Here is a 57,671-nt window from a genome sequence, read left to right as displayed (position 1 = left end):
GCAGAGAGGAATGTTTCTTTGATGAATTTCACCAAATCATATAGCCGCCCTCTATGATCATGAATACATCCAAAGGGCGGCAAGATAAGCTATCGAGCTCCCTGCCCTTTCCCGCTAGGAAGCCGATCCTATTTTAGGTTAAGCCAACTTAACAACATTGATATTAGCACTAAGAAAATCATTGGGTTCCCCTGATAGGTTTATACTCCGAAGATCCAAGGTACTGGGTGAGGTTGTCTGAAAAATAACGGTGCTGCTCAAATTGGTAATGCCATCGGGAACGGAGGCACCAGGTACTGGCTGAACTCTTGCAACAGAACCATTGATTACATTGCCATTCAGATATAATCCCGCTCCTGCCTCCCCACTAGGAGAAGTAATGGGACGGGCAAGGTACGTTGCCTCATAAGTTTGATTCGGCGCCAGCGAAACAATGCCTGTCGTCGGATCATACTGGATGGCAGTACCACTATTTGTGAGAATGTTAGGAAAAATAATGGTGGCGCCATTATTAACACCATTGACCCGGTTCACCAGATACGCACTTAGATTATTTGCCGTCACCGTCGGGCCGGTAGGACCTGTCACTCCCGTCATCCCAGTGGCGCCTGTCGCCCCCGTGACGCCTGTTGCCCCCGTCGGGAAATCATGGCTTCCTATTTGACGTCTGAACCCAGAAAAGCCCGTGATTTCAGGCTTCCCGGCGATCATGAGGGGCTTTCGTCCGCCAGATCTGCATCTCAGCCGAAGGGCAGTTTAATTTTGCAGACGTCACGTATTTGCGTCAGTTATTGATTTTAATCAGCAGCTGCTGACGTGTCGAATTTATCCTGCCTCAAGTTCGCTGGGGCAGCACTGTGTGGATAACAGTTCATTGCGGGAGCGGCTCTTTGCCTCCGAAGGATGATTCCGTACAATTTTTTGCTTATAGTTCGGAATAATGGAAAATAGCCACCCTCCAGGACCATATCCGTCTGAAGGGGGGCGTGGCTGACTGCTCGGTCTGTTAGGCCAGTTTAACCACACTTACTTGTGTCTCAGCATATGTTGTCGGGTTATTGAGATTGACAAGCTGTAAGGTATTCGGGGGAATCGTCGTTCCGAGAATGGTACAGCCAGACAAAGTAACATATTTACCAGGTGTATCGCCTGAAATCGCGCCAGTAACAAATAGTCTGGTTGTTCCATTTAACACTAAATCCACTGCGACATCACCTACACTATTGACGAGCGCTTTCGTAGTATAGCAGGCTTGATAAGTCTGATTAGGAGCTAAAGTGATATCCGTTGATCCAGGTGTATGCGTGATTGCCGTACCATTTGAAACAAAATTACTTCCAAGAGGAATCGCCTGATTCACCCCAATAGACATGAGGGCGTTTGGAGTGAATGTGGTAAGATTATTCGCTGTCACTGTTGGACCAGTAGGGCCTGTTACGCCTGTATCGCCTGTAGCTCCGGTTGTCCCTGTGACGCCTGTTGCACCACTCGGGAATTCATGGTTCCATATTTGACGTCCGGGCCTGAAAAGCGCATGTTTTCATTGCGTACGATTCAACTCCCTGCAACCTCTATTGAAGTTTGACTACACTCATTCCGGCGTTTGCCCAGTTAATAGAGAAAGGACCATCGGCGTCAACACTGCCAACTTCGAGGGCCAGCGTTCCCGGAGTTGGACCGGTTTGAATTATCGTACTCCCGCTGAGAGCTTGAAAAGCCGTACCAGCGGGTATTCCTGTAGTATAGTTGAGAGAAGGGTTAGGGCCTGCTATTGTACCGTTTAATGTTGGGAAGATTGTAAATTGATAGTTTGTTGAACCTGCAGGAGCCGCACCTATATTAGGATTTGCTTGATAGGTAACAGAATACGTCTGATTCGGTGCTAAAGTGACATCGCTAGTGGTCGTGCCAGAGGTAGCGGCAGAGGTAATGGCAGTGCCATTTGAGACACCAAAGTTAAACAGAATATTTCCGCCACTAGGTATGACGTGTCCTCCGGGAGTGATATCTGAGACCGTTAGGTTATTCGCGGTCACCGTAGGTCCGGTTACTCCCGTCACGCCTGTTGCGCCCGTCGGGCCGGTCGACCCAGTTGCGCCAGTTGCGCCACTCGGGAAATCGTGGCTTCTTATTTAACGTCTCAGCCAGAGAAGCCGTGACATCAGGTTTTTAGAGGTCTGAGAGACTCCCGCCTGCCCGATCCGCACTCCACCCCGATGGGCAGTTTAAATGTATTAATTGCACTTATTTGCGTCATTATTATTTTAATAATCAAAACACGCCGATTTCGAATAACCCTGGTGTATCCACTGGCACAGCACAGATGTCGAACACTGCGTATTAGACAAGCTAATTGCAATCCCCTTATTTGACGTCTGAAGGGCTTTTGACAGGGGCAATCGTATATGAGCTGCCCTGGCCTATTGGCGTTGTCTTCAGAGAAGACTTAGAAATACTCGATGGTATAACTGAAGGGGTGGGCTTGACGCTTCGTGTTCCGGGTGGACAGCTTCCGGACTTCCTCCGGCATGGTCCTCATATAGCGGATTCGTTTCACGAACTTCTTCAAGGCCTCGTTCTGCTCCTCTGCCGTCTGGTATTGAAACTCGTCGAGCAGTCGGATTGTTTGCGTCAGGCGGTCTGTAAAAGGCTGTTCATCCATGTCCTGCATTTGCTGCAGTACCTTCTCCCTCGTGTCCAGCAGCATCTGGCCTTGTTCCACCAGAGTCTGCCTCTTGCTGTCAAGCTCTTCACTTGAGAAGATCCCGGACAGTCCCAGCTGTAAGAGCTTCGACTGCTTCCGTTCGTTTTCCTTAAGCTCCGCTGTAATCCGCGCCAGAGACTCTCGATGGCCGACAGAGATGCTTTCGAGCTCCTGCTGCTGCAGAAGCTGAAGGTGGGCCTGCAGCCGCTGCTTGTGGGCCTGAATCTTCGATACCACTTCTTCTTCGAGGAACTTCAGCCTCATTCCCCGGTTATAACATTTCTCTATACCATCAGGCAGCTCATAACCACAAGGTTTGATTGTGTATACGCCGTGCCTTTCCCTGCGGATGACAAGCTTTCTGCCGCATATCCCGCAGAACAGAAGGTCCTTGAGCATCGTGGTCCCTGTTTTGTCGGCAGGCTTCTCGCGGATGATTACGGTCTGCTCCCCGGGTTTCACACGCTGCCGATTGACCATCTCCCACTCCTCCGGCCAAATGATGGCGGGATGGGCATGCTCCGTAATGACGGTCTCCAGCAGCTTGTACCTGTACTCCCCGTTTTCCTTGATGCGCTTGCGATTCTGAAAGACCACAGTCCCTTTGTATACGGGATTCTTGAGAATCCTCCCGATGGTTGAAGGACAGAAGCTGTTCGACTTCGCAGACTTATAGCCTTCGCGCTTCAAAATGTCCGCAATTTTACGATTGCCAAAGCCTTCCTGATACAGCTTGAAAATGTACCGTATCACCTTGGCCTCAGGCTCATAAATTTCGAGTCTTCTTGTGTCCGGATTCCGTCTGTATCCATACGCAGGCTTTCCCACTACATATTCTCCTCGCCTGGCTCGCTGGATTTTATTGATCTTGTTTCTGCGGCCCATCATTTCATATTCCATCGTGGCAAATATCGAGCTCACATCATACAGCAGACGGTCCTCCTGCGAGCCCGCCAGGTCAAATGTCTGGGAAGGGGTGATGATTTTAATTCGGTGCTCTATGCAAAGCTGCTTGATCTGCTGCGACACCAGACCATTACGCGAGAGACGGTCCAGAGACACCGCGAAAATGGCCTGATATCGTTCAATATTGTCAATCAGCCGCTGCAGCTCGGGGCGTGCTTCCAGATTGTGCTTGCCCCCGCTCACTATTTCCTCGTACAGCTCAAATGTATAATCATGTTCAGCGCAAAACTCCTGCATGAGCTCACGATGGTTCTGCAGCGTGTCTTCGTTCTCCCCCTTATCCCGTGAAATGCGCAAGTAAGTGGCTCCAAAGATCCCGGCTTCTTCATTCATGATGCTCGGCCTCCCATCTGTCCCTCCCGGTTTGCCCTGAAGCTATTCGGGGCTGTCGCAGCAGCTTGGTTACTACCACTGCTATAAATCTATGTTCTTGGCTGAAATATAAGAACAATTGATATATTCAAAAGTACTCAATCGTGTAGCTGAATGGATATTCCTCGCGCTCACGGCTTCTTTCATGCAAAGCCCGGATGTCATCCGGCAGCACCCTGGTAAAGTTGATCCGCCGGATGAACTGCTTCAATGTGATGTTCTGTTCTTCAGGCATCTGGAAGGCGAACTCATCCAGCAAATTCATGATGCCGTCTACCAGCTTCATCCCGGGGGAGGCTTCGAGCTCCTGTAATTGCCGCAGTGCCGTATCTTTCTGTTCCCGCAATGAATGCTCCTGGTTCAGCAGCCTTTCTTTTGCAGCCTTCAACTCCTCATGCGGAAAAACCTTTTTCAGTGCCATATCCAGTAAATTGGCCTGCTGCTTCCGATTTTCATCTATCTGATTTTCCAGGTGAACGAGCCGCTCCTCCAGTTCGGAGCGTATATGTAGAGAATCACGCCGCTGCAGATGCTCCAGTGCTTCCTGCAGCTGCTGGCGGTATGCCTGGATTGTTAATACCATTTCTTCTTCCATGAACTTCAGCTTCATCCCGTGATTCCCGCACTTCTCCCCGCTGTTCGGCAGCAGAGATTCGCAGCGCCTGATGAAATAACCTCTGTTTCTTTCTTTCTTGATAACAAGCTTCCTTCCGCATACCCCGCAGTAGAGCAGGTCTTTCAGCATGCTAGCGCCCGACTTGGCAGCGGTTTTCTCGCGGAGAATCATAGCCTGTGCGCCGCGCTGCGCACGCTCCCGGTTGGCCAGATCCCACTCTTCGTGGGGAATGATGGCGGGATGGGCGTTGTCCGTAATAATCGTATCCGCCACCTTGTAGCTGTACTTGCCTTTTTCCTTGACACGCTCACGGTCATGCAGTACAAGACGCCCTTTGTAGACCGGATTTTCAAGCATCCTCCTTACGTTGCAGGGCCGGAAGCTGTGACCACGCCGGGGTTTATAACCTTCACTGTTGAGTATGTCGGCAATTTTCCGGTTGCCCAAGCCTTCGTTGTGAAGCTTGAAGATATAACGTACAACCGCTGCTTCCGGTTCATAGATTTCCAGCTTATGAGTTGCCTTGTTTCTTCTGTAGCCATATGCGGGTTGGCCGACGACGTGCTCCCCGCGCCGGGCCCGCTGCAATCTATTGTATTTGTTCCTGCGCCCGATCATTTCGTATTCCAGCGTGGCGAACATGGAGCTTACGTCATACAGCAGCCGGTCTTCCTGGGAATTGGACAAGTCGAAGGTCTGTGAGGGGGTGATAATCTTGATATCGTAGTCGATGCACATCTGCTTGATTTGCTGGGATACCAGCCCGTTGCGTGAAAGCCGGTCCAGGGATACGGTGAAAATCGCTTCGTATTTTTCAATATTAGCCAACATCTGCTGCAGCTGCGGCCTTTCCTCAATCTCGTATTTCCCTCCACTTACAATTTCTTCATACATTTCATAACCGTACCCGTTCTGTCGGCAGAACTCCTCCATCATTTCGCGATGATTCTGCAAGGTATCCTCGTTTTCGCCTTTATCTCGTGAAATACGCAGATAGGTTGCTCCGAAAATCGTTGCAGGGGTATCGTTCATACGTGATGGCCGCCTCCCTCTGTGATCTCGTCCGAAGCTGCCGGAATGATCTCCTGTAGCCAATAAATGAAAACAACGGACCCGTTGCTCCTGTTACACCAGTGTCACCTGTAGCCCCTGTGGCACCAGTATCGCCTGTAGCCCCTGTGGCACCAGTATCACCTGTAGCCCCTGTGGCACCGGTATCTCCCGTTGCTCCGGTTGGTCCGGTCGAGCCTGTGGCGCCAGTGGAGCCTGTCGCTCCAGTGGAACCCGTCGCGCCGGTCGAGCCTGTCGCGCCGGTCGAGCCGGTTGCGCCGGTCGAGCCTGTTGCACCGGTCGAGCCGGTCGCTCCAGTCGAACCTGTTGCTCCAGTCGAGCCTGTTGCACCGGTCGAGCCGGTCGCTCCAGTCGAGCCTGTGGCGCCAGTCGAGCCTGTGGCGCCAGTCGAACCCGTTGCTCCAGTTGATCCTGTGGCGCCAGTCGAGCCTGTGGCGCCAGTCGAACCCGTTGCTCCAGTTGATCCTGTGGCGCCAGTCGAACCCGTTGCTCCAGTTGATCCTGTGGCGCCAGTCGAACCTGTTGCGCCGGTCGAACCTGTCGCGCCGCTTGAGCCTGTGGCTCCACTTGGACCCGTGGCTCCGGTTGCGCCCGTAGCTCCTGTCGGACCTGTCACTCCGATTCCAGTTGCACCTGTGGCACCGGTAGGACCTGTCGCGCCGGCTGCGCCTGGTGCACCGGGATTACCTGTGGGTCCTGTTGGACCTGGTGGACATGTTGGACACGTTCCTGTCGGCCCTACCGGACCTGTTGGACCGGTTGGTCCTCCCGGAGGTCCTGGAGGTCCCGGAGGACCCGTTGGCCCCACAAGATTGGTAGCGTCCAGCGCTGTTTCCAATTTGTTGCTCAGCACAAAATCTTTATTGATCGTTTCCTGCAGCGTTTTCCGGATGCTGTCATTGACAGCCAATATATCGCTGATCGTTGCGGGCGGCCCTGATACGCCCGGCAAGGTCCCCAGCACATATTGAAGCTTCTCACCCTCCGCATTCAAAATGTGACTGAGCCCCAGCTCCTCCATGGCTATGGAGGCGACGATTAACGATATGGCATCATCTCTTGTTATTGTGATCGTTGGCGTAATATTGGGCAGATTGGATTGTGACACTTCTATCTCCCCTTTCGGTTGTGATAGTCCAATATATTCAGCCCCTCTGCAGAAGTATTGAGGTTATCGTCCAGTTTTGTCCCATTTGCGAAAAATAGGCAGCCCGGAAACATAGGGAAATCATTCTGATAAGTTCAAATAAGTCATACCCTATTGAAAGACAGCACGGATTTTGCTTAAGCCAACTTGAATACACTCATCTGTACATTAGTATATGTGGAGTCTGCCTGAATGTTGTTCGAGTTAATAAATTTACAAACACTAACAATGAATTTACAAGTACGGATCAGTCACGTACACTATATTCTAATCATGGGGAGGAGGCTGGCGTATGAAGGACGACCAATTAAACCGTATAGAAGAAATGCTTCAAACTCTCATCACAATGGTTGAGGAAGGTAGCAATATTCTGAAGAGGATAGACGAGAGGATGGATAGAATGCTCTCCGTTAAATCTATTGAAACCGACTCTTCTATTCAGGATTTTACACAAAAAACGCAGCAAGACCCACCGGTTCCACTTAACGAGCGGGCTTTTATTCTATCGGAGACGAAGGAGATATCAGGGCATCATGATGCCGCGGAATGGTGGCTGCAAACCCTTGAAATTGTTAAAAAAACGGTTGAACCAGTCTCCTTTCAAACTTGGTTCGAGAAAACCTCCGCGACGTTTGACGGTGAGATGATCGTGATCACCTGCCCCACCCCTTTCGCGCAGGAATGGCTTTATGCCCGCTACTCCAACGTCATACTGCACGCAGTTGAACTGGCGACCGGGAATCCTGCCATAAAGATCGCGTTTCAGTCGTTGGAGAGCTCGTCGACATAATTCCGAAAAAGGGTGGGACAAACTAGAAAGGGCACAAATGTTTGTGTAACTGTGTTGAAATTGTTAATGGCCGGTCAGCTGGTTATAAAAATCCAACTGGCGTTGATTTAGAGAACAAGACCGTTTTTGAGAAATCTCAAGAAGAGGAGAAAGATTACTCTCATTTACGAAATCCCGTCTCTAGTGTTATCTTGGAGAATGCAGGTATTTTATCTCCCGAGCAGGAAAAACGAATGTTAGATTTTATTGAAGGTGATCGTGGATAGTAATCTTGGGCCAACAGCTCTAAGAGTATGCTTATCCTTTTTACAATATATTCTTAAGAGGAGAAAATCATTCCTTAAACCAGTTTAATTACATCTATAGCCGTGAACCCCATGCAGCAACGCCCTGAGTGTTTCGTAATTGTAAGATAGTATCTATCTGACTTATTAATTAAGACATTCATTTTCTCCTCAAACATCAAGAATAATTCCCTCCCTCACTATGTTATGTTGTAAGGAAGAAAGTTCGCCATCATCCCACTCACTCAACAAGGAAATGACAGCTGAAATGTGTTGTACACTATCATCATCAAGCAAAACCTCGAACAATGTATCAGAAACGATCCTACGAAACGGTGAGGCTTCCATACCTTTCCCTACCAACATAAGGTCGAGATCAGAATCCTCCCTAAAGTCGCCTCTAGCTCTGGAACCAAATAATATAACTTGTTCTAAATCAACTTTACCAGAAAGTTTTGCAATCAATTTTCTAACCGTACATATTTCTTCTTGCGTCAGCGTTGGAATCTCATCAATTTTAAATCTGGTTATGGTGTTAAGGCCAGGTCTAGAAAAGTTTGCAGATACTTCATTCTTTTCAAAATCTAATACAGAAGGATGTGTGTATCCATAACTTTTAAGCAAATCTTTAATTTGTCTTACTACGGATTCATCTACTTTATATTTTGCCAACTTAGCACCTCCCCGAGATCAATACATGATCAGTGATTAACTCCCTACTACAAATTGATTCTGGTCTCCTTAAGTATGCAAAAAAAGAGAAGTAAAGGCTACTATGAATGGATGTTCTACCGCTGACATGATGAAAATGACATCATCACGTGAGAGTCCTGCTGATCTGCAACCATCTATTGATTTTGCGCGATTTCTACGGATTCTGGAAAATGCAGAAACTGCCCCCCAAGGTTTTCACTTGAGGGGCAGTCTCTTTTTCATTGTATCCTGATTATGCTTTCTTTCTTCTCAGCAGGAACAGGCCTGCAAGCAGAATGATGAGTCCAGCCAGCAGATAACCGTACATATTCGTTGCGGTTGCCGGCAGCTTGCTGCCATGGCCATCCCCGTTACCGGAGTTGCCTCCGTTCACCGAGTCACCCGAGTTGCCGGATTGTCCTGTGCTTCCAGCCCCGCCAGATCCGCCGGATTGGCCGGAGTCTGTGGAACCGGAATCAGAGCCTCCCCAGCCCGGGTTGTTCGTGCCGCCGTCAGAAGGACCATTGCCCGGTTCTCCCGGAACGTCGGAGTTGCTGCCGCTTCCGCCGCCAACAACGATGTCTTCAGATGGCGTATTCGAACCGTCCAGGTTGTCCCCGGTTACTTCAGCGGTGTTGCTGATGGTTTGGCCGTTCTGACCTGCGGCCAGCTTCGCCTGGAATACAACCGTATGCCAGTCGGTATCTGTTACGTCACCGAATTGACCACTCACGGTGCCATTGACATAATGGCCTTTGTCGCTGTCCTGTGCATCGGTTACGGCAACGCCGTCCACCTTCAGCGAACCCGGCACATATTGCAGTTCAGTGCGCAGAGCATCGGAAATTTCCAGATTCGTGACCACACTGTCCTCAATGGTGTTGCGTGTGCGAATGGTATACTCAATCACGTCGCCGACTTGAATCGTGCCGCCATTGAGGTCGTTCGCTGTTTTCTCAGACTCCAGAACCGGAGTCGGGTCCTTGATCGTAATCTCTTCGCTTGGTTTGTCCGGGGTATTCACGTTATCCCCGCTAACCTCGCCGACGTTCTTGACCTTGTCGCCTTGGTCTCCCTTGACAATCTTCGCTTCGAACACCACCGTATGCCAGTCGGTATCCGTTACGGTGCCAAGGCTGCCTGTCACCTTGCTATCCACATACTTGCCTTTGTCGCTGTCGTTGTCATCCGTTACGGACACGCCATCTACCTTCAGCGTTCCCGGTACGTATTCCAGCTCTTCCGGCAGGTCATCGGAAATGACCATGTTCGTTACACTGCTGTTCGAAACGGTGTTGCGGGCGCGGATCGTATACTCGATCGTATCCCCAACTTCGATGCTGCCTCCGTTTACATCCTTCGCCGATTTCTCGGACTCCAGTACTGGAGAGCGCGAATCGTCGTCGTCATCGTCGTTCGATCCACCGCCGCCACCACCGCCTGAGCCTCCGTTACCTGGATCTTGCGGATCTGTAGGAGGGTCTACTGGTGGAGTTACTACAGGTGGTTCTTCCTCAACAACAACTTTTTCCGTTGGTTCGCCTGGTTGATCAATGTTATCTCCAGTCACCCGTGCGATGTTTTGGATCGTCTGACCGCCTTGTCCGTCCTGGATCACCGCCTGGAACTCCAGCGTATGCCAGCTCAGATCTTCAACATTGCCAAATGAACCATACACTTCACCGGAAACAGAATGTCCGGCATCACCATCTTGCGCGTCCGACACAGACACGCCATCCACCTTCAAGCTGCCTGACACGTATTGCAGTCCCTCAGGCAGAGTATCCGTGATCGTCAGATTTTCCAGATACGTATCGTTGATTACGGCTCTCGTACGAATCGTGTAGGAGATGGTGTCTCCCACTTCATACGTAGCCTTGCTTGCATCCACATTGGATGCGAACTTCTCCGATTCAATCATCGGGTTCCGTGGATAGACCTGAACTTCTTCTCTTGGTCTGTCCGGCGTGTCCACATTGTCGCCTTCTACAGCACCAATGTTGATAATATCCTTACCGGCTTGTCCCGGTTGTACAATGGCATCAAACTGTACCGTATGCCAATTCTGGTCCGAGACGTCGCCCAGCTGCCCGACAACCTCACCTCCGGCATAATGACCCTTGTCATCCCCTTCGGCATCCGTTACGGCTACGCCATCTACCGTCAGACTGCCTGGGACATATTTCAGCTCGGAAGGAATCACGTCGGAAATCTCCAGATTTTTCACGATGCTGTTAGCGACCGTATTGCGGGACTGAATCGTGTACCGCAGCGTATCTCCCACTTCAGGATGCTCAGTATCCGTGTTGCCGGACGCTTTTTCCTGAAGGGTCATCGTTTTGCTGGATTCAAGTTTAGGGAAAATGACCGATGAGTCCGTTTCATTGGTTTCAGTCTGTTCCTTTTCCCCTGACAATAAATTGTCATAGTCGATTTGAGCCTTGTTGTTAATGGATTTCACTGCATAATCCGAAAGCACTTTCACTTTGAATTGTACAGTGATTCCACCCGGCAATTGGCTGGCATTTTGCAGGTCCCCTAACTTAATACTGACCTGTTTGCCTTCAAACTGGCCTTCATCCGCATCGGCCTCATCCGTCAGTTTCTTGGTTGTTGATCCGTTAATCAGGACCATCGAGCCAGGGACATATTCCGTGCCTGCAGGGATCGCGTCGGTAACGACCGTATCCCCTGCGATGTCTCCGCCCTCATTTTTGGTATTGATCGTATACGTTAATTCCGTACCTGCACCAATCTCCCCTGGCGGATCAACTGTTTTGGTCGAGGTTACACACGGCTCTGTTCCCAGGAAAATGTCATCCAGCAAATTCCCGAACGCAGCCGCACCAGTTGAAGTTGAAACTGCCTCAAAACCAAACCTTGTTACAGTCTGTCCTTCAGGAACGGTGTACTCTCCGGTATAATAGGTCCATTTGTTGAATACACTGCTCATCTGTTGAATAACCGGAAGGCTATTCGGTGGAGTATCAGCCGAACCTATGCGGAGCTGCATTACATCCGTCCCGTATTCCCCACGGTGAGCCAGCCGCCAATAAATGGTTTCGCCAGGTACTGTTGCTACATCCTGATATAACATCGATGCTTCATGGGCGTTCAATTCAGCAAATTGTGTCCCCTCTGCAGCAACAACAGCGATGGTTTCACCATTCCCGCCATGTTTCCCCAGAAATTCATTAGAGTTTTGCATGATTTGTATTCGGTTATCAGAGGCAGTCGTTTCCCAACCCGGAACCTCATATCCGTAAAAATACTGCCAGAATTGCTCAGACCCCGGAGAACCTGTATCCCCTACATTTCTCGCTTTTGGCTGCTCAAAGCCTCCATTGATCAGCGCTACCGGAGCAGGGCAGGCATTCCCTTCTGCCGCCTGGGTCACAGGAGTAAGAGTCGGTTGCGAAACAGGCAATATGCCGAAAATCAGCATAAATACAGAAAATTTAACAAAAAGACGCTTCAATAGGCTTGTTCGCTTTGTAGAACGGGTATCGTGCAACTGTCTCCCCCCCAAATTGTTTATTCCAGTCCACTACTTTGACAATTAGACCATTACCTTCCCCAAAGCCGATGTCATGACATGATCGGTGCTGGATTCGACATTCGACCCTCCTTCGCTCCAACATCTTTCAAATTTTAACTATATCTCTGCTAATATAATCCACATCCCAGATTTAGACAATCTTTTTACAGACTTAAATTAAATTTGCGTAAAAACCCAAATTATAACATGAATTAGGTTCTAATTCCTATTAAATCAATCCTCTCAAACACCTATTTATATCCATTTACCTTTTTCATTTTTTGTAAGTATTGGCACAATCGAAGTTCCTATTTATGGATTGTGGTCTTACATGTTTATGTTAATGAAGAGAGAAAAATCACTAAAATCTAAGAAAAAACTACTAAACATAATGGAAATAGTTTTTCCTCTTCAGATGCAAGAATAGAATCACTCTTCGGGTGGGCAAAGCGACATAGTGCGGAATGCAGCCACACGATCCACGGAATGCATTTCGTAAATATTCGGCTCATGGTTTAAGCTAGTTTAACTACATGTACTTTGGCTCAGAATCATGAAAGGCCACCCTTTAGGAGTAACCCCCTAAAGGATGGCCAAGTTTTTTACTGAAGTTTAACTACACTTACGTTCAGATAATCAAATGTGTTGCCTGCTACGTTGCGGTCCATAACGTTCAAAGTACTTTGCATGGTCGTACTAATAATAACTGAATTACTTACATTAAGACCGGTGCCATTGGGTTGACCGCTAAAGAAGTTTTGTCCACCGACTGCTTGACCGTTTAGACTGAAACCCACGATCGCCCCTCCATTAGCCGCTCTTACATTGCCCGTATAACTGGCTTGATACACTTGATTTGCTGCAAGGGTAATATTTGGTGATCCAGGCGTATGGGTGATGGAGCTACCATTACTCACAGTATTTGTATCAATTGGTACAGTCCCTGCGAATGGAACGAATACTGCGGTAGTAGTCTGACCGTTAAAATTATTCGCCGTGACGGTCGGGCCTGTTGGGCCAGTCACCCCAGTCGCTCCAGTGGCGCCTGTCGCTCCGGTCGAACCTGTTGCTCCCGTCGAACCTGTCGCTCCCGTCGATCCTGTTGCGCCGGTCGAGCCTGTCGCTCCGGTAGAGCCGGTCGCTCCAGTTGATCCTGTCGCTCCCGTCGAACCTGTTGCGCCGGTCGAGCCGGTCGCTCCGGTAGAGCCGGTCGCTCCAGTTGATCCTGTCACTCCCGTCGAACCTGTCGCTCCCGTCGAACCTGTCGCTCCCGTCGATCCTGTCGCTCCCGTCGATCCTGTTGCTCCAGTCGATCCTGTTGCTCCCGTCGATCCTGTTGCTCCAGTCGATCCTGTCGCTCCCGTCGATCCTGTTGCTCCAGTCGAACCTGTCGCTCCCGTCGATCCTGTGGCTCCCGTCGATCCTGTCGCTCCCGTCGATCCTGTCGCTCCCGTCGATCCTGTCGCTCCCGTCGATCCTGTCGCTCCCGTCGATCCTGTCGCTCCCGTAGCACCTGTTGCGCCGGTCGCGCCGCTTGAGCCCGTGGCTCCTGTAGGACCTGTCACTCCGATTCCAGTTGCACCTGTAGGTCCGGTTGGACCTGGTGGACATGTTGGACACGTTCCTGTCGGCCCTGCCGGACCTGTCGGACCGGTTGGTCCTCCTGCTGGTCCTGGAGGTCCCGGAGGACCGGTTGGCCCCACAAGATTGGTAGCGTCCAGAGCTTTTTCCAATTTGTTGCTCAGCACAAAATCTTTATTGACCGTTTCTTGAATCGTTTTCCGGATGCTTTCGTTTACAGCCAAGATATCGCTGATCGTTGCAGGCGGACCGGATACACCAGGCAATGTCCCCAGCACATACTGAAGCTTCTCACCTTCCGCATTCAAAATATGACTGAGCCCCAGCTCTTCCATAGCAATGGATGCTACAATCAAGGATATTGCCTCATCTCTTGATAGAGTGATCGTTGGCGTAATATTAGGCAAATTGGATTGTGACATTTCTATCTCCCCTTTCGGTTTTGATAGTCTAATATATTCGGCCCCACTGCAGAAGGATTGGGGTTATCGTCCAGTCTCGTCCCATTTTTCGAAAAATAGGTAGTTTGGAATCATATGGAAACTGCTCGATTGTATTGTGGTACTGATAGATTATGCTAAAGGAATACTTGGCTTCTGTAAGTAATTTTCTTAGAAAATGGATTGATAATGCTTTGAACGGTCATCTGTGATCCTATCTGACAAAAGATACAGGACCTCATCGGTTCTTCTTAACAAGCGGTATACATTCCTTTTCTTCATTTTAGAGACCTGCTCTCTTTCCATATCAGATGCCAAATATTGAACAGTCCCGATAAAAATGACCACATCCAATGCCGGAGATGTTTCGGAATGCAGGAGATGCAGAAGCTCGTCCATAGAAAAAGACCTTTTGGGAAAAGGTTCCAGGTTGTTGACAAAGCTCTGTTTTTTGGGTCTCGTTTGGAAAATGAAATGAATTCCTGAAGTATTGAGCATTATGAAAACAAGAAGATCGCCCTATCCGGCCCGCTTGGCCAGGTGGTTGGCGATCTTCTTGACGTTTTGGCAGATGGCCGTCATGAGCGCTTGCTCCAAGACTTTTTTCTGGCCGCGAAACCGGCAATAGCGAAGTCCATGGAGCTCTTTGACATCCGCGAAACTTCGCTCAATCGTTTGGTATCGGAGGCGGTACAGATATTTGCCCGAGCGCGAGCGCCCGTTTTGCTTCACCCACTCTTTGCTGTCCTGGGCATAGGTCAACTCCTGTTTTTGTGGACAGATATACAAGTCGCGTTCGTGATCATACCTAAATCGCCACTTGGCGATCAAGCCCTTTACTGGGGTGTAGCTTCTACCGCCAATGACGGCATAAATCTTCTTGGTATGCAGTTTCTTGCAGATGTCGACGGTGTAATAGCCGGCGTCCAGGGCAACAGCCTCCAGGGTCTTGTCAAATCCGAACTTCTTCGTTTGCAGTTCAAGGCGTTCAAGATAAGGTGTCGAGTCATGAACATTTCCAGGTGTAATATGTACATCCGTGATGATGTTGCATTTATGGTCAACCGTCCGGTGATCCAAATAAAAGAAGCCTTCCGGCTTGCCGTCACGCACCATATATCCGCTCTCGGGGTCCGTTGTACTTACTTTTGTCTTCTTGGTCTGGGTCACCTCCTTCCGGGGTTTTAGGGCTTTTTTCCATGAGCAGCTCGATCCGCCTGAACGGCCTCGTCCAGATCATCCAGGTAGGTTTTAACACTCTTTGCGACTTCTTGTTTGACGTGCTTGCGTTTGTTGGCATTGGCCTTAAATACAATATGATCGAAGATTTCTTGGATCACATCACTGTCCTGAAGCCGTTTGCGATTTAAGCTCAAGGTGCTGTGGTCCGGAACGCGATCCGTCAAGCCTAAACCGACAAACCAGCGATAGGCCACGTTGAGTTGGACCTCCTGCTCAAGCTGGCGTTCAGAACGAATACCATACAGATAACCAATGAACATCATTTTGAAGAGCATGATGGGATCGACCGAAGGACGTCCGTTATCTTCACAATAATAGGGCCGCACTTTTTCAAGAATGAAGGAGAAATCGATATGTTTATGGATCTTACGAAGCAAATGATTTTGGGGGACGAGTTCTTCTAAACAAACGAATTCGTAGCTGTTTTGCACATTCGGATTGGAGCGAAGCATGCAACCACCACCTTGTTAGAACTTTATAAAGGGCTGTTTGCCCAAGAGCATTTCGGTAGGTTAACGATTCAACATCATAGTTGGCCACCCTCCAAGAGTTGGTTAGACCTCTGAAGGGTGGCCGGAAGTTGCCTATAATTAAGCCAACTTAATTACACTTACAGTTGTTGAACCAAAGGTGTTGGTCGCTGGACCAAAATTATTCAATGTTAGTGTACCTCCTAATGCACCAGTGGAAACAATAGTGTTTCCTGCTAAGGTCCCGGCAGGACCCTGAGCATTAGATCCTCCTATATTAGTTCCATTAAGTCTTAGAATAGCAGACCCCGGATCGGTATTGTTTGTTTTGTATACCACAGAAAACGTCTGATTTGGGGCTAGGGTAATGCTACCGTTGTTGTTGGATATTGCATTACCGTTTTCATCAAAAGTTGCAAGTGAAATGATACCACCAGGGGGTACCGGATTGATTGCAGGATCAGGCCCTACTCTACCAGCCGCCAGATAATTCGCTGTAACTGTTGGTCCGGTAGGCCCTGTCACGCCAGTCATCCCGGTCGCTCCGGTGGCGCCTGTTGCCCCCGTCGGGAAATTATGGCTTCGTATTTGATGTCTCAACCGAAAAAGCCTGTGATTTCAGGCTTTTCAGTGATCAGGGGGCTTTCGTCCGCCAGATCCGCATCTCGGACCGAGGGACAGTTTAACTTAAAAAATCCACACTTATTTACGTTATTATTAATTTCAATCAAAGCCGCATCCATGTCGAATTTATCCAGTCTAAAATTCGCTGGCGCAGCGCATGTGTCGAAAGCTACCGTATTAGTCAGGCTGATTTGCAGCTTTCTTATTTGACGTCTGATGGGCTTTGAACAGGGACAATTTCGTGTATGAACTGCCCTGTCCTATTGGCGTTGTCTTCAGAAGAGGCTTAAAAACATTCGATGGTATAACTGGCCGTCCCGTGACCCTGTGTTGCCCGTGGACGCTATGGGATATGTACAGATAAATGGATTTATGGCCACCTCCAGAACCATATCCGTCTGAAGGGTGGCCAGTCTGACTGAACATCGGGATCTCAAATGCCCGTAAGGCAGCGATGCTAATCGATTTTAGCCAGTTTAATGAGTTTAATGACACTTACACTTGAATTCCCGAAGTTGGCGTTCCCTCCTCCCGCATTCCTCAACTGTAATGTACCCGTCGTACCACTAGTGTTAATAATGGTGCTTCCTGCTAAAGTCTGCGGTACCGAAGTAGAAGTCGTAACGAGGCCATAAGTTGAAGGTAACAGGCTACCATTAAGGTACAAGCCAGCAGCTATAGAACCAGTGCCTGTCAACGGAGCTACGTTCGGTTTGTAGTCCACATAATACTGCTGATTCGGAGCCAGAGTGATAGTCCCATTTGCGTTAGCGTTGATAGCCGTACCATTCCGTTGGATAATGTCAAATGGCATGATGCCATTAGGCGGTAGAGACATGCCAAGTTCGCTGGAACACCCCCTTTGTCGATAACTCCTTTCCTTATTAGAGAGATCCTTGCGTCCACAGGATGATTCCGTAAAAACTGCTTCAAGATTCTGTTCTGCCTCTCAGGCGTCTGGTAAGGGAACTGATCGAACATATTTATGTATGTAAAATTTCTTTAGAAAATCGTTTGATATCGCTTTGACTGGTCATATGTAATCATGGTTGATGAAGCATGGAGCTAAGAGCCCTGTCACAGAGGATCAGGCTGGATATTGGTTGGTCATTCATCCCCCAATTTGTTACCATAAAATGAACAAACAATTATAGCAAGGGGTACACAGGGGGAAAATCAAGGAAGCACGCGAATTAAAACGGCTTGCACAGGAACAGGTCGCTGTGCTTGTGATACTTCTGTACGGCATTACCAACGCATTGAGGCCGGTCAAGATATACCTAATGTCATTCTGGCTTTGGACATCTGCCGAGTCTTGGAGATAGATCCCCGCGATGTAGAGGAGTGGCAGGACAGCAGCAAACGCCCCCGTCGTCGCCCTCTTGAATAGAAATGACACTTCCGTTGAATTGATACGTGGAGTGTCTATTTATATGATCAACCCAAGGTATTGAGAGTTGTTGAAGCTTCTGATATCCTACCATCGCTGAATTCTGGTCGTTACGATAGCCAGGCTTGTGTCGATGGACGGCTTGTCTGGCTGACCCTTGCCACATTCTATGACTGGCACTGAAAAATAAGAACATTGCAGCACAACAAAAAGCCATGCCTGCCCGTAATGGCCCACATAGCTTGAGTACATATACTATCTTTTCCACTATGATCCGATGGCTTCTCTAAATACGATCCTCGTATCTCCTCCCATCAGGCTCGACAGGGTCAAATACAGATCCGATTCCTTTAGATTGCCGGCAGAGGCGTACGATGTGCCGAGCTCCCGGCAAGTCAAATAAGTCCCTATTCCTGGTATGGACAAATATTCTTCCGGGGCCGGTCCAAGGCTCAGCGCTTGCCGCATGGAGGAAATGGCCTTGTCTCTCTCCCCCAGTGCATGCCAGCCATCCGCTCTGAGGTGATACAGATCCGTATAATCCGGAAACAGCGCAATGCTCTCCGTACTGTAGTGGACCAGGTCATGATAACGCCCCATGGTTTCCAAGGTAAATAGCCTGGATCTGTGAGCACAGGACAGCAATTGCTTCGAAAAACCAGCCGGTTTCGCCACAGCGATATGAAAGTGTTCGAGGGCTTCCTCCCATTCATTGCTCCGACATCGTTCAAGTCCCAGGTAATAGTGAAAAGTCCCATCTTCGGGATGCTCCCGGATCGATTGATGGATAAGCGATATATTTCGTCTGATTTTATCCTGACGAACAACATTTTGGGCAAGATCCCCATAATGATACACATGAATATCGACCTGCGCCATGGTCATATCGGGGCGGGCTTGCAGCATACTCGGCAGAATCCGTTCATGAATTCTTCCTTCAAACCGGTATTCCGGCCGGTTCCTCACCATACGGGGAAGACAGGTATGTTCCATTTCAGAACCATCCGTATAGTTGCAAAAATAAAACAGGATGCCTTCGATGCTCTGCTCATGGATCGTATCCCGGGTTAACAGTTCTTTGAGTCTGCCCGCTTCATTCACATCCATCTCTTCATCCGCATCCAGCCATAAGATCCAGTCCCCTGTCGCTTCTTCGAAGCTCCGGTTGCGGGCAACCGAGAAGCTGTCTTCCCACGGCATTTGAATCACTTTAGCCCCGAAGGCCTCGGCAATCGATACGGTATTATCCGTTGATCCGGTATCCACAATGATGATTTCATCCACCACACGCCTGACACTGCTGAGGCATTTCGGAAGATACTCTTCCTCGTTCCGGACGATCATGCATAACGAGATGCTTGGTTGTTCCATAATTCACCCCTTGTGGTGCTAGTTCTAAGAAAGCTGAGGCTCCTGGAAAGTGATTCTTCCTCGCCTCATGATTGACCATCCTACATCACGAGATACTTGACTTCAGAATCTTAAGTAATGCCACCCTTCAGGTCTATATATACGTCTGAAGGGCGGCTGCGTATAGGGGCAGCTATGTCCTGTTAGACGGCGAGGCTAGCCAGATCAAGACAGCTTAAATACACTTATAGTGCTTGCACCAAAGTTAGCAGGCTGCCCCGAAAGATTTACTAGTTGTAAATCTGACGTAGTCGCTCCAGATGAAATAATCGCACTTCCCGATAAAGATTGCACGACATTGTTACTGGTAGAGTAATTCTGAGTTCCTCCTATGATAGTTCCATTAAGGTACAAAGCAACCCCTACCCCGGTAGGAGAAAGAACGTTTGTTTTATAATCCACATAATACCGCTGATTCGGGGCCAGTTTGACAATACCGTTGGCAGTGGAAATAGCCGTTCCTTCTGATGAAAGTGTTCCAAAGGGAAGGGGTCCATAACTCGGCCAAAGCCCAGTTGCAGTATATCCAAACAAGTTGTTCGCCGTTACCGTCGGGCCCGACGCGCCTGTCGCCCCCGTGGCGCCTGTTGCCCCCGTCGGGAAATCATGGCTTCGCATTTGATGTCTCAGCCAGAAAAGCCCGTGATTTCAGGCTTTTCGGCGGTCAAGGGGCTTTCGTCCGCCAGATCCGCATCGCGGACCGAGGGGCAGTTTAATCTAAAAAAGCTATACTTATTTGCGTCATCATTAATTCTAATCAAAGCCGCATCCATGTCGAATTTATCCTATCTCAAATACACTGGCGCAGTGCCTGTGTCGAAAATCACCATAAATAATAGACAAGCTAATTGTAACCCCCTTATTTGACGTCTGCAGGGCTTTTAACAGGAACAATCTCGTACATGAGTTGCCCGTGGACGCTATGGGATATGTACAGATAAATGGATTTATGGCCACCCTCCAGAACCATATCCGTCTGAAGGGTGGCCAAGTTGATTCACTAATGTGTTTTCTCGCCCCGATTGAAGCTAATACGATTCAGGTTAAGCTATTTTGAATACACTGAATGTCGGGGTGTTAAAACTAGAGGCTTGAGGACCAGATTGGACATTCAGCGCCAAAGTACCCGCCGTCGCCCCCGTGCGAACGATCGAACTTCCTGCTAAAGAACCTACAATAGTTACTGTTGAACCGCTGTTGTTAAGCCCAACCCCCGAACCAGCCACACCATTTCCATCCAGGGTCAAATTTGCTGAAGCAGCACTGCCTGCAGGAATTCGGGCATCCATTGAAAAGTCTACATAATACGCCTGATTAGGAGCCAGGTTGAGTGTACCGTTTGGATTCAGTGTAATCGCCGTACCTTCGCTGGTAATACCTGTAAGTGGGTATAGCTGTTGAGTAGTAGCAGTCACATCCCCCCCAGTAAGAGACTGATAATTCGCCGTGACTGTTGGACCGGTAGGTCCTGTTACTCCCGTCATCCCGGTTGCCCCCGTCGCTCCAGTCATGCCTGTTGCACCTGTGGCGCCTGTTGCTCCCGTCGGGAAATCATGGTTTCGTATTTGACGTCTCGGTCGGAGAAGCGTTTGTCTGCCAGATCCGCATCACAGATCAAGGGGCAGCTTAATCTAAAAAGACCACATCTATTTTCGTCGTTTTTCATTTTTTTCGCAGCAGCATTTATATCGATTTTACCTTATCTCAAATTCGCTCGTACAGCCCATGTGTCGAAAACTACATATTAGACGGGCTGATTTGCAGCTCCCCCATATTTGACGTCTGAAGGGCTGGGCTTGACGTTCCGTTCTGACGCGCCGGATTTTAATTGACCTTGTTCCTGCGGCCTATCATCTCATTTTCCAGTGTTGCGATAAAGACCATACATCTTACAGGGAAGAAAGTTAAAGTTACTACGATGGACAGCTTGTCTGGCTGGCCCTGCTATACTCTATGCCCGGCTCGGAAATATAAGAACATATGTAATGTTCACTCATTCCGCCCCGTGATACCTGTTGTACCAGCAGAAAATATGGGTATGAACAGATGAATGGGAAAATAGCCACCCTTCAGGACCGCAGTCTGAAGGGTGACGGGGTTGACTCCTATCAGGCTCCTCATTTCCCGATAGGTATCCAATGTTTTTTTCGAATTAAGCCAGCTTAATGACATTTACAGCTGTTGAACCATAGCTAGCAGTAACTCCTGTAGGATTTCTCAATGTTAACCTACTGGATTGGGTAGTCGAAATAATGGCGCTTCCTGATAAAGTAGCCAGACTTCCCCCCTCAGCGAGAGAATTGGTCATTGGTATATATGTCCCATCAAGGTACAGAGCAGCAGCTACACCTATCCCGCTTGGCGAAGTGGCGTTCGTTCTATAGTCTACATAATATTGTTGATTAGCAGCCAGAGTGATGGTCCCGTTTGAATTCGAAATGGCAGTCCCACTCAGATGAGGAGTGTCCGGAAGTTGAATGATACCTCCAACAGGTACTGTCTGCGGATTATTTGATAAGTTATTGGCCATCAAGTTATTCATCGTAACCGTCGGACCCGTAGGGCCTGTTACGCCTGTCATCCCGGTCGCTCCAGTCAATCCAGTCATGCCCGTGACGCCCGTTGCTCCCGTCGGGAAATCATGGTTTCATATTTGATGTCTCAACCGGAAAAGCCTGTGATTTCAGGCTTTTCAGCGGTCAGGGGGCTTTGTCCGCAGATCCGCATCCCGGACCGAGGGACTGTTAAATTTAAAAACAAACACTTATTTGCGTCATTATTAATTTTAATCAAGCCGCATCCATGTCGAATTTATCCTGTCTAAATTTCGCTGGCGCAGCGCCTGTGTCGAAATCTACCATATTAGTCAGGCTGATTTGCAGCTCTCTTATTTGACGTCTGAACGGCTTTGACCGACAGGGACAGCCTCGACAGGAGGTGCCCTGTCCTATTGGCATTGTTTACAAGGAGATTTAAAAATATTCGATGGTATAACTGAAGGGGTGGGCTTGACGCTTCGGGTTCCGGGTGGACAGCTTCCGGATCTCCTCCGGCATGGTCCTCATATAGCGGATTCGTTTCACGAACTTCTTCAGAGCCTCGTTCTGCCCCTCCGCCGTCTGGTATTGGAACTCGTCGAGCAGCCGGATCGTTTGCGTCAGGCGATCTGCAAAAGGCTGTTCATCCATGTCCCGCATTTGCTGCAGTACCTTCTCCCTCCTGTCCAGCAGCATCTGGCCTTGTTCCACCAAGGCCTGCCTCTTGCTGTCAATCTCTTCACTCGAGAATATCCCGGACAGACCAAGCTGTAAAAGCTTCGACTGCTGTCGTTCGGTTTCCTTAAGCTCGGCTGCAATCCGCGCCAGAGTCTCTTGATGGCCGGCGGAGATACTTTCGAGCTCCTGCTGCTGCAGAAGTTGCAGGTGGTCCTGCAGCCGCTGCTTGTGGGCCTGAATCTTCGATACCACTTCTTCTTCAAGGAACTGCAGCCGTATTCCCCGGTTATAACATTTCTCCAGGCCATCAGGCAGCTCATAACCGCAAGGTTTGATTGTGTATACCCCGTGCCTTTCCCTGCGGATGACAAGCTTTCTGCCGCATATCCCGCAGAACAGAAGGTCCTTGAGCATCGTGGTCCCTGTTTTGTCGGCAGGCTTCTCGCGGGTAACTACGGTCTGCTCTCCGTGTTCTGCACGCTGCCGATTGACCAGCTCCCACTCCTCCGGCCGAATGATGGCGGGATGGGCATTGTCCGTAATGACGGTCTCCAGCAGCTTGTACCTGTACTCTCCGTTCTCCTTGACCCGTTTGCGATTCTGAAAGACCACAGTCCCTTTGTATACGGGATTCTTGAGAACCCTCCCGATGGTTGAAGGACAGAAGCTGTTCGACCTCGCCGGCTTATAACCTTCACGCTTCAAAATGCCCGCAATTTTACGATTGCCAAAGCCTTCTTGATGCAGCTTGAAAATGTACCGTATCACCTTGGCCTCAGGCTCGTAAATTTCGAGTCTTCTTGTTACAGGATTCCGTCTGTATCCGAAAGCAGGCTTTCCCACTACATATTCGCCACGTCTGGCGCGCTGGATTTTATTCATCTTATTTCTGCGGCCCATCATCTCATATTCCATCGTTGCGAATATAGAGCTCACATCATACAGCAGACGGTCCTCCTGCGAGCCCGCCAGGTCAAATGTCTGGGAAGGGGTGATGATTTTAATTCGGTGCTCTATGCAAAGCTGCTTGATCTGCTGCGACACCAGACCATTGCGCGAGAGACGGTCCAGAGAGACCGCGAAAATGGCCTGGTATCGTTCCATATTGTCAATTAGCCGCTGCAGCTCAGGGCGTGCTTCCAGATTGTGCTTGCCTCCGCTCACAATTTCCTCGTACAGCTCAAATGTATAATCATGCTCAGCGCAAAACTCCTGCATGAGCTCACGATGGTTCTGGAGCGTGTCTTCATTCTCCCCCTTATCCCGTGAAATGCGCAAGTAAGTCGCTCCAAAGATCCCGGCTTCTTCATTCATGATGCTTGACCTCCCATCTGTCCTTTCCGGTCCGCCCTGAAGCTATTCGGGGCTGCCCCAGCAGCTTGGCTGCTGTCACTGCTATCAATCTATGTTCTTCACTGAAATGTAAGAACATCTGATATGTATGTTTGTAGATACTTTAGAAGCAAGATCGAATGGACAGTGGGAAATAGATTTGATTGTACGGCTATATATGCGGTGATATAATAAAGCGAGGTGATTTGCTTGGAAGAAAAAATAATGGAAATATTAACCCAAATGCAGGGACAAATGTCCCAATTGCAGGAGCAAGCATCCCAAACACAGGATCAAGTGTCCCAATTGCAGGGACAGGTATCTCAAACACAAGAGCAAGTTTCCCAATTGCATGAACAGATGTCCCACACACAAGAGCAAGTTTCCCGAGTGCATGAACAAACATCCCAAACACAAGAGCAAGTTTCCCACATACAGGAACAAATGAACCGAATGGAAGGCGACATCTCGGCCATTAAAGAAACGGCCGACCGGATCGAAGCACACCAGCATGACGATCTGGTTGCAACCCTGGAACGAATCGACCAACGTATCGAGGTCATTTCCCAATGGAAAGAAGACACCGATAAGGTTGTCGATTTTCTTGCGGCAAGAACAATACGACTTCAAGCAACACTGAATACCTCATCTTAGAAGCATTTGTTTGGCATTCATTAAACCTAACTGCAAAGTGCATTGACCGTATGACGTTCCCTTTACAAAGTCGTCGTATACAGTCAATGCTTTTTTTATGCTTTCGCCGGCAATCAAAAGTACTCAATCATGTAGCTGAACGGATATTCCTCGCGCTCACGGCTTCTTTCATGCAAAGCCTGGATGTCATCCGGCAGCACCCTGGTATAGCTGATCCGCCGGATAAACTGCTTCAATGTGATGTTCTGTTCTTCAGGCGTCAGGAAGGCGAACTGATCCAGCAAATTCAAGATGCCGTCTGCCAGTTCCATCCCGGGAGAGACTTCAAGCTCCTGTATTTGCCGCAGAGTCGTCTCTTTCTGTTCCCGCAATGAATGCTCCTGGTTCAACAGCCTTTCTTTTGCAGACTTCAACTCCTCATGCGGAAAAACCTTTTTCAATGCCATATCCAGCAAATTGGCCTGCTGCTTCCGATTTTCATCTATCTGATTTTCCAGGTGAACGAGCCGCTCCTCCAGTTCGGAGCGTATATGTAGAGAATCACGCCGCTGCAAATATTCCAACGCTTCCTGCAACTGCTGGCGGTAGGCCTGGATTGTTAATGCCATTTCTTCTTCCATGAACTTCAGCTTCATCCCGTGATTCCCGCACCTCTCCCCGCTGTCCGGCAGCAGAGATTCGCAGCGCCTGATGAAATAACCTCTGTTTCTTTCTTTTCTGATGACAAGCTTCCTTCCGCATACGCCACAGTAGAGCAGGTCTTTCAGCATGCTGGCACCCGACTTGACAGATGCTTTCTCACGGAAAATCATGGCTTGTGCGCCGCGCTCTGCGCGCTCCCGGTTGGCCAGATCCCACTCTTCGGGGGGAATGATGGCGGGATGGGCGTTATCCGTGACGATCGTGTCCGACACCTTGTAGCTGTACTTGCCCTTTTCCTTGACACGCTCGCGGTCATGCAGTACAAGACGCCCTTTGTAGACCGGATTTGCAAGCATCCTCTTCACGTTACAGGGCCGGAAGCTGTGACCGCGCCGGGGTTTATAACCTTCACTGTTAAGCATGTCGGCAATCTTGCGGTTGCCCAGCCCTTCGTTGTGAAGCTTGAAGATATAGCGCACAACCTCTGCTTCCGGTTCATGGATTTCCAGCTTATGAGTTGTTTTATTTCTTCTATAACCATACGCGGGCAGTCCGACGACGTGCTCTCCGCGCCGGGCTCGCTGCAATTTATTGTATTTGTTCCTGCGCCCTATCATTTCGTATTCCAGCGTGGCAAACATGGAGCTTACGTCATACAACAGCCGGTCTTCCTGGGAATTGGACAAATCGAAGGTCTGCGAGGGAGTGATAATCTTGATATCGTAGTCGATGCACATCTGCTTGATTTGCTGGGATACAATTCCGTTGCGGGAAAGCCGGTCCAGGGACACGGTAAAAATCGCTTCGTATTTTTCAATATTAGCCAACATCTGCTGCAGCTGCGGCCTTTGCTCAATCTCGTATTTCCCTCCACTTACAATTTCTTCATATAATTCATAACCGTACCCGTTCTGTCGGCAGAACTCCTCCATCATTTCGCGATGATTCTGCAAGGTATCCTCGTTTTCGCCCTTATCTCGTGAAATACGCAGATAGGTTGCTCCGAAAATCATTGCAGTGGTATCGTTCATAAGTGATGGCCGCCTCCCTCTGTGATCTCGTCCGGAGCTGCCGGAATGATCTCCTGTAGCCAATAAATGAAAACAACGGACCAGTTGCTCCTGTTACACCAGTATCACCTGTAGTCCCTGTAGCTCCAGTTGAGCCTGTGGCTCCAGTCGAGCCTGTGGCTCCGGTAGAGCCTGTTGCTCCGGTAGAACCTGTTGCTCCGGTAGAACCTGTCGCGCCGGTAGAGCCTGTGGCTCCAGTCGCGCCGGTCGCTCCAGTCGAGCCTGTGGCTCCAGTCGAGCCGGTGGCTCCGGTAGAGCCTGTGGCTCCGGTAGAACCTGTCGCGCCGGTAGAGCCTGTGGCTCCAGTCGAGCCTGTGGCTCCAGTCGAGCCTGTGGCTCCAGTCGAGCCGGTCGCGCCGGTAGAGCCTGTGGCTCCAGTCGAGCCTGTAGCTCCAGTCGAGCCGGTCGCGCCGGTAGAGCCTGTGGCTCCAGTCGCGCCGGTCGCTCCAGTCGCGCCGGTCGCTCCAGTCGAGCCTGTGGCTCCAGTCGCGCCGGTAGAGCCTGTTGCTCCGGTGGCTCCACTTGAGCCTGTGGCTCCGCTTGCACCTGTAGCTCCTGTAGGGCCTGTTGCTCCCGTCGAACCTGTCGCGCCGGTCGAGCCTGTGGCTCCAGTTGGGCCTGTTGCTCCCGTCGAACCTGTCGCGCCGGTCGAGCCTGTGGCACCCGTGAAGCCTGTTGCGCCGGTCGAGCCGGTCGAGCCCGTAGCTCCTGTCGGACCTGTCACTCCGATTCCAGTCGCTCCTGTGGGTCCTGTTGGACCTGGTGGACATGTTGGACACGTTCCTGTCGGCCCTACCGGACCTGTCGGACCGGTTGGTCCTCCCGGAGGTCCCGGAGGTCCCGGAGGACCAGTCGGCCCCACAAGATTGGTAGCATCCAAGGCTGTTTCCAATTTGTTGCTCAGTACAAAGTCTTTGTTGATTGTTTCCTGCAGCGTTTTCCGGATGCTTTCATTTACAGCCAATATATCGCTGATCGATGCTACCGGCCCTGACACACCTGGCAGGGTTCCCAGTACATATTGAAGCTTCTCACCTTCCGCATTCAATATGTGACTGAGCCCCAGCTCCTCCATGGCTATGGAGGCGACGATTAACGATATAGCGTCATCTCTCGTGATTGTAATCGTAGGTGTGACGTTAGGCAGGTTGGCTTGAGACACTTACATCTCCCCTTTCGGTAGTGATAGTCCAGTGTATTCAACCCCACTGCAGAAGTTTTGAGGTAAACGTCCAATAATCGCCTCATTTTCGAAATATAGGCAGCCCGGAATTACAGGGAAATAGTTCTTATAAGTTCAAATACAGTCATGCTTATATCGAAAGACACCCAGACTTTGCATAAGCCAACTTGAATACATTCACCTGTGTATTAGTATATGGGGAGTTAGCCTCAATGTTGTTCGAGTTATTAAGCTGCAGTCTGCTTGATTGTATTGTGGAAATGATAGCCTATGCTGAAAGGAATACTTGAATTATGTAAGTAAATTTTTCAGAAAATGGATTGATAAAGCTTTGACGGGTCATCTGTAATCTTGGTTGACAAAAGATACAGGATCTCATCGGTCCTTCTTAACAAGCGGTTGACGTTCTTTTTCTTCATTTTAGAGACCTGCTCTCTTTCCATATCAGATGCCAAATATTGAATCGTCCCGATAAAAATGACCACATCCAATGCCGGAGAAGTTTCAGAATGCAGGAGATGCAGAAGATCCTCCATGGGAAAAAACCTCTTTGGGGCAAGCATGTTGTTCTTTTTGATGTACAAAGCGTTTAGCATAGCGGTAAGAGCCCAGTCGCAAAGGATCAGGCTGGATCGAGGCAGGCTATGATCGTAAAAAATCATGGCGAGCTTCATATGGTATTGAGACAACTTATGATATCGATATGTGATTGTTAAGTGATGCTCTTTGCGTGCTCGAAGCTTTGCAGCATCCGTTCTGTGTTCCATCGTGGAGTGAAATTTCATGGGTATTCCTCCTCCCGAGATAGCGAATCTATCAATCTGCCTTAATTATACAACGTCCTATAAGACGCGTCTACATGGTCGTAATAATTCATTCTCTGATTTGTTACCATAAATGAACAATAATGATGACAAGGGGTATACAGGGGTGAGAATCAAGGAAGCACGTGAATTAAAACGTCTTGCACAGGAACAGGTCGCTGTGCTTGTGGATACTTCTGTGCGACATTATCAACGCATTGAAGCCGGTCAAGACATACCTAATGTAATTCTCGCTTTGGAAATCTGCCGCGTTCTGGAGATAGATCCCCGTGATGTAGAGGAATGGCAGGACAGCAGCAAACGTCCGCGCCGCCGACGCTCTCTTGAATAGAAGGAACACTCCCGCTAAATGTGGAGTGTTTCTTTGTTTTTACCGATTGGACAAGTCCAGTAGCGAAGGCAACGGTCTTGCATACTTCACATTTCCCTTATGCACGGATTCTGCGGAATCTTACTTAATCGTTGTGTGCCGGAAGGCACTTGAGTTAGCCTGAATATTGTTCGGGTTAATAAGCTGGAGGCTGCTCTATGTAACTCAACTTTCGCAGAGGACAAATTCAATTAAACCTTTGTCGCTGCTGGGTTCTGAGCAATTCGAATCCCCTCCTTGCAAGTTTGCCGATTTCATGCTGCGAAAGTTAACTCATTTTATGGACTCCACCTCATCATCCGTGCTTGACAGTCAAGCTGCCCGTCGACCGTGGCAAGGCATGTGAACTCACTGTTCGGGAGCTTTGCACGATTATCCCATTGGATCAGGTAAAGAAAAACAGAAAACCAGGAACCGAAAATTTACTTTAGGCGCGTTAAAGAAAATAACGGATCAAATGAGGCGCGAAAATGCCTGTTGTTACGCTATTCAGGACCATCGAATGGGTCTATTATTTTTTTTGATCGTGCCTTATGGAGAAGCAGATCGGTTCGAGATCATGAGGCGATCTTAGGAGAAAGCAGGAGCATTTAGGTGATGTGAAACTGACCTGAGCGAAAGGGATAATCATGCAAAGCTGTATGGAGAGGCAACAGGTAACGGACACCAGATACCAGATACCATACCTTATAGACATCCGTCTCACTCTGGATACTAGACTCTGAGCGGGGCGAATCCCTTTCTTCCAAGAAAGCTAGAAAAAAGCTGTCTGCTGATTCAGCGTCAACTCCAGCAGTGGATCCCCGTTTTACCCAGTTACATCAAGGCCTGTTTGCCGATTTCATGCTGCGAAAGTTGAGTTATGTAAGTACAGGACCTCATCGGTGTCCCTTTTTAGCCCTGCGGGTTAGATATGATTCTTTAGAAACCCCGACTCAAGCGAAGCGTAATTGAAAGAATTCTTGGGGATAATTTATCTTGTTTGGTTCAAGGGCCAGAAGAGATTTCCGCAAAACGCGGTTTGCAGGGCTAGATCATTTTATTCTCTTCAATTCAGCTTCTTGTTGAATGGAGCGGGCAGAGAGAAGTTTGTTTTTGAAGACAGCTGTATACATGGAGGAATTCGCCGCTCACCAGCTGTTCTCCGCTATTGCTCAGCCGGACGGGATCAGAATAAGCCAAGCGACAATACGGAAAGAGCACTATTGTATGCTTGGCTTTTCATCTGTATATCAGGGGTGGGTAAACATAGAAGCGATGGGTCCGTAAGTCTCACCACCGTTGCCTGGGGATTTTGTAATGGCAGTAATTGTACCGCTGTCCATCAGGCTGGCCAGGGTAAAGTACCAATCCGCCCCCAGTTCGTTCTCACAAGCGGCCAGGCACTGGCCAAGTGCAAAACATGTCAAGTAAGAGCCGTAACCGGGCATGCCGGGATACTCTTCCGGAGCCGGACCGACGCTCAAGGCTTCCTGGAGCACATGAACGGCCTGCTCCAACCTGCCCAAAGCCACCAGCCCCTGGGCTTTGTAATGATACAACTCCGTGAATGCCGGAAACTCGGCAATGCTTGCGCTGCATTTCTCCACCATCTCTTCGTAACGCTTCATCATCCCCAGCGCAAGGGTCCGATACTTGTGCGCGTTCACCATCAAGTACATCGGAACTCCCTCTGGATGAGCCAGCACGGTATTCAAATGAGCAAGCCCTTCCTCCAGTTCATTCGCTCGAAAGAGCTCAGCCCCTAGGTAATAGTGATTCGGCCAATAAGAGGGATGCTCCTCAAGTGCCTTCCGCAGCAGCGATATATTCCGTTTCACCTTATCCTGGCGGATCAGATTACGGGTCAGATGTCCGTCATGGTAAACCGTCACGTCCACCCTTCCCATCCGGCCATTCGGGGTGTGCTTCAGCATCACCGGAAGGATCTGCTCATGGACTCTGCCTTCAAAACGGTATGCCGGCCGATTCCGCACCAGCCGAAGCACATAAGCACGTTCCACCCTGCCGCCGTCCAGGTAGTTATGAAGCAGCAGTTCAATCCCTTCAATCTGCTGTCTCTCAATTGAATCCTGGGTTAACACTTCCTTCAGCCTGGGTGCCTCGTTCCTGTCCAGTACTTCATCCGCATCCAGCCACAGAATCCAATCGCACTTCGCCTCCTCCAGTCCCCGGTTCCGGGCATTCGAGAAGCTGTCATCCCAAGGCCAATGAATGACTTTGGCGCCAAAATCGCCCGCAATCGCTGCGGACCGATCCGTCGATCCCGTGTCCACCACAATGATCTCGTCCACAATGTTTCGGGCGCTGCTTAAGCATTGCACCAGATACGGCTCCTCATTCTTGACGATCATACATAACGAAATGCTCGGGGTACCCATCTCTCACTTCTCCCAATATAGGATTATTTATATTATCCGGGTGCCGGGAAAACCACCTATTGAACCTACCATAAGCTTAGATCATTGTGCGCATAACTTTTTCCTTTAAATTAGGGACCGACTAACACAGAAACATCGGGGCTGCCAGCTTCACTACCGTTACTTAAGGATTTTGTAAGGGCTATAATCGTACCGCTGTCCATCAGGCTCGCCAGGGTAAAATACCAATCCGCCCCCGGTTCGTTCCCGCAAGCGGCCAAGCACCGACCAAGCTCAAGACAGGTCAAGTAGGAGCCGTAACCAGCCATACTAGGGTAATCCTCCGGAGCCGGACCCATGTTCAAGGCTTCCTGGAGCACATGAGCGGCTTGGTCCACCCGGCCCAGAGCGATCAGCCCTTCCGCTTTACAATGATACAGGTCTGTAAACTCCGGAAACTCAGCCATGCTTGCGCTGCATTGCTCCACCATATCTTCATAACGCCCCATAAGCCCCAGCGCAAGGATTCGATACCTATGCGCACTCACGATCACGCTCAACGTAAACCCCTCTGAATGAGCCAGCGCGGTGTTTAAATGGGCAATCCCATCCTCCAGTTCATTCGCTTTAAGGAGCTCCGTCCCCAGGTAATAGTGATACACCCAATACTTCGGGTACTCCTCAAGTGCCTTGCGCAGCAGCAATGTATTCCGTTTCACCTTATCCTGGCGGATAATATTACGGATCAGATATCCGTGATGGTGAACCGTCACATCCGCCCTTCCGAGCCGAAGATTTGGAGTGTGCTGCAGCATCACTGGATAAATCTGCTCATGCACTCTTCCTTCGAAACGGTATTCCGGCCGATTCCGCACCAGCCTGAGCACATAAGAGCGCTCCATACTGCCGTCATCCAGGTAATTATGGAACAGCAGCTCAATCCCTTCAATCTGGTGCTCCCGAATCGCATCCCGGGTTAACAGCTCCTTCAGCTTGGGCGCCTCGTTGCTGTCCAGCACTTCATCCGCGTCCAGCCACAGAATCCACTCGCACGTGGCCCCCTCTAATCCCCGGTTCCGAGCATTCGAGAAGCTGTCATCCCATTGCCGATGAATGACTTTGGCTCCAAAATCGCTCGCAATCGCCGCGGATCGATCCGTCGAGCCCGTGTCCACCACAATGATTTCGTCCACAATACTTCGGACGCTGCTCAAGCATTGCGCCAGATACGGCTCCTCATTCTTGACGATCATACATAACGAAATGCTGGGGGTGTTCATCCTTCACCTCTTCGAATATAGGGTTATTTATATTCATGTGAGCTTCAATACTCCATGAAGAGCTTCAACCGTTTCATCCCAGAGAAGGGGGGGGAGTCAGGATTGGTCTTTGCATCTGCTGGAGACATTTTGAGAAATTTGGAGCTTAAGATTAGAATGAAGTGGAACCTGGCCACTTATCAGACATTTACGGGTCTGAAGAGTGCCAGGTTGAAATTGGTTTCCTATGCTCCACTATAGCTTGACATCCCGTTTAGCGTCCGCAGGTAGCCGTTCAAATATCGGTTAAGCCAGCTTAATGACTCTTAGACTTGTTGAACCATAATTACCAGGAGATCCTGCAACAGGATTTCTCAATGATAAGTTAATTACTCGTGACGTCGAAATAATGGCGCTTCCTGCTAATACTTGCGTAGCCCCGTTACTCGTAGCGACACTGTTGCTTCCTTGTACCAAGGTTGCACCAAGGAATAACGCAGCACTTACAGAACCATTCACTGAACCCGCAGTCGAAGTGGCGTTCGTTCTATAGTCCACAGAATACGTCTGATTAGCAACTAGAGTGACGGTTCCGTTACTCGGCTGAATGGCGTTTCCATTCCGATCCAAGATCACCGGTACTGAAAGAATCCCTCCGCCAGCTACATCACCTGGAACTCCCATAGCAAAAAGTCTATTCGCCGTCACGGTCGGACCGGTTGGTCCGGTTACACCAGTATCACCTGTCGCTCCGGTGGCTCCTGTATCTCCCGTCGCTCCGGTGGCTCCTGTATCTCCCGTCGCTCCGGTGGCTCCTGTATCTCCCGTCGCTCCGGTGGCTCCTGTATCTCCCGTCGCTCCGGTGGCTCCTGTATCTCCCGTCGCTCCGGTAGCACCAGCATCACCTGTCGCGCCGGTAGAGCCTGTTGCGCCCGTAGAGCCTGTCGCTCCCGTGGAACCCGTTGCGCCCGTAGAGCCTGTCGCTCCCGTGGAACCTGTCGCGCCCGTAGAGCCCGTTGCTCCTGTAGAACCTGTCGCGCCCGTCGAACCTGTTGCTCCGGTGGAGCCTGTTGCTCCCGTGGAACCTGTCGCGCCCGTGGAGCCCGTTGCGCCCGTAGAGCCTGTCGCTCCGGTAGCGCCTGTCGCTCCGGTGGCTCCTGTTGCACCCGTTGCTCCTGAAGGACCTGTCACTCCAACCCCAGTTGCGCCGGTGGCTCCTGTTGGTCCTGTTGCGCCGGTCGCGCCGCTTGAGCCTGTGGCTCCGCTTGCACCCGTTGCTCCTGTTGGACCTGTCACTCCCACTCCAGTTGCTCCTGTAGCTCCTGTAGGACCTGTCACTCCGACTCCAGTTGCGCCGGTGGCTCCTGTTGGTCCTGTTGAGCCGGTCGAGCCTGTTGCTCCTGGTGAACCGGGATCACCTTTAGGCCCTGTTGGACCTGTTGGACATGTTGGGCACGTTCCTGGTGGCCCTGCCGGACCCTGCGCTCCTGTGGCTCCCGCTGGACCCGTCGCGCCGGTCGGTCCTGTTGGTCCTCCTGGAGGTCCTGGAGGCCCCGGAGGACCGGTTGGCCCCACAATGTTCGTAGCGCACAGGGCTGTTTCCAATTTATTGCTCAGTACAAAGTCTTTGTTGATCGTTTCCTGCAGGGTTTTCCGGATGCTGTCATTTACAGCCAATATATCACTGATCGATGCTACCGGTCCCGACACACCTGGCAGGGTTCCCAATACATATTGAAGCTTCTCACCTTCCGCATTCAAAATGTGACTAAGCCCCAGTTCCTCCATGGCTATGGAGGCCACGATTAATGAGATGGCATCATCTCTTGTTATTGTAATCGTAGGTGTGATATTAGGCAGGTTGGATTGAGACAACCACAATCTCTCCTTTCAATTGAATTGGTACATCTTATGCCCACTTGGTTTCGGAGTGTTAGGCGTAAGCCCTGGTTATATGTACTACTACTATAAATAGGTAAATACCTATTACTGCTGCCGTTCCTCCCGGCCCGGGCTGCATATGTGGGTGACGCTTGTACGATTTAATACCGGTTGCATCGGGTGACTCCTGTTATGCCTGCTGCTTCTCCCGGTGGGACCGGCGGGTCCTGCCCGTACCAGTCGGTCCTTCAGGATTGTCGGCATCAAATTTTACAATACTTACGAGAATAGAGGGCCTCTTCAATACAACTGAAGAATCCCTCTATTGTTCCCCGTCTCATTCCACGCTGCGAACCCAATCCCGTTCCTCCCAATCACAAGGCTTTTGATTGCTTAGAGCTCTTCCCCGCTGCTGCCATCGCCCGGGTCCAGATTAGGAGTGTAGGGAGGCAGAAAAATGAGTGTCAGGCGCGGATTTTTTCGCAGATAGGGTTCAAAGTCGCTCACACGCTCCAGCCGGTTAAAGCCCATCACCGCAAACAGAGCTCCAGCAGGGTGATCACGCAAAGCATTCTTCAGAAACCGGATGCCGTTCAGAAAGCTTAATTTCCCTGCATCCTGATGATTGAACGCGTTCCAGCTGTCCAATTCTTCAAGGTACCAGCCATGCTGCAGGAGATAATACGGGAGGGCCAGAGATTGGTCTTCGTATACGATACGGCTGTTTCTGGCATTCTTGATCATGAGCTTAAGCGACGGAAACGTTACTTTGGTATAACGTATATTCGCAATCGGATCGGCTGACACGAGCGTGAAATTCGCCTTCGTAAAACGAAAACCCAAACGCTGAAGCAGCTTGCTTATCCCCCGTTTGCTGAAGGACTGGCCATACTCCCTCATAATCCACTGCTTAATGAGATTGATGCTCCAGCTATAGTAATCTCCCAGCCCCACGTCAAGCGGGCGCCGATTCAATAGCAATTCCTTCAGTTCGGCCTCCTGCGAAGCGTCAAGCTTGCGGGATAGCATGGCATAATAGGCTTCGCCCAGCCCCTCGATTCCATTGGACCGATAAATGTCAATATAGCTCTTGACCGTCTGTCTTGTACGTCCCAGCGACCTGGCGATGGATGTGAAATTATTGCCTTCAAGATAGAGCATGACAGCTTTATAGCGCTCGCAAATTCGTTGATTATCCTCATTGTTCATCGCTTCGGTCAGCGCTTGCAATTCAGTATCTTGATGTTCCACGTTTTCGACAACCTTCCGCTGCTTAAGTAAGCCTGCCCTCTGGTCAGGAACAGTTTTGTTCAGTCAACAACTGCCACACGCGGTATGTCTTTGTTCTTACTTTCCGGAAATCCGGAGATTGGGAGAACATATAATGCCGCTGGTGCTCATCCCCGCTCTCATCTCACCGGGTACGGTTCCTTGATCCGGCCGGGATGATTCGGTCATCTGTGAAGGAGCATCCGTCTTGCCGGTCTTGCGGTATACCTTGGCGCTCTTGGCGGTAAGCTGGGCGGACAGCCCGGATGACGCCTGATTCGGCCTGAGCGGCTGGCTTGCCTTGGGACTGGCCGGTTCTCCTGTTGGCTCGGAGCGGGGCGGGAGGATCAGATGTGCCGGCGGCTTGCTTCTGGCCGGACGGACTGCAGCGCCTGCTGGCTCGCTTGCTGCCAGAATGAGCGGTTCACCTGTGGACCCCGCCGCAGCCAGGATGAGCGGTTCACCGACAGACTCGGCTGCAGCCGGAATGAGCGGCTCTCCTGCAGGCTCCGCTGCGGCTGCTTCGACCGTAGCGCCGGTCTGTGTGCCGGCGGCGGGCACCTGGGCAGGAGCATCCAGCTCCTGGTCCGCAGGACCGCCGGGCTCCTTCCCGATTGGCTGCGCCAGAATAGCGCCGCTTCTGTCCAGCGTGTCGGAAGCCCCCGCATCGCCTGGCAGCTCATCTGTGACAGAAAGCTCCGGCCCATCCGGCGGCATGACCGGAGTCTGGCTGGCCAGGGCGTCCAAGGTCACGCCTATAATCTGGCTGATCAGATCATCCAGCTGATTCAATTGATGATCGAAGCTGAGATCCGCTTTGGCACATTCCAGCATTTCCGCGGCGGCCACCGATAAATGATTGATTGGCTGCAGGAACTCAGCCGGCCAACCTGCACAGATGCCCTCCAGGTCTTTGATGCTGTCCAGCGTCTGCTGCGACGCATCCAGAATCGCTTCCTTCTCAAACTCCTCCAATGGGTGCCATTTCTCAAAACTCCCCATCCCCATCCTCCTCGTTCAAAATTCTGCGGCTCATCTCCACCATGCGAATGAGCAGCTTCTGCTTCTCCACGAGCGCCTCTACGACACGGGCGGTGGATAGCTGAAAATCATTGATATTCTGGTTGGTCGGCATGGTGGGAAAATTCCCGGCTGGGCCCGTAAAAGCCTTGATCTTGTTCGCTTCCGCCTGAATGAGATAGGATATCGAGGTCTGCTCCATGGCCACGGAGGTGAGAATATCCTTCATGACCTCCCGGCTGGAGCGTTTGTTGCCGCTTTTCATTTTATCCCCGATATGCTTCAGCTGCTGCTCCAGCCCTCCGGAATCGCTTCTCCCCTTACCACCGGTGTTGAACAGCTCCATTTCTTCCTTCGCGATGCTGTTCAGAAGCTCTTCCTGGCTGAGTTCCTCCTGCTCTCCTTCCCTATTGGGGTCCACGGACAAATCCATTTCCCGTTTGCTCATAAGTTTCAACTCCCGTCAGGTACTCTACCCATACTGTTTCACCTTGCCGGTGTCATGGAGGTGCGCATCAATGATCGCCTGCAGCTCCTCCCGTTCCATGGGCAGCTTATCTTGCCAGAAATATGTAAGCTCATGCAGCGCGGCATCCTCCCCCAGACATCTGATCAAGGCATCAAGCGGCGGTTTGAAGGTGCTGGAGTAGGACAGGGATTGCACAAACGCCTCGACTGCAGCATCGTCCCGCCCCAATTTCTCCAGACACAACCCCTTATAGTAAGCTGCCTGATGGCTGCCGGCTCCCTTGCGGACCAGATATTTGCCGAAGGACGGCTCTCCCAGCTCCAGACAGCGGTTGAAATGGTGCAAGGCTTCCTCGTACATTTTCTTCTTATAATGAACAATGCCGGAATAGAACTGGAGGTCGACATAATCCGGATACATGCGCAGCGACAGCTTCAAGCCATGTTCAATCTCTTCGGAGCTGACTTCATCCAGCACCACCGAGTACTTCAATTTGTAGACGATATAGGGGGGAAGCTGCTTCTCGTCCAGATAATGCTGGATAGCGGTGTTCAGCTGCTTGAAGCCGGGGCGGTACATCTGCAGGCGGTAATATTCACACGCCAGGTGGTACGCATACCACTGGCCCCTGATGCCGGCCGTCAGGGGCTGACGGCTCAGATGATCCAGCTCCCGCAGCACACTGGACTTGTTCTTGAGCGGATTCTTCTCCAGCCTGTAGTCATGAATTTTCACCGGGAAAATGCCAATCCGTTCCTGTTCTCTGGATTTGCCCTTGAGCTGGTTGAAGTTGAGCAGCTCCTGATGTTCGGTAAAATACTGAAAACGGAAATGCCTGCGGAACAATCGCGGGGCGGCCATGTCAAGGATTCGTACGCGCCCGCTTGCCGTGGAGCCGTATTGCAGCACGTTCAGGAAGATGAGGTCGTACTGCTCCTGATAAATCAGATCCCGCACCCGGTAACGGTCCATCTGGTCCAACTGTTCATCCTCATGCATCCATAGGACCCAGTCTCCTGTGGCCTGCCCGAGGGCAAAGTTGCCTGCTTCCGGGTAGCTCCCCTCTTCATAGAAATCAAATACCTTGGCGCCATAGACCTTCGCCAGCTTCGGAATGCGGTCCGTAGGCTCCATGTTCACGATAATTATCTCGTCGGCCAGACCATGCGCGCTGTCCAGACAGCGCTTCAACTGCGCATCGCTGCCCGTGGCGACCATGCATAACGACAATCGCTTCATTCTCGTTCACTCCCCGTATCCGAGTACATATCTTGCATCCCCATCCGAAATGGATACTCTTCTGACACATACATATGCCCGCCAGAAAGGAGTTATAACCGAAAAAAAATAGACTACCGAGGACTCCTCAATAGTCTATTTCCATCTGGTGCGATGCCTCTTAAGGCTGCTGCCGTTCTGCGTGGACTTGCTGCCTCATATACATGTAAACGAGCATTACTCGCTGATCAGGAAGATGGACAGGTGTCCTGCCGTGTTGCCCGCGATTGCGCTCTGCAGGAAGCGTTCGGAATCGGAGCGGTTCGAGATGCTGATCCGGTCTCCCGCGTTCAGATAACCAACTCTGCTGGAGGAGAGGGTGCCGGTGTTCGCATATGTCGACGCACCGCTGTATGGCTGGTCATTGATCAGCAGCGAGAACAGCGTTGGCACAGCCTGGTTCGGTGCCAGTGATACAAACCATTCAATATTGTACAGTCCAGGTGTTTGGACGATGACCTCGTTGCCATTATAGATCATACCCGATACATCGCTTCCAGTCGGCAGGTTGAGATTCACTTTGCAGCCGCATGGAACGCACTGGGTGCAGCAGCAGCAATTGCAGTAACATTTCTTGCCGCCGCAGCCGCCGCCACAACCACCGCCGCAGCCACCACCGCAACCGCAGCCGCCGCAGCAGCATTCACATTTCCCTGGAGGACCCGCCGGGCCTTGCGGACCTTGGGGGCCCTGCGGACCCTGTGGACCTTGCGGACCTTGGGGACCTTGATCACCTTTCGGACCTTGCGGACCTTGTGGGCCGGTTACCCCTGCGCCCGTCGGACCTGCCGGACCTTGTGGACCTTGTGGGCCTTGTGGACCTTGTGGACCTTGCGGACCCTGCGGGCCGGTTGCTCCTGTTCCTGAAGGGCCTACCGGACCTTGTGGACCCTGTGGACCTTGCGGACCTTGGGGACCCTGCGGACCTTGCGGACCCTGCGGACCTTGCGGACCTTGCGGACCGGTTACTCCTGCTCCCGTCGGACCTGCCGGACCTTGCGGACCTTGTGGACCCTGCGGCCCTTGCGGACCTTGCGGGCCGGTTACTCCTGCTCCCGTCGGACCTGCCGGACCTTGCGGGCCCTGCGGACCTTGGGGACCTTGCGGACCTTGAGGGCCTTGCGGACCTTGCGGGCCGGTTGCTCCTGTTCCCGCCGGACCTACCGGACCTTGGGGACCTTGCGGGCCTTGTGGTCCCTGCGGACCTTGCGGACCTTGCGGACCGGTTACACCTATTCCGGCCGGGCCTTGCGGACCTTGCGGGCCTTGCGGGCCTTGTGGTCCCTGCGGACCTTGGGGACCGGTTGCTCCTATTCCCGCCGGACCTTGTGGACCCTGCGGGCCTTGCGGACCTTGGGGACCTTGCGGACCGGTCGGACCTGGTTCACCTGCTCCGGTCGGACCTGCCGGACCTTGCGGACCTTGTGGTCCCTGAGGACCGGTTGGACCTGGTTCACCTGCTCCGGTCGGACCTGCCGGACCTTGCGGACCCTGTGGACCTTGGGGACCCTGTGGACCCGTTGGACCTGGGGCGCCTGAACCTGCCGGACCTGTTGGACCTTGCGGACCTTGCGGGCCAGTCGGACCTGGTTCACCTGCTCCGGTTGGACCTTGTGGACCCTGCGGACCTTGCGGACCCTGCGGGCCTTGTGGACCTTGCGGACCGGTTGGACCTGGTGTGCCATCACCGCCAGGACCTGTTGGACCTACCGGACCTTGCGGACCTTGTGGACCCTGCGGGCCTTGCGGACCTTGTGGACCCTGCGGGCCTTGTGGTCCCTGAGGACCTTGGGGACCGGTTGCTCCTGTTCCCGCCGGGCCTGTTGGACCTTGCGGACCCTGTGGACCCGTTGGGCCTGTTGCGCCAGTGCCCGGTCCCGTTGGACCGATAGGTCCCGTCGGACCTGTCGGACCTGCCGTACCGGTGGGGCCCTGGCAGCCTTTAACAAACTTTTTCAAAGAATCCATCTTGTTCTGAAGCACCATTTCCGTCTTCATGACTTCGGTGAGCGTCTCGCGAACATTACAGTTCAGGGCTGTAATTTCATCCAGATTCGGCGGCGGGTTGAGGCCGCCTCCCGACAGCGTACCCAGAGCAAACTGAATCTTCTCGGCCTCGGCATTAATAATGTGACTCAGTCCAAGCTCCTGCATTGCGATCGATGACAGTATCAGGTTAATTGCTTCGTCTCTAGTGAGGCTTATGGATGGGGTAATATTAGGTATGTTTGCCTGCGACATTCTACACATCCTCTCCCTTTACGATATCCCCTTAATCCGGTGGGGGTGGATTAAGTTCTAGGATAATGTATGTGGCATTCGCTGAATGTGTTAATGTCCTGCTTCAAATTTTTCCGTGTCCCCCAAATTAAATTTTTTAAACATGAGTAATAGTACAAGTTGCGCGGCTTATATACTAAACCATCGATAACAGGTTTCCTTACTCGTCGCAGATGAACTTGTAGGAAAGGAGGGGTTATCCTGTCACAGCCATCAATCCCCAATATCACACCACTGATCACGGTTACAAAAAGAGAAACGATCTCATTATTATTGGGTTCCATAGCTATGAATGAATTGTCCATGTCACACATCATTAATGCGGAAGCTGAGAAAATACAGGCTTTTGTTCAGCATGCCGAGCGTTCCATGTCAGTCAAGACGAAGGACTATATTCAATTTAATAATGCCGTATCCAAATTTATGGAAGAAATAACGATGGAGCAATGGTTGAGTCTCAACAAGCTGGACCGGGTTATTCAGCTTGTGGATGAGCATTTTCAAGAAGGGGATTATGACGATTGCGAGGATGATGACAAGGGGAGCTCGGAAGAGTACTACGACGAATAACGTTAACCCTTTAAGGAGGTGAGGCAATTGCGTGTCGCTGCAGTCATAACATAATGAAACACCAGTGCACATACCTTTTGGAAATTGCCGATTGCGCAGTAAACCCATAAAAGCTATATCAAGGAGTGAGAGCATGTCCTATCCAAATATTCCGAACATTACCCCTACGATCACTGTAGACGCCTGCGATGCCATTAACCTGCTGCTTATGTCTATCGCCATGGAAGAAATCGGCCTCAGTCATATCATCAATGCCGAGGCCGAGAAGATCCAGTATGTCGTCGGTACCCTGCACGGTACGGGCCCATCCGCCTCGGTCGACGATCTTCTGAAGATCAACAAGGATGTACGCAAGACATTGTCCGAAGTCGTTCGTAAAGAGCTGCTGCTGCAAATGAAGCTGGAAACGGTCATGTCCGCCAAGCACCCTTGTCTTTAATCGCTTGTAAAACTTAAACTCTATGTACATTTAAGGAGGAATTTATCCATGTCTTACCCAACAGTTCCGAATATCACGCCTACAATCTCTATCGACTACTGCGATGCCGTCAACCTGCTGCTCGTGTCCATTGCGATGGAGGAAATCGGCCTCAGCCATATCATTAACGCCGAAGCCGAGAAAATCCAGTATGTGCTCGGTACCCTGCATGGCACAGGCTCATCCGCTTCGGTTGACGACATTCTGAAGATCAACAAGGATGTGCGCCAGACGCTGTCGGAGGTCGTTCGCAAGGAGCTGCTGCTGCAAATGAAGCTGGAAACTGTGCTGTGCAGCACTCCTCCTTGCTCAAGCGGCACCCCGACTCATCAGCCGCAGCCACCTTGCCCGCCTGACCAAGCATCAGGTGGCAGCACATCCTACCCTGCCTACCGTTAATCGTCCTGCCCCGACGATAACATTCGTATAACGATGATTTCTCACGATTGCCAACGACCTGGTCGATGGCAGTCGTTTTTTTGTCTGTCGATCAAAGCTTTGAAAAAATGTCCAGCGTGGAGACACCCTGCAGGCGTCCTTCACACGCTGAACCTTTGCTGTTGATTCATTCTGTTCTTGGTTTATTCTATGCCGGATCGATCTCCGGGGTTCCTTCTCCCCTTACAAAACGAGAGCCCAGCACACCCATAAAGTATTTGCGGTTATAGAGCATGCTCGGATGCTGCGGGCTGTAAGCCAGGGCCTTCTCGTTATGCTCGCTGGCCAGCTCATGCTGCCCGAGTTTGTCGTAACACAAGCAAATCTGCAGATGAGGATACCAGGTCGTTATGATGTTGCTGGTCATCCCCATCGTGTCGGCCGGAGCCTCCGTCTCGATCGCCTGCTTATACCAGTGGGCGGCCACTCGATAATTGCCCAGCACCAGAAAGATATCGCCCATATTGGAGTAATACTCCGGTCTCGGCGTGTCATACCATAACGACCGACTCATGGCGGCGACAGCGTCTTGACGGCGATCCAGTTTATTGTAGCAATCTCCCAGTTTGAAGCAGGCCTGTATGTTATCCTCTACCCAGCCTTTATCCGTATCCAGGAATTTGTTGTAGTATTCGATCGCTTCCTCGTTCCGTCCGTTATCGCGCAGCTCATTGGCGAAGTAGTACAGATCGCGCGGCGAGAACTGCTCCCCTCTTTGCTTCCGTGCCAGATAAATTTGCAGGTTGCGGTCCGTGTACGGCTTATCCTTGTGATGCGCTATCGCTACATCGCTGGCGATCATCGGTCCGTCCGTGATCAGGACCTCATGCACCGGCCCTTCCCACTTGAAATTGCAGGATCTGCGCACCAGCCGGAATCTGCGCAGGCTGAATGTCACATTGCCTGAAGCGTCGAAGCCCAGATTGTACGGCATGCTGACCCGGTCAATCTCCGGAGGCAGGGTGCGCTTCAGTTCCTTCAATCTTGCCACATTGGCTTCGTCAACGACATCATCGGCATCCAGCCACATAATGTACTCCTTCGTGGCTTTGCTGAAGGAGAAATTGCGGGCAGCGGAGAAGTCGTCGATCCATTGGAAATCATAGACATGCTGTGTATATTTCGCGGCAATTTCTTTCGTGCGGTCGGTCGATCCGGTGTCCACAATCACAAACTCATCCACTGCATCCTGGATTGCGGAAAGGCAGCGATCCAGAGCCTCTTCTTCATTCTTCACAATCATGCACAAACTAATTGTAATCATTCATGGCTCCCCTTCTTCAGTTGTCTGCGGCAGATTCGAGAACACCCAGCTTCTGCAGCGCTTCTCTGGCCTGCTCCATCGTATCCGACAGCTCCAGTGATTTGCGGTACGCCTCTTCCGCCTTGGGGAGGTCCTCCATCAGCTCGTGACAGCTGCCGATATAATACCAGGCCAGGAAGCTGCCGGTGCCGACCATGGTCAGGTAGGCAGGATGGTCTTCATCCAGCGTGAGGCAGTATTCAAATGTTTCAAGGGCCTCGGCAAACTTTTTCATGCTCATCAGAATGATGCCTTTATAGAAATGCAGGTCCACATAATCCGGATACAGCTTGATGGCTAGCTCAATGCTGGGCCATCCGCCTTCATAGCTGCCGATGGCCATAAGTATGGAATACTTTAGCTTATATAATAAGGAAGGTGGTTTTTTCTGGGATTTCAGGAAGCTTCCAATCGACAGGTTCACCCGTTCAAAGGCTTCAGCCATTTTCTCGCTGCGGTACAGCTCGCTGGCATAATGATAATCGAGCCACGGATCATGGTCTTCGGCCTCCAGCGCTTTTTCCAGCAGGCGCAAATTCCGTTCTTTCTTGCCTTTCTCTTCGACAGCTTCCTCCAGGTAACCGTAGTGATGCAGGGTCACAGGCACCACCAGCACGGATTTGTTGGTCAAGTCCAGGGCCTCGATATCCAGCTGCTCATGGATCTCTCCGGCAAAACGCAGCTTCGGATCGTTGCGGAACAGCCGGTATTGATTCATGATATGAGAGCGGTCATAGGTCACCGGGAAGGTTCCGTAATAATTCACAACCTTGATCCGGCCAAAGTAGCATTCCTCCCTGGACAGGACGTCCCGCAGATGCTGCCCGTCCCCCGGCTCCACCTCTTCGTCGGCGTCCAGCCAGAGGATCCATTCTCCCTTGGCCTTATCCAGACCGAAATTGCGCGCATCCGCAAAGCTGTCGTTCCATTCGTAGTCGTACACGGCCGCTCCATACTCCGCCGCGATCTCTTTCGTGCGGTCCGTTGAACCGGTGTCGACGATAATGATTTCATCCACCGCGTCCTTGACGCTCTCCAGACACCGCTGCAGCCACTTCTCTTCGTTCTTGACAATCATGCACAGGGACAACAATCCTTCTTCTATCACCTTTACTCCACGCTCCTCTTCTGATCAGGATGGTTTATCGACCGTAATGCCGAATAGAATGGTCGACAATTTACGGGCCGCCAACTCGCGTCTGATCATATAACGGCGCGCGATCGGCGCCAGATACTCATTTTTGTTCACACCCTCGCAGAAATCGACGGTAATCATGTCCGGCTCGCCTTCCGTCGACAGCTTCAACGCACGCAGAATGCGAATGTCCTTATCTGACAGAACGTCGCCTTGATACAGCCACAGCACATACTCGGACTTCACGTTTTCAAAAGCGTTATAAGCAGTGTGTATCTTGTTGCTTTCTTCCGTAAGGGAATAAAACTCAATGGGATACGACTGGGCGATTTCGCTGGTGGCATCTGTAGAACCCAAATCGACCACGATGATCTTATCTACATCATTCGTCAAGGAATCCAGGGTTTGGCGCAGAATGCCTTCCGCGTTCATCACGACCAGGCAGGCTGACACGGAGATCTCCGGCTTAAAAATGAGCTGATGAATATTGCCGCCCCACTTCCTGTTTGCAATCTCCGCGTTCTGCCGCATCAGCTGTGTAATCTCACTGTAGGAGAGTTCTTTTCGGGTAGTGGCATGACCGACATGGTGGATGAAAGCGTCCAGCGCTACACGCAGCCCATAACCGGCGCGAAGAAACCTTAGGCTTAAGTCATCATCCTCATAATTGCCAAGCCCGTATATTTCATCGAACAGACCGACCTCCTCCAGCGCGGACCTTGTGGTCAGCATGCAGAAGCCGATGAGCCGGCGGACCTCAATATAAATCCCCGAATAAATGTCCGCATGCTGTTTCGCAAACTCCTCCAGTTCCTCGATACTGCTGTACGACGCCGTAATCTGCTGATGCCCGCTGGAAAAGTTGGTAACAGGCCCGACCATACCGATTCTGGGATCATCATTCAGCGCCCGCAGCAGATGGGTCATCCAGTTCTCGGTAACCACCGTATCGTTGTTAAGAAACATGATGTAATCTCCGCTCGAACGCTCAAATCCTTGATTGCATCCCTTGGCAAACCCCTTGTTCTCCCCGTTCTCAATCAGGATCACATCCGACTGTGATCGCAGATAATCCAGTGTCCCGTCGGTGGAACCATTATCGACGAGGATGAGCTCATACGGCTCCCGGGTGTGGCGCCGGATGCTATCAAGGCATGCCTGGGTCAGCGCCAGCTGGTTCCGGGTTAAAATCACGATACTGATCAGAATAACATCGCCCCGCTTTCCTGCTTTGTCAGTATGCCTGCAAGCAAAATCATGTGTGCTGTGACTTCTCTGCCGGTTTCCCTATATTTATAAGCGCGATGCCGCGGAAGGATGCCTGTTCACAAGACATTTCATTTTTTTCTTTCGAGATTCACTATGGCATTTGTCCCTGAATATACTGCAGCAAAACCTGACAGAGAGGAGGGATAGAATATGCATCATCCTTATGATGATTTGTTCACGTCATTCTCCAGAACCAAGGAAGAGGCCGTGAAACGGATCATGGAATCGTTTGAAGAGGCAGGCATGCAGTCACAGCATTCGGCTTATGCCGATCAGTTCGATCTTCGGCCCGAGCTTGGGAATACGCTGGAAGCGCCCAAGAATCATGTCATCGAGAACTTGCAAAGAACCTTCGAGCAAATCCAGCAGGCCTTGAAGCAGCATTATCCTGATGCAGAGGACAACAATACATCGGTTCAGGAGTTATGGAGTGAATTGCACCGCATCGCTTTTTCCCCTTCGGACAAATAACCCTCATCGACGGCAAGCATAAAGACCACCCTTCTCTGCTTCAAGGAAAGGTGGTCTTTATCATGTCTGCCGCACATAAAATGAACTAGTTTTGAATCCGGATAGAAAGGTTGATTGTACATGGAATTATTCGACAAGGCCGATCGCCTTGGCATGAAATGGATCTCCAACACGGAGGGGCACAGTGCGTGGCTTCATATTGAAGATCGCAGCTACTGCATCGTACGGGCTCCATTGATCTGGTATTCCGAGCAGCCCGCGTCCACCGTTGAGATTGTGACGGAGCGTGATAAATTGACGGTTGAACTGGAATCCGTGTTCCGGGACAGCTCCACCGGGCGTTATGTGCATATCAAGGACATCACGTTCTTTGTGCAGATGAATTCTGACAGCGTGTATGTCGTTACACCGAAGTCCGGGGATCCGGGCGATCTGGTCTGGCATCTTCCCATTATCTACAACTGCCCGTTCCTGCCGCCATGTCATCTCTCCCTCCATGTACAAGCGGAACCCGATGCTCTGTTATGGGAATCGTGGCAGGCATCGCTGCCCGAAATTACGACTGACCTTTCCCTGCCCTCCGAGCTTCACGTCCTTGAGGGCAATACGCACCGAAGCTATATGGACACCTTTTCCATGGATAAAGGTCTGAAGAATCAACCGCTGTATCCCAAGGTCCGTGAAGAATCGCCCCATCCCTACCTGATCGCCCAGCGGGTGGTGGCCCGGGATGCCGTAATGAATCTGGCTCAATCCGCGGACCATAGCGTAATCAAGCTGGGAGACATCGTCACCAGCCGCACAGTCATCACCAATACCGGTTCGACCACCTGCATGTATGTCCAGTACCGCACCACCCTGCCGGAGTGCGCCCGCCTGGTGCCCGGGACCTTTGTCATCAACGGGATTGATGTGCCGATGGAGACGGATTCGATCAATGTTATCACGGTGATTCTGCGAAATATGCCTGTCGGAGACCTGCTGGACGTCTCCTTCAAGATGGAAATCCACAAGGAATCCGAGATTGAGAAATTTTATATGAGCTCTGTGCTGGATTATCACTTCGAGGCAGTTGACGGCCGGCTGCTGATCGGCAACCAGCCGAGCAATGTGGTGGAGTTCATATGGGGAGAACCCGAGGAAGCAAGTGCCCCTCCTTCGGAAGCAGAAAAATAAATACCTGACGGAAGTAACTCTCCCTCCGCGTCTGTCATACTGTATGGTATCTCAGAAGTTTAAGGAGGGATACAGTATGTCGCAAGCGAACATCCCGAATATTACGCCATCGGTCACTGTGGACCGCTGTGATGCCATTAATCTGGTCCTGGCATCCATCGGCATGGAGGAATTGGGACTTAGCCATATCATTAACGCGGAAGCGGAGAAGCTGCAGTACGTTCTGGGCACTTTGCCGGGCTCCAAGCCTCCGTTTCAACCCACATTTTCCGATCTCATGACGGTCAATCGCAGCATCCGTGATACTCTGAAGGAAGTGCGCAAGAAAGAAACGGTGCTGTCCAACAAGCTCGATCTCGTGGCCGAAGAGGCCTGGGGCTGCGGCTGCGATTGCAGTTGCGGTTGCGACGGCGATTGTGGCGGCGATTGCGGTTGTGTGTGCGGCTGTGGTTGTTGTTAGGCAGCTGCACTCCGGAAGTGATCTGATCAGCCGGTTCTTATGCGATGCATAAGGGCCGGCTTTTTATGCGTGAAGATACAAGTCTATTTCTATGAGAAATAGATTCATGCCGTTGCTGCTATATCCCGGAGTTCATAGGTTATAGGGAAAGCCAATCCATTGAAAAGGCGTGAGCAGCTATGAAATGTTCTTCGGGAGAGAAGCAGCTGGTGACCAAACGGAAATGCATCTACAAAACGGATTTCAAATCCTATTATGAAGAATACTATTACGTGCCTAAGGTTAGAAGATACAGCAAGTGCATCACGAAGAAGAAAGCTTGTCCAAGTCCGAAGCCCAGCCCCGCTCCCCGCCGCACCCGCCGCTGCCATTGCGGCTGTGGCTGTTGATAAGTGCGCTCAAGACAGAACATTTTGTGGATAACCATCTACTTATGCACAGTTTATTCACAATTCATTCACAGTTCATTCACAATCTGCACATAACTTATCCACAGTCCTGAAGAGAGGGAATAGTCCCTCTCTCTCCTTTTCCTCCGCACCAATCCTGCTTTCCTCCGCATCAGTCCTGCTTTGCGACCTGCTGCAACTCTCCTGCTCTTGCAAGCCCGTGCAGACTTTGATGCAAATGCTCGTGCTCCCCATGCCCTGACGCCGGAGCGGAGCCGGATATATTCCTGGCCAAAATCCATTTTCCGCTCGGCGTGTGAAAGACTTCAATAGTTGTATTGTTAGCAGAATTATACACCACTAATATCTTCCAATCACCTTCCGTTCTTGCTATATCAAACCAGTTTTCATAAATTGCCGTTGGACAGGAATAATACAAGCCCTCAAATTCAATTCCACCGGCTGTAACAAGCCCCAAGCTTACATTTCTCAATACAATCATTCCCTCTCTGATAGATTATACTAAGAATGTATTCGGGCTCGGCCGTTTTATTCCAATGATTTGAAGAAACTTTCATACTCTTCGCATAGTCAAATGCACAAGGATGGAATCCCTGCATACTATGCCTTGAAGAGGTGAAAGCATAGCCATGAGTGAAATGTTCAAGAAGGAGCAGCTTGACAAACTCAACTACTCTCTGAAACGCAGGATTCGCAAACTATATACCTCCAAGGGATCGCCCGGCGGGATGCCTGTAATTGTCTGCTTCAAGCACAAGGTGACCCCGTCCCGGATCCATGCCTTGCAGAAGCATATGGGGTCTCACTCCTTCACGATCAAGCACCACCTGCCTCTGCTCAATGCATTATCCACTCAAATCTCCGTCAGTGGCCTGAAGCGGCTCAGCAGCTGGGCGGGTGTTCATCGGATCTATCTGGATGACATCAACAAGGCATGCTTGAATACTGCGCTTCCGTCCATTGGAGCCGCTGCCGTGCAAAGCTTCCGGGGACTCACCGGAAAAGGCATCAATATCGCCGTACTGGATACCGGGGTATTCCCGCATCCGGACCTGACCAGACCCGTGAACCGGATCGTGGCCTTCAAAGATTTTATTCATAAAAAATCCGCCCCTTACGACGATAACGGTCATGGCACCCATGTCACAGGTGTGATCGCGGGCAACGGATGGTCCAGCGGCGGGAAATATAAGGGCCCCGCTTCCGAAGCGGGCATTGTGGCGGTGAAGGTGCTGGATGAGCATGGAGAAGCGCTTGACTCTGTCGTCATCAAGGGAATTGAGTGGTGCATCTCTAACCGGGCACGTTACAATCTGCGCATTCTGTCCCTGTCCTTGGGCAAAATGCAGGTATCCCCCATTAAAGACGATCTTGTGGTGCAGGCCGTGGAAAAAGCAGTCAGATCAGGACTCGTGGTGGTGGTCTCCGCAGGCAACAGCGGACCGGACTCCGGCAGTATAGAATGTCCCGGAACCAGCCCGTCCGCGATTACCGTGGGAGCCGTGGACGACCGTGGTACGACGGATCAGAGGGATGACCGCATATGCAGATTCTCAAGCCGCGGCCCCGTGTTCGGTTCCAAGATTCCCAAGCCGGATATTGCGGCGCCCGGTGAAGGGATTATTTCGCTCCGTGCCCCGGGGTCCGTGCTTGTCCGCAATAATCCCCGCAGAAGAATCGGTTCGGACTACTTCACGCTATCAGGGACCAGCGTGGCTACGCCTATTGTCGCCGGTGTTGTCGCACAGGTTCTGCAGCAGCGGCCTTATTTGACTCCGATTCAAGTGAAGACTCTATTGAAGAAGAATGCCTACCACCGGAAAGGGATGAAACCCAATACATTTGGCAGCGGTTTGCTCAATGCAAGGTTTCTCTTAAAGCAGCAGTTGGGAAGAACCGCTTCCTCAACCACCAGGTAAAAATACACAATTGCTGTAAATTAATACGCTTACATGACACGTCATTAAATTTTTTGAATATTATGGTTTTTCCATGTGTCCTTGTGTTAATATAGGTTTATGGTCCCGCTTATCCTTCTCGATACTCTATGAATCTTGGGATTGCTGCTGCAATACTTTTAACTTCCCCTTAAATAAGGAAAGCTATGGTACGATTCTACTAAAGCAACACTCAACGTTTTCAATGAAGGTTCAGCCTGCGGTCGGCTATTTATAGATAGAATCTCATTTGGGACGTGATTATGCAAGAGTTGATCATCAAGGATCTCCGGGAAGATCATTTCCAGGCGAGCGTTTCAAGGGGAACAATTGAATGACGAGCTGTAGGACACCCGTGCTGATTACAGAATTGGAGCGGGTGTTTTTGTTTTCTATCTTGGTAATCGTATTTCCTTCTTGAACCAGGGTTTTTCCCACTATGATTTTGTCTTGGCCTGGATCATTTGTTATCAAAGGAGGGTGTACAATCATGCCGGCTGGAACTATAGAAGCGAACAAGGAATTTTTGCAGAAGGTGTTCTCGGAGAATTTCTGGTTCCTGATCCCTGAATATCAGCGTTCCTATGTTTGGAAAACGGACAATATTATCGAGCTGCTGGAGGATCTGTATTTTGCATTTATTCATAAGCCGGATAAGGATTACTTCCTTGGAACCCTGGTGTTAAAAAGACATAATATGAGCAGCTTCCCTGAATACGAGGTATTGGACGGACAACAGCGGCTAACCACCCTCTTTATCATGCTGGCTGTTCTCCGGGATATCATCAACAACCAGCAGTTCAAGGGCACGCTGCAAAAGAAGATTTATCAGGAAGAGAACATGCTGGAGAACATACCGTCCCGTTCCAGGATTACTTATAAAATCAGAGATAATGTGGAAGGGTTTATTCACGAATTCATCATCCAACCGGAAGGCACGACGCAGACCGGTGCCCTGAAGCTGTACGCCGACAGCAGCAATGACAATCTATCGATCTCCAATATGGCGAACAGCGCATTGGTCATGCGTGACTTCTTCCTGAAGCAAAAGCAGACAGGCAGTCTGGAGGAGTTTCTGAAGTTTGTCTTCAACCGCGCCCTCTTCATTTATGTCTCCACGGAGAATACGGAGGATGCGTTTCGTCTGTTCACCATCCTGAATAACCGCGGCATCCCGCTGACCAATGCCGATGTGCTGAAGTCGCAGAATATCGGGGCCTTGCCGACGGAAAGGGAAAAAAACAAGTACGCGAAGATATGGGAAGAGATTGAAGGCAAGCATGGAAGCGACTTTGACCGGTTCCTGCAGTTCCTGAGAACCATTCTGGTGCAGGAGAAGGCCCGGGCCAATCTGCTGGAGGAATTCAACGACAAGATCTATCACCTGAGCTCTTCGCAGCCTCCCCTGCTGCGTTTGGGGAAAGACACATTCGACTTTATCAACAAATACAACGACATCTATGAACAGATCATCGAGCTGCAGAACGAGCATTTGAACAACAGCATCAAGAACCTGCTGACGATCATGAAGATCGGTTTCCGTTCGGAGGAATGGGTGCCTCCGTTGATGCACTACTATGCCAAATTCGGTTTGGGCCGGCTGGGGGAATTTCTAAAGAAGCTGGAATACAAATTCACCGGCGACTGGGTATGCGGCGTGACGCCCACCACCCGGCTGGAGGCCATGAATAACATTCTTAAAGCCATTGACTACACCCCTGAAAACCGGTTGGATGATCTGCTCGGCAATCCCGCACTCTTCAAGATTAACACGGAGGAGTTCAGAAGAAACATTCAGGGAGATGTCTACAAGAAGCAATACACCCGGTATTTGCTCCTGAAGATCGAATATCTGTCGGGAGACAATACCGTGCATTTATCCAACTACCAGTACATTACGGTAGAGCATGTACTGCCGCAAAACCCGCCAAGAAACAGCCAATGGGTCAAGGATTTCAGCGAAGCGGACCGGAGATACTGGACGAACCGGCTCGCCAACCTGGTGCTGATCAGCCAGAAGAAGAACAGCGCGCTAAGCAACCAGGATTTTGAGAAGAAAAAGACCATTTACTTAAAAAACAGAATTGATGCCTTCCGGGCCAATAAAATATTCATTGAGCAAAATTCAACCTGGACACCGCAGGTGCTGCGCCGCAGACAGGACGAGCTAACCGTCTTGCTGTTGAAGCCTTCCTAGGCCTGGCGATGGGAAAGTCCCTGATCCGCAGCATTACTTTTTGTATGCTGTAAGACGCTCCGTGCATGTCCATACCTAAAAGAATGAGGAGCGGATGGACTCCGCCCCTCAAAACCGCTCATCCAGCACGCTCATCCAGCATTTGAAATGCTCCCCCGCCAACACAGCCCCTGCAATCCCTTCAACGCCTTTATAGAGGATATGTATACACGACCGACAGGCTGCTGATCTCAGCGGCCGATTTGTTAATATCTCAACTTTCACAGCATGAAATCGGCAAACAGGCCTTGATGTAACTGGGCAAAACGGGGATCCACAGCTGTAGTTGACGCTGAATCAGCAGACAGCTTTTTTCTACCTTTCTTGGAAAAAGGGAATTCACCCCGCTCAGAGTCTAGTATCCAGAATGCGACGGGTGCCTATAGGGTAAGGTGGTTGGTGCTTGGTGTCTGGTATCTGGTGTCTGGTATCTGGTGTCTGGTATCTGGTGTCTGGTGCCTGTTGCCTCTTCATACAGCTTTGCATGATTATCCCGTTTGCTCAGAATGGGTTGAGGTGAGCCTAGGGGAAGGAATAAAGAGAAAAGAGAAAGAGACAAGAGATAAGAAAAAAAGAGGCAGCCCAAGTGGGATGCTCGGCTTGAAATAGGAACATACGTTTGGTATAATGATAAAAAGATCGTATGTTCGTATTTTGTTGATTCGGGGGCGAGCAGACATGGAAGTCCAAACGGAAATAGAACTTCAATCCTTTAGCAGTCGTTATCATAACGAGCAGGACTGCATGGAGGCATTGATCGCGATGAAGTGGCCGAACGGCTTCGTCTGCCCGCGTTGCGCTCACACCCGCTGCAGTCGTCTGACTTCCCGGCGCATTCCCTTGTTCGAGTGCGCCAGGTGTGCGCATCAAACGTCGGCTTTGGTCGGCACGATTTTTGAACGCACCCATCTCCCCCTGACCAAGTGGTTCCAGGCGCTGGAGTTGTTCCTGCTGCCCGACGGCATCTCGGCGATGCGGCTGAGCCAGGTGATCCAGGTCACCTACAAGACCGCCTGGTTGATGCTCCACAAAATCCGCCATGCCATCGGGGAGTTCGATGTCCGGGAGCTGCTCTGCGGAGACGTGAAGGTGAACAGCGACCTGTATGGGCGTAATCCAGCCCGGCTACAGTTTCCTCATCCGCATGCTTCGGCGGTCGTAGCGGGATGCACAGTCACGGAGTCGGGCGAGCCGGAGCGGATCAAAATCCGTCTGGTCCCGCAGATGAGGGGAGATGGGTACGGAGCGAATCGACTCGAACTCGCTGCGTTTATCCATGAACAGGTAGATGTCCGTGGATCGGGGGTACAGTCGTTCCCTCAAGCCTTTCGGCTGTATAGACCCTTGCGGAAAGTCGTGAGAGAGGCGTGGACATCGCTGAAGCGTACATATATTGCCTTGGGCACCAAACATCTGCAGGCATACCTCAACGAGTACACCGGACGCCGCCGACTGCGCCTGCCCAGAGGGGAAGAACCGATGTGGCAGAAGTTGCTGTACATGGGCGTGGCGATTCCGGCGATCCCTTACCGCCGACTGATCGCGCGCCAACCATTTCAGCCTCTTGCGGCTGCGTCCTGATCACAGGGTTTGAACGAGGAAAAGCGAGTATAATGGGCGTGGCTTGAATGGTGTGGGTTGGCGTGAACGAGGACATTGGAAAAATTCAGGTTCAAGCGGCAACGAGGGCTAGAGTCTTTTATTTTTTCAGGGCTTTGCTCCGCTCGCTCCTTCTCTCGCGGTCGGTTTCACATCACCTAAACGCTCTGCTTTCTCCTAAGATCCCTCATGATCTCGAACCGATCTGCTTTCTCCATAAGGCACGATCCCGAAATAATAGACCCGTTCGATTGTCCTGAATAGCGTAACAACAGGCATTTTCGTGCCACACTTGATCCGTTATTTTCTTTAACACGCCTAAAGTATATTTTCGGTTCCCGGTTCCCGGTTTTCTGTTTACCTTTACCTGATCCAACGGGATAATCGTGCAAGGCTTCTGGGCAGCGAGTACACATGCCCTGCCACAGTCGACGGGCGGCTGACTATCAAGCCTTAACTTTCGCAGCATGAAATCGGCAAACTTGCAAGGAGGGGATTCGAATTCCTCAGAACCCAGCCAGCAGCTACAAAGGTTTAATTGGATTTGTCCTCTGTAAAAGTTGAGTTAATATAGCATGAGCTCCAGCAACCGTGTCCCATCCATATGCAGCTTCATACTCTTCCTGCGGCAAAAGGTTTTATATGTTGCGATGCATTCCTGAAATAGTATGTTAGAATTTGTTAAACAAGAGTTTATTTCGCCATAAAGGAGACTGTTATGCCTGAACAAACGATCCATTTGCGCCCTTTTGAAACGGAAGATATTAAGGAGCTTCATCGGTGGTCGAATGACCCCGTCTCATTGTTAATGGTCGGCAGAGTCCCGCAGACCTATGAGCAAACCGCACAGCATGTAGAGAAAAAAAGGAAAAACGGAGACATTCTGCTGGCTATCGAAAATGAACAGAACCGCCTGGTCGGATGGATTTTTCTTAAAGATATCGAACATGAGCACGGCAGAGCAGGTATCGGCATCCTGCTTGCTCCCGAAGCGCGCGGCCAAGGTTATGGAAAGCCGGCCATGGAACAGATGATTGATTTGGGCTTTTATCAGCTTCGTTTAAATAAAATTTACCTGACAACGAGAGGCACCAACGAACACGCTATCGCCCTCTATAAAAAGATCGGGTTTGTTGTTGAAGGCCAGCTGAGAAACCATGCCTACGTCAATGGGCAATACTATGATACCTACTTCATGGGGCTGTTGAAATCGGAATGGAGGCAAAGCTTGACATAAAGTAAGCTTTACGTTGTAACTTCTAGACACGAGGTGAGGGCGATGTACCAGGGAGCCTGTCAAAAGTGCGCCATCGTGAATATGAAGGATACGGATATGTCTCTGGAGCAAATCAAGGAGTATGCCCTTGAAAGGAAGTACAGCCAGCTTGAAGTTTCCAGATTCACTGTGGTTACACGGTGATCAGAAACTATTGGTGAAGGGTATATATCTGTAACGCTAAGGCAGCCCTTAAACAAAACATTCTGCTTAAGGGCTGCCTGAGAATTATCGGCAAGACTCGTATGGCGAGCTTCAAAAAGCGCCGCCACGATGGTACAGTTGGTTGTTACGGCAGGCAATATGGATAAACTTCCGGGGCTGGCGTTCCAGTGACATAGGCTATTTCTGTAACACCAAGTACATGTATGAAAGTGCCTTTAGGAGGTACTGGAACACATGTTACACCTGCTGCGAGCTGGATTTCTACACATGGTGTCGGACCATCTATGATGGGTTCACAGTGAAATGGGCCGACTCCATATATGACTGGCGCACACGTTGCTACGCACGTCGGGCTGGTCGGGCCCGTTGGTCCTGTCGGACCGGTTGGACCTATTGGGCCTGTCGGGCCTACCGGGCAAGCATCCAAAGCCATTTCCAGCTTGTTGCTCAGCACCCAATCTTTCTTCGTCGTTTCTTTCAGGGTTTTAAGAATACTGTCATTGATCGCCAACAAGTCACTGAGGGTCGGTGACGGCGCGGATACGCCAGGCAAAGTGCCCAGTACGTATTGCAGCTTCTCCCCCTCGGCATTCAGGATGTGGCTTAACCCCAGCTCCTCCATCGCGATGGAGGAAATCACTAAATTTATTGCATCATCTATGGATACTGTAATCGTTGGTGTAATGTTTGGAAGATTCGCTTGAGACAAACCTATCCCTCCTTTCTTTATAAAATATCTTGCGGATCAAGCAGCTCCTATTTAGCCAATGGCCTGACGGGAGTTGTTATGCCTGTTGGCGCTATACACCCTGGTCCCAATGCGTGAGGGTGATATTATAGCCGCCTGTCGAGCCTGTTGTGCCTGTTATGCCTTTAAGAGCCTCCAGAGCCAGCTCCAATTTGTTGCTTAACACCCAGTCTTTATTCGTCGTTTCCTTAACGGTTTTGAGGATGCTGTCATTGACTGCCAGTAAATCACTGATCGTCGGCACCGGAGATGATATGCCGGGCAGAGTGCCCAATACGTACTGCAGCTTTTCCCCCTCGGCATTCAGAATGTGACTTAATCCCAGCTCCTCCATGGCGATGGAGGAAATGATCAAAGATATCGCATCTTCTCTGGTGATCGTAAATGATGGGGTAATATTGGGCAAATTGGCTTGAGACATTTCAACCACTCCTTTCGTTTTTTTGATAATGCAATCTATTCACTTGCCTATGTGTGAGTGTGAGAGTGCGCCTGTTTTTTCAAAATAAATAAAGCGGCAATGTGAAATACGATGAGTCAGGGCGATTCATCCTCACCTAAAGCTGGGCACTTTTGTACGAGAGGGTTTATTGCTGCGGTGGAGGAATCTGGAGAAGTGGGTGCGCAGTTATATCTGGTCTTATGGCTCAACAATAAAGGGTACACATGTTATGCCTGTTGGAAGTACGATCGGTAAGCAATCCTGATCTTGTGGAGATTGGTCTGTTGCAGTTATCGGATAATATGTTGTACCTGTTGGAAGATCGATAGGTACAAAGGTTGCGCCTGGGGTGACCGGTATGCATGTTAAACCTACAGGCTCGGGGTACATGACCATCCAACATGGCCCGCCCAATGCGCCTGTTATGTCTGCTGCAGCAGTCGCTCCTTCCGCTTCTGTCCCGACTGGCGCCTCTGCTACGGCCGGCGCTTCTGCTACGACTGGTGGCTCTGTTGTGGCTGGTGCTTCTGTTGTGACTGGAACCTCTGTTATGACTGGCGCTTCTGTTGTGACTGGAACCTTTGTTGTGACTGGGACCTCTGTTGAGCACTTGGAAGCCTTCAAGGCCATTTCCAGTTTGTTGCTGAGCACCCATTCCTTCTTCGTTGTTTCTTTCAGGGTTTTACGGATACTGTTATTTATAGCCAGCAGGTCGCTGAGTGTCGGGGCTGGGACAGATACACCGGGCAGGGTGCCCAGTACGTATTGCAGCTTCTCGCCCTCGGCATTCAGAATGTGGCTCAACCCCAGTTCCTCCATGGCGATGGATGAAATGATCAGGTTTATCGCATCTTCTCTTGTTAGTGAAAAGGCGGGTGTAATGTTTGGCAAATTGGCCTGGGACAACTCATTCACTCCTTTCGTTTCGAATAGTCCAGTCTATTCACCTATGTACCAGTAGGTGTGTCACTTGCAAAAATGCAAAAAGGGACCCGAAAAGGCCGATAGCCCGTGGGTCCCTTTTGTGTATAGTGAAAGTCTCAAGCGGGTACATTTACGCCTGAATACCGGGATCAAGCGGTCATTTCTTCGACTCGGAGCACAAAGCGGCTTG

At 50.7% G+C, this 57,671-nt stretch carries 48 protein-coding genes and 2 pseudogenes (1 of these 50 cut by a window edge); 14 read left to right on the top strand and 36 right to left on the bottom strand.

Going from position 1 to position 57,671, the window contains the following annotated elements; all coding sequences use genetic code 11:
• Nucleotides 1-138 precede the first annotated feature (138 nt).
• The 6 genes from ACE5KN_RS21515 to ACE5KN_RS21490 form a co-directional block, all read right to left on the bottom strand.
• The gene (locus ACE5KN_RS21515; protein WP_375533153.1) at nucleotides 139-711 is read right to left on the bottom strand and encodes a hypothetical protein; all 573 of its coding nucleotides are present in this window, start codon (nucleotides 709-711) and stop codon (nucleotides 139-141) included.
• A 295-nt stretch (nucleotides 712-1,006) separates the two neighbouring features.
• Nucleotides 1,007-1,372, bottom strand: coding sequence for a hypothetical protein (locus ACE5KN_RS21510; RefSeq protein WP_375533152.1), 366 nt, complete (start codon nucleotides 1,370-1,372; stop codon nucleotides 1,007-1,009).
• 199 nt (nucleotides 1,373-1,571) lie between these two features.
• Nucleotides 1,572-2,036: a hypothetical protein gene (locus ACE5KN_RS21505; protein WP_375528640.1), complete on the bottom strand. Its 465-nt coding sequence runs from the start codon at nucleotides 2,034-2,036 to the stop codon at nucleotides 1,572-1,574.
• Between the two features lie 410 nt (nucleotides 2,037-2,446).
• Nucleotides 2,447-4,003: a recombinase family protein gene (locus ACE5KN_RS21500; RefSeq protein WP_375528641.1), complete on the bottom strand. Its 1,557-nt coding sequence runs from the start codon at nucleotides 4,001-4,003 to the stop codon at nucleotides 2,447-2,449.
• A 127-nt stretch (nucleotides 4,004-4,130) separates the two neighbouring features.
• Nucleotides 4,131-5,690, bottom strand: coding sequence for a recombinase family protein (locus tag ACE5KN_RS21495; RefSeq protein WP_375528642.1), 1,560 nt, complete (start codon nucleotides 5,688-5,690; stop codon nucleotides 4,131-4,133).
• Nucleotides 5,632-6,837: an alpha-helical endospore appendage domain-containing protein gene (locus ACE5KN_RS21490; RefSeq protein WP_445993936.1), complete on the bottom strand. Its 1,206-nt coding sequence runs from the start codon at nucleotides 6,835-6,837 to the stop codon at nucleotides 5,632-5,634. Before ACE5KN_RS21490 ends, ACE5KN_RS21495 begins: the two co-directional genes overlap by 59 nt.
• 331 nt (nucleotides 6,838-7,168) lie before the next feature.
• On the opposite strand from ACE5KN_RS21490, the gene ACE5KN_RS21485 reads away from it, so the two are divergent.
• The gene (locus ACE5KN_RS21485) at nucleotides 7,169-7,666 is read left to right on the top strand and encodes a DnaA N-terminal domain-containing protein (protein ID WP_375528644.1); all 498 of its coding nucleotides are present in this window, start codon (nucleotides 7,169-7,171) and stop codon (nucleotides 7,664-7,666) included.
• Between the two features lie 455 nt (nucleotides 7,667-8,121).
• Here ACE5KN_RS21485 and ACE5KN_RS21480 read toward each other — a convergent pair whose 3' ends face one another.
• From ACE5KN_RS21480 to ACE5KN_RS21440, 9 genes and pseudogenes are all read right to left on the bottom strand, one after another.
• Nucleotides 8,122-8,622 carry a nucleotidyltransferase domain-containing protein gene (locus ACE5KN_RS21480; RefSeq protein WP_375528645.1) on the bottom strand — a complete coding sequence of 167 codons (501 nt, stop codon included), beginning with the start codon at nucleotides 8,620-8,622 and terminating at the stop codon, nucleotides 8,122-8,124.
• Nucleotides 8,623-8,896: 274 nt separating this feature from the next.
• The gene (locus ACE5KN_RS21475; protein ID WP_375528646.1) at nucleotides 8,897-12,088 is read right to left on the bottom strand and encodes an isopeptide-forming domain-containing fimbrial protein; all 3,192 of its coding nucleotides are present in this window, start codon (nucleotides 12,086-12,088) and stop codon (nucleotides 8,897-8,899) included.
• 695 nt (nucleotides 12,089-12,783) lie between these two features.
• Nucleotides 12,784-14,184, bottom strand: a complete 1,401-nt coding sequence (locus ACE5KN_RS21470; RefSeq protein ID WP_375528647.1) for an alpha-helical endospore appendage domain-containing protein — start codon at nucleotides 14,182-14,184, stop codon at nucleotides 12,784-12,786.
• A 537-nt stretch (nucleotides 14,185-14,721) separates the two neighbouring features.
• Nucleotides 14,722-15,896 (bottom strand): annotated as a pseudogene (locus ACE5KN_RS21465) (transposase).
• Between the two features lie 138 nt (nucleotides 15,897-16,034).
• Nucleotides 16,035-16,448: a hypothetical protein gene (locus ACE5KN_RS21460; protein WP_375528648.1), complete on the bottom strand. Its 414-nt coding sequence runs from the start codon at nucleotides 16,446-16,448 to the stop codon at nucleotides 16,035-16,037.
• A gap of 62 nt (nucleotides 16,449-16,510) precedes the next feature.
• A complete protein-coding gene (locus ACE5KN_RS21455; RefSeq protein ID WP_375528649.1) occupies nucleotides 16,511-16,657 on the bottom strand; it encodes a hypothetical protein in 147 nt (48 codons plus the stop codon).
• 1,538 nt (nucleotides 16,658-18,195) lie between these two features.
• Complete coding sequence (locus ACE5KN_RS21450; RefSeq protein ID WP_375528651.1) at nucleotides 18,196-19,299, bottom strand: glycosyltransferase; 1,104 nt, start codon at nucleotides 19,297-19,299, stop codon at nucleotides 18,196-18,198.
• A gap of 665 nt (nucleotides 19,300-19,964) precedes the next feature.
• The gene (locus tag ACE5KN_RS21445) at nucleotides 19,965-20,111 is read right to left on the bottom strand and encodes a hypothetical protein (protein WP_375528652.1); all 147 of its coding nucleotides are present in this window, start codon (nucleotides 20,109-20,111) and stop codon (nucleotides 19,965-19,967) included.
• Between the two features lie 270 nt (nucleotides 20,112-20,381).
• Nucleotides 20,382-20,822, bottom strand: coding sequence for a hypothetical protein (locus ACE5KN_RS21440; protein WP_375528653.1), 441 nt, complete (start codon nucleotides 20,820-20,822; stop codon nucleotides 20,382-20,384).
• Nucleotides 20,823-21,815: 993 nt separating this feature from the next.
• Here ACE5KN_RS21440 and ACE5KN_RS21435 point away from each other — a divergent pair.
• Complete coding sequence (locus tag ACE5KN_RS21435; protein ID WP_375528654.1) at nucleotides 21,816-21,995, top strand: hypothetical protein; 180 nt, start codon at nucleotides 21,816-21,818, stop codon at nucleotides 21,993-21,995.
• A 315-nt stretch (nucleotides 21,996-22,310) separates the two neighbouring features.
• Here the strand turns inward: ACE5KN_RS21435 and ACE5KN_RS21430 are convergent, their stop codons facing one another.
• Complete coding sequence (locus ACE5KN_RS21430; protein ID WP_375528655.1) at nucleotides 22,311-23,867, bottom strand: recombinase family protein; 1,557 nt, start codon at nucleotides 23,865-23,867, stop codon at nucleotides 22,311-22,313.
• Between the two features lie 228 nt (nucleotides 23,868-24,095).
• Here ACE5KN_RS21430 and ACE5KN_RS21425 point away from each other — a divergent pair, with 228 nt between their 5' ends.
• Complete coding sequence (locus tag ACE5KN_RS21425) at nucleotides 24,096-24,539, top strand: hypothetical protein (protein WP_375528656.1); 444 nt, start codon at nucleotides 24,096-24,098, stop codon at nucleotides 24,537-24,539.
• A gap of 113 nt (nucleotides 24,540-24,652) precedes the next feature.
• On the opposite strand, the gene ACE5KN_RS21420 is transcribed toward ACE5KN_RS21425, so the two are convergent.
• The 3 genes and pseudogenes from ACE5KN_RS21420 to ACE5KN_RS21410 all read right to left on the bottom strand — a co-directional run bounded on the left by ACE5KN_RS21420 (nucleotide 24,653) and on the right by ACE5KN_RS21410 (nucleotide 28,201).
• Nucleotides 24,653-26,212 (bottom strand): recombinase family protein, encoded by a 1,560-nt coding sequence (locus ACE5KN_RS21420; protein ID WP_375528657.1) that lies wholly within the window; start codon nucleotides 26,210-26,212, stop codon nucleotides 24,653-24,655.
• Nucleotides 26,213-26,291: 79 nt separating this feature from the next.
• A pseudogene (locus tag ACE5KN_RS31120) lies at nucleotides 26,292-27,413 on the bottom strand (collagen-like triple helix repeat-containing protein); the annotation flags it as partial.
• 329 nt (nucleotides 27,414-27,742) lie between these two features.
• Nucleotides 27,743-28,201, bottom strand: coding sequence for a hypothetical protein (locus tag ACE5KN_RS21410; RefSeq protein ID WP_375528658.1), 459 nt, complete (start codon nucleotides 28,199-28,201; stop codon nucleotides 27,743-27,745).
• A gap of 130 nt (nucleotides 28,202-28,331) precedes the next feature.
• Here ACE5KN_RS21410 and ACE5KN_RS21405 point away from each other — a divergent pair, with 130 nt between their 5' ends.
• Complete coding sequence (locus ACE5KN_RS21405; RefSeq protein ID WP_375528659.1) at nucleotides 28,332-28,589, top strand: helix-turn-helix transcriptional regulator; 258 nt, start codon at nucleotides 28,332-28,334, stop codon at nucleotides 28,587-28,589.
• 1,271 nt (nucleotides 28,590-29,860) lie between these two features.
• On the opposite strand, the gene ACE5KN_RS21400 is transcribed toward ACE5KN_RS21405, so the two are convergent.
• From ACE5KN_RS21400 to ACE5KN_RS21365, 8 genes are all read right to left on the bottom strand, one after another.
• Entirely contained in the window at nucleotides 29,861-31,009 is a 1,149-nt protein-coding gene (locus ACE5KN_RS21400; RefSeq protein ID WP_375528660.1) for a glycosyltransferase, read from the bottom strand.
• Nucleotides 31,010-31,119: 110 nt separating this feature from the next.
• On the bottom strand, nucleotides 31,120-32,268 hold the full coding sequence (locus ACE5KN_RS21395) for a glycosyltransferase (protein WP_375528661.1): 1,149 nt from the start codon (nucleotides 32,266-32,268) through the stop codon (nucleotides 31,120-31,122).
• A gap of 285 nt (nucleotides 32,269-32,553) precedes the next feature.
• Nucleotides 32,554-34,122 carry an alpha-helical endospore appendage domain-containing protein gene (locus ACE5KN_RS21390; protein WP_375533150.1) on the bottom strand — a complete coding sequence of 523 codons (1,569 nt, stop codon included), beginning with the start codon at nucleotides 34,120-34,122 and terminating at the stop codon, nucleotides 32,554-32,556.
• A gap of 399 nt (nucleotides 34,123-34,521) precedes the next feature.
• Entirely contained in the window at nucleotides 34,522-35,379 is an 858-nt protein-coding gene (locus ACE5KN_RS21385; RefSeq protein ID WP_375528828.1) for a winged helix-turn-helix domain-containing protein, read from the bottom strand.
• A 96-nt stretch (nucleotides 35,380-35,475) separates the two neighbouring features.
• Entirely contained in the window at nucleotides 35,476-36,399 is a 924-nt protein-coding gene (locus ACE5KN_RS21380) for a hypothetical protein (RefSeq protein ID WP_375528827.1), read from the bottom strand.
• A complete protein-coding gene (locus ACE5KN_RS21375) occupies nucleotides 36,386-36,865 on the bottom strand; it encodes an alpha-helical endospore appendage domain-containing protein (protein ID WP_375528826.1) in 480 nt (159 codons plus the stop codon). Before ACE5KN_RS21375 ends, ACE5KN_RS21380 begins: the two co-directional genes overlap by 14 nt.
• Nucleotides 36,866-36,889: 24 nt before the next feature.
• Nucleotides 36,890-38,125, bottom strand: coding sequence for a glycosyltransferase (locus ACE5KN_RS21370; RefSeq protein ID WP_375528825.1), 1,236 nt, complete (start codon nucleotides 38,123-38,125; stop codon nucleotides 36,890-36,892).
• A gap of 216 nt (nucleotides 38,126-38,341) precedes the next feature.
• A complete protein-coding gene (locus tag ACE5KN_RS21365; RefSeq protein WP_375533149.1) occupies nucleotides 38,342-40,405 on the bottom strand; it encodes an alpha-helical endospore appendage domain-containing protein in 2,064 nt (687 codons plus the stop codon).
• Between the two features lie 327 nt (nucleotides 40,406-40,732).
• On the opposite strand from ACE5KN_RS21365, the gene ACE5KN_RS21360 reads away from it, so the two are divergent.
• The 3 genes from ACE5KN_RS21360 (at nucleotide 40,733) to ACE5KN_RS21350 (ending at nucleotide 41,891) form a co-directional block, all read left to right on the top strand.
• On the top strand, nucleotides 40,733-41,014 hold the full coding sequence (locus ACE5KN_RS21360; protein ID WP_375533148.1) for an alpha-helical endospore appendage domain-containing protein: 282 nt from the start codon (nucleotides 40,733-40,735) through the stop codon (nucleotides 41,012-41,014).
• 133 nt (nucleotides 41,015-41,147) lie between these two features.
• Nucleotides 41,148-41,453 (top strand): alpha-helical endospore appendage domain-containing protein, encoded by a 306-nt coding sequence (locus ACE5KN_RS21355; protein ID WP_375528822.1) that lies wholly within the window; start codon nucleotides 41,148-41,150, stop codon nucleotides 41,451-41,453.
• Between the two features lie 48 nt (nucleotides 41,454-41,501).
• A complete protein-coding gene (locus ACE5KN_RS21350; RefSeq protein WP_375528821.1) occupies nucleotides 41,502-41,891 on the top strand; it encodes an alpha-helical endospore appendage domain-containing protein in 390 nt (129 codons plus the stop codon).
• 187 nt (nucleotides 41,892-42,078) lie between these two features.
• On the opposite strand, the gene ACE5KN_RS21345 is transcribed toward ACE5KN_RS21350, so the two are convergent.
• From ACE5KN_RS21345 to ACE5KN_RS21335, 3 genes are read right to left on the bottom strand one after another with little or no spacing between them, the layout of a single operon-like run.
• The gene (locus ACE5KN_RS21345; RefSeq protein WP_375528820.1) at nucleotides 42,079-43,194 is read right to left on the bottom strand and encodes a glycosyltransferase; all 1,116 of its coding nucleotides are present in this window, start codon (nucleotides 43,192-43,194) and stop codon (nucleotides 42,079-42,081) included.
• 16 nt (nucleotides 43,195-43,210) lie between these two features.
• Nucleotides 43,211-44,341, bottom strand: a complete 1,131-nt coding sequence (locus ACE5KN_RS21340) for a glycosyltransferase (protein WP_375528819.1) — start codon at nucleotides 44,339-44,341, stop codon at nucleotides 43,211-43,213.
• Between the two features lie 24 nt (nucleotides 44,342-44,365).
• A complete protein-coding gene (locus ACE5KN_RS21335; protein WP_375528818.1) occupies nucleotides 44,366-45,562 on the bottom strand; it encodes a glycosyltransferase family 2 protein in 1,197 nt (398 codons plus the stop codon).
• Between the two features lie 225 nt (nucleotides 45,563-45,787).
• Between ACE5KN_RS21335 and ACE5KN_RS21330 the strand changes: the two genes are divergently transcribed.
• The 3 genes from ACE5KN_RS21330 (at nucleotide 45,788) to ACE5KN_RS21320 (ending at nucleotide 47,744) form a co-directional block, all read left to right on the top strand.
• Nucleotides 45,788-46,108, top strand: a complete 321-nt coding sequence (locus ACE5KN_RS21330) for a hypothetical protein (protein ID WP_375528817.1) — start codon at nucleotides 45,788-45,790, stop codon at nucleotides 46,106-46,108.
• 120 nt (nucleotides 46,109-46,228) lie between these two features.
• Entirely contained in the window at nucleotides 46,229-47,284 is a 1,056-nt protein-coding gene (locus ACE5KN_RS21325) for a hypothetical protein (RefSeq protein WP_375528816.1), read from the top strand.
• A 76-nt stretch (nucleotides 47,285-47,360) separates the two neighbouring features.
• Nucleotides 47,361-47,744: an alpha-helical endospore appendage domain-containing protein gene (locus tag ACE5KN_RS21320; protein ID WP_375528815.1), complete on the top strand. Its 384-nt coding sequence runs from the start codon at nucleotides 47,361-47,363 to the stop codon at nucleotides 47,742-47,744.
• A 268-nt stretch (nucleotides 47,745-48,012) separates the two neighbouring features.
• Here the strand turns inward: ACE5KN_RS21320 and ACE5KN_RS21315 are convergent, their stop codons facing one another.
• Both ACE5KN_RS21315 and ACE5KN_RS21310 read right to left on the bottom strand, forming a co-directional pair.
• Complete coding sequence (locus tag ACE5KN_RS21315; RefSeq protein WP_375533147.1) at nucleotides 48,013-48,156, bottom strand: hypothetical protein; 144 nt, start codon at nucleotides 48,154-48,156, stop codon at nucleotides 48,013-48,015.
• A 149-nt stretch (nucleotides 48,157-48,305) separates the two neighbouring features.
• Nucleotides 48,306-48,611, bottom strand: a complete 306-nt coding sequence (locus ACE5KN_RS21310; RefSeq protein WP_375533146.1) for a hypothetical protein — start codon at nucleotides 48,609-48,611, stop codon at nucleotides 48,306-48,308.
• 172 nt (nucleotides 48,612-48,783) lie between these two features.
• Between ACE5KN_RS21310 and ACE5KN_RS21305 the strand changes: the two genes are divergently transcribed.
• The 4 genes from ACE5KN_RS21305 to ACE5KN_RS21290 all read left to right on the top strand — a co-directional run bounded on the left by ACE5KN_RS21305 (nucleotide 48,784) and on the right by ACE5KN_RS21290 (nucleotide 55,163).
• Nucleotides 48,784-50,073, top strand: coding sequence for a S8 family peptidase (locus ACE5KN_RS21305; protein WP_375528812.1), 1,290 nt, complete (start codon nucleotides 48,784-48,786; stop codon nucleotides 50,071-50,073).
• A 508-nt stretch (nucleotides 50,074-50,581) separates the two neighbouring features.
• Nucleotides 50,582-52,288: a DUF262 domain-containing protein gene (locus tag ACE5KN_RS21300; protein WP_375528811.1), complete on the top strand. Its 1,707-nt coding sequence runs from the start codon at nucleotides 50,582-50,584 to the stop codon at nucleotides 52,286-52,288.
• 717 nt (nucleotides 52,289-53,005) lie between these two features.
• Nucleotides 53,006-53,908: a transposase gene (locus ACE5KN_RS21295; protein WP_375533145.1), complete on the top strand. Its 903-nt coding sequence runs from the start codon at nucleotides 53,006-53,008 to the stop codon at nucleotides 53,906-53,908.
• A 736-nt stretch (nucleotides 53,909-54,644) separates the two neighbouring features.
• Entirely contained in the window at nucleotides 54,645-55,163 is a 519-nt protein-coding gene (locus ACE5KN_RS21290) for a GNAT family N-acetyltransferase (RefSeq protein ID WP_375528882.1), read from the top strand.
• Between the two features lie 328 nt (nucleotides 55,164-55,491).
• On the opposite strand, the gene ACE5KN_RS21285 is transcribed toward ACE5KN_RS21290, so the two are convergent.
• From ACE5KN_RS21285 to ACE5KN_RS21270, 4 genes are all read right to left on the bottom strand, one after another.
• Entirely contained in the window at nucleotides 55,492-56,076 is a 585-nt protein-coding gene (locus ACE5KN_RS21285) for an alpha-helical endospore appendage domain-containing protein (RefSeq protein WP_375528881.1), read from the bottom strand.
• A gap of 91 nt (nucleotides 56,077-56,167) precedes the next feature.
• Nucleotides 56,168-56,536 (bottom strand): alpha-helical endospore appendage domain-containing protein, encoded by a 369-nt coding sequence (locus tag ACE5KN_RS21280; RefSeq protein WP_375528880.1) that lies wholly within the window; start codon nucleotides 56,534-56,536, stop codon nucleotides 56,168-56,170.
• 219 nt (nucleotides 56,537-56,755) lie between these two features.
• Nucleotides 56,756-57,463, bottom strand: a complete 708-nt coding sequence (locus ACE5KN_RS21275; protein WP_375528879.1) for an alpha-helical endospore appendage domain-containing protein — start codon at nucleotides 57,461-57,463, stop codon at nucleotides 56,756-56,758.
• Between the two features lie 175 nt (nucleotides 57,464-57,638).
• A protein-coding gene (locus ACE5KN_RS21270) for an alpha-helical endospore appendage domain-containing protein (RefSeq protein WP_375528878.1) crosses the window boundary here: on the bottom strand, nucleotides 57,639-57,671 show its 3' end. It continues 276 nt past the right edge of the window; only the last 33 of its 309 coding nucleotides appear in the window; its start codon lies beyond the right edge, outside the window — the gene reads right to left on this strand; the stop codon is at nucleotides 57,639-57,641.

It is taken from the genome of Paenibacillus terreus, assembly GCF_042138595.1.
In the GTDB taxonomy this organism is placed as follows: Bacteria; Bacillota; Bacilli; order Paenibacillales; family Paenibacillaceae; genus Paenibacillus; species Paenibacillus terreus.
The sequence above is the reverse complement of the archived record's forward strand: the minus strand, read 5'-3'. Positions and strand labels throughout refer to the sequence as shown.

What these genes read in the sequence shown, in the direction of transcription:
- ACE5KN_RS21515 (WP_375533153.1), bottom strand. Translation starts at nt 711, where the DNA reads ATGATCGCCGGGAAGCCTGAAATCACGGGCTTTTCTGGGTTCAGACGT.
- ACE5KN_RS21510 (WP_375533152.1), bottom strand. Translation starts at nt 1,372, where the DNA reads ATGTCTATTGGGGTGAATCAGGCGATTCCTCTTGGAAGTAATTTTGTT.
- ACE5KN_RS21500 (WP_375528641.1), bottom strand. Translation starts at nt 4,003, where the DNA reads ATGAATGAAGAAGCCGGGATCTTTGGAGCCACTTACTTGCGCATTTCA.
- ACE5KN_RS21495 (WP_375528642.1), bottom strand. Translation starts at nt 5,690, where the DNA reads ATGAACGATACCCCTGCAACGATTTTCGGAGCAACCTATCTGCGTATT.
- ACE5KN_RS21485 (WP_375528644.1), top strand. Translation starts at nt 7,169, where the DNA reads ATGAAGGACGACCAATTAAACCGTATAGAAGAAATGCTTCAAACTCTC.
- ACE5KN_RS21475 (WP_375528646.1), bottom strand. Translation starts at nt 12,088, where the DNA reads ATGCTGATTTTCGGCATATTGCCTGTTTCGCAACCGACTCTTACTCCT.
- ACE5KN_RS21470 (WP_375528647.1), bottom strand. Translation starts at nt 14,184, where the DNA reads ATGTCACAATCCAATTTGCCTAATATTACGCCAACGATCACTCTATCA.
- ACE5KN_RS21460 (WP_375528648.1), bottom strand. Translation starts at nt 16,448, where the DNA reads ATGACTGGCGTGACAGGGCCTACCGGACCAACAGTTACAGCGAATTAT.
- ACE5KN_RS21455 (WP_375528649.1), bottom strand. Translation starts at nt 16,657, where the DNA reads ATGGATGCGGCTTTGATTGAAATTAATAATAACGTAAATAAGTGTGGA.
- ACE5KN_RS21450 (WP_375528651.1), bottom strand. Translation starts at nt 19,299, where the DNA reads ATGGAACAACCAAGCATCTCGTTATGCATGATCGTCCGGAACGAGGAA.
- ACE5KN_RS21445 (WP_375528652.1), bottom strand. Translation starts at nt 20,111, where the DNA reads ATGGATGCGGCTTTGATTAGAATTAATGATGACGCAAATAAGTATAGC.
- ACE5KN_RS21440 (WP_375528653.1), bottom strand. Translation starts at nt 20,822, where the DNA reads ATGACGGGAGTAACAGGACCTACCGGTCCAACAGTCACGGCGAATTAT.
- ACE5KN_RS21435 (WP_375528654.1), top strand. Translation starts at nt 21,816, where the DNA reads ATGATACCTCCAACAGGTACTGTCTGCGGATTATTTGATAAGTTATTG.
- ACE5KN_RS21430 (WP_375528655.1), bottom strand. Translation starts at nt 23,867, where the DNA reads ATGAATGAAGAAGCCGGGATCTTTGGAGCGACTTACTTGCGCATTTCA.
- ACE5KN_RS21420 (WP_375528657.1), bottom strand. Translation starts at nt 26,212, where the DNA reads ATGAACGATACCACTGCAATGATTTTCGGAGCAACCTATCTGCGTATT.
- ACE5KN_RS21410 (WP_375528658.1), bottom strand. Translation starts at nt 28,201, where the DNA reads ATGGAACACAGAACGGATGCTGCAAAGCTTCGAGCACGCAAAGAGCAT.
- ACE5KN_RS21405 (WP_375528659.1), top strand. Translation starts at nt 28,332, where the DNA reads ATGAACAATAATGATGACAAGGGGTATACAGGGGTGAGAATCAAGGAA.
- ACE5KN_RS21400 (WP_375528660.1), bottom strand. Translation starts at nt 31,009, where the DNA reads ATGGGTACCCCGAGCATTTCGTTATGTATGATCGTCAAGAATGAGGAG.
- ACE5KN_RS21395 (WP_375528661.1), bottom strand. Translation starts at nt 32,268, where the DNA reads ATGAACACCCCCAGCATTTCGTTATGTATGATCGTCAAGAATGAGGAG.
- ACE5KN_RS21380 (WP_375528827.1), bottom strand. Translation starts at nt 36,399, where the DNA reads ATGGGGAGTTTTGAGAAATGGCACCCATTGGAGGAGTTTGAGAAGGAA.
- ACE5KN_RS21375 (WP_375528826.1), bottom strand. Translation starts at nt 36,865, where the DNA reads ATGAGCAAACGGGAAATGGATTTGTCCGTGGACCCCAATAGGGAAGGA.
- ACE5KN_RS21370 (WP_375528825.1), bottom strand. Translation starts at nt 38,125, where the DNA reads ATGAAGCGATTGTCGTTATGCATGGTCGCCACGGGCAGCGATGCGCAG.
- ACE5KN_RS21365 (WP_375533149.1), bottom strand. Translation starts at nt 40,405, where the DNA reads ATGTCGCAGGCAAACATACCTAATATTACCCCATCCATAAGCCTCACT.
- ACE5KN_RS21360 (WP_375533148.1), top strand. Translation starts at nt 40,733, where the DNA reads ATGAATGAATTGTCCATGTCACACATCATTAATGCGGAAGCTGAGAAA.
- ACE5KN_RS21355 (WP_375528822.1), top strand. Translation starts at nt 41,148, where the DNA reads ATGTCCTATCCAAATATTCCGAACATTACCCCTACGATCACTGTAGAC.
- ACE5KN_RS21350 (WP_375528821.1), top strand. Translation starts at nt 41,502, where the DNA reads ATGTCTTACCCAACAGTTCCGAATATCACGCCTACAATCTCTATCGAC.
- ACE5KN_RS21345 (WP_375528820.1), bottom strand. Translation starts at nt 43,194, where the DNA reads ATGATTACAATTAGTTTGTGCATGATTGTGAAGAATGAAGAAGAGGCT.
- ACE5KN_RS21330 (WP_375528817.1), top strand. Translation starts at nt 45,788, where the DNA reads ATGCATCATCCTTATGATGATTTGTTCACGTCATTCTCCAGAACCAAG.
- ACE5KN_RS21325 (WP_375528816.1), top strand. Translation starts at nt 46,229, where the DNA reads ATGGAATTATTCGACAAGGCCGATCGCCTTGGCATGAAATGGATCTCC.
- ACE5KN_RS21320 (WP_375528815.1), top strand. Translation starts at nt 47,361, where the DNA reads ATGTCGCAAGCGAACATCCCGAATATTACGCCATCGGTCACTGTGGAC.
- ACE5KN_RS21315 (WP_375533147.1), bottom strand. Translation starts at nt 48,156, where the DNA reads ATGTTCTGTCTTGAGCGCACTTATCAACAGCCACAGCCGCAATGGCAG.
- ACE5KN_RS21305 (WP_375528812.1), top strand. Translation starts at nt 48,784, where the DNA reads ATGAGTGAAATGTTCAAGAAGGAGCAGCTTGACAAACTCAACTACTCT.
- ACE5KN_RS21300 (WP_375528811.1), top strand. Translation starts at nt 50,582, where the DNA reads ATGCCGGCTGGAACTATAGAAGCGAACAAGGAATTTTTGCAGAAGGTG.
- ACE5KN_RS21295 (WP_375533145.1), top strand. Translation starts at nt 53,006, where the DNA reads ATGGAAGTCCAAACGGAAATAGAACTTCAATCCTTTAGCAGTCGTTAT.
- ACE5KN_RS21290 (WP_375528882.1), top strand. Translation starts at nt 54,645, where the DNA reads ATGCCTGAACAAACGATCCATTTGCGCCCTTTTGAAACGGAAGATATT.
- ACE5KN_RS21280 (WP_375528880.1), bottom strand. Translation starts at nt 56,536, where the DNA reads ATGTCTCAAGCCAATTTGCCCAATATTACCCCATCATTTACGATCACC.